Source organism: Demequina sp. (assembly GCF_016278765.1).
Lineage (GTDB): Bacteria > Actinomycetota > Actinomycetes > Actinomycetales > Demequinaceae > Demequina.
The window spans coordinates 1-54,881 of sequence record NZ_JADQBE010000019.1; the positions used below are offsets into that span (position 1 = coordinate 1).

The 54,881-nt window shown below is 67.2% G+C and carries 57 protein-coding genes, 1 tRNA gene and 2 pseudogenes (1 of these 60 running past the window's edge); 34 read left to right on the forward strand and 26 right to left on the reverse strand.

Annotation, left to right across the window (positions count from 1 at the left end; translation table 11 throughout):
* Nucleotides 1-93 precede the first annotated feature (93 nt).
* Both QZZ29_RS03565 and QZZ29_RS03570 read left to right on the forward strand, forming a co-directional pair.
* A complete protein-coding gene (locus QZZ29_RS03565) occupies nt 94-447 on the forward strand; it encodes a metallopeptidase family protein (protein WP_291381422.1) in 354 nt (117 codons plus the stop codon).
* 222 nt (nt 448-669) lie between these two features.
* Complete coding sequence (locus tag QZZ29_RS03570; protein WP_291381423.1) at nt 670-1,512, forward strand: type IV toxin-antitoxin system AbiEi family antitoxin domain-containing protein; 843 nt, start codon at nt 670-672, stop codon at nt 1,510-1,512.
* 336 nt (nt 1,513-1,848) lie between these two features.
* Here QZZ29_RS03570 and QZZ29_RS03575 read toward each other — a convergent pair whose 3' ends face one another.
* Nucleotides 1,849-3,231: a solute carrier family 23 protein gene (locus QZZ29_RS03575; protein ID WP_291381585.1), complete on the reverse strand. Its 1,383-nt coding sequence runs from the start codon at nt 3,229-3,231 to the stop codon at nt 1,849-1,851.
* A gap of 295 nt (nt 3,232-3,526) precedes the next feature.
* Here QZZ29_RS03575 and QZZ29_RS03580 point away from each other — a divergent pair, with 295 nt between their 5' ends.
* On the forward strand, nt 3,527-4,528 hold the full coding sequence (locus tag QZZ29_RS03580; protein ID WP_291381424.1) for a LacI family DNA-binding transcriptional regulator: 1,002 nt from the start codon (nt 3,527-3,529) through the stop codon (nt 4,526-4,528).
* An 80-nt stretch (nt 4,529-4,608) separates the two neighbouring features.
* On the forward strand, nt 4,609-5,676 hold the full coding sequence (gene mmsB / locus QZZ29_RS03585; RefSeq protein ID WP_291381425.1) for a multiple monosaccharide ABC transporter permease: 1,068 nt from the start codon (nt 4,609-4,611) through the stop codon (nt 5,674-5,676).
* Here mmsB and QZZ29_RS03590 read toward each other — a convergent pair.
* Nucleotides 5,669-6,031 (reverse strand): SDR family NAD(P)-dependent oxidoreductase, encoded by a 363-nt coding sequence (locus QZZ29_RS03590; RefSeq protein ID WP_291381426.1) that lies wholly within the window; start codon nt 6,029-6,031, stop codon nt 5,669-5,671. The genes mmsB and QZZ29_RS03590 overlap by 8 nt on opposite strands.
* A 72-nt stretch (nt 6,032-6,103) precedes the next feature.
* Here QZZ29_RS03590 and QZZ29_RS03595 point away from each other — a divergent pair, with 72 nt between their 5' ends.
* The 5 genes from QZZ29_RS03595 (at nt 6,104) to QZZ29_RS03615 (ending at nt 11,149) form a co-directional block, all read left to right on the forward strand.
* Nucleotides 6,104-6,592 carry a carbonic anhydrase gene (locus QZZ29_RS03595; protein ID WP_291381427.1) on the forward strand — a complete coding sequence of 163 codons (489 nt, stop codon included), beginning with the start codon at nt 6,104-6,106 and terminating at the stop codon, nt 6,590-6,592.
* A 39-nt stretch (nt 6,593-6,631) separates the two neighbouring features.
* Nucleotides 6,632-6,883, forward strand: a complete 252-nt coding sequence (locus QZZ29_RS03600) for a YkvA family protein (protein WP_291381587.1) — start codon at nt 6,632-6,634, stop codon at nt 6,881-6,883.
* A 110-nt stretch (nt 6,884-6,993) separates the two neighbouring features.
* Nucleotides 6,994-7,590 (forward strand): PadR family transcriptional regulator, encoded by a 597-nt coding sequence (locus QZZ29_RS03605; protein ID WP_291381428.1) that lies wholly within the window; start codon nt 6,994-6,996, stop codon nt 7,588-7,590.
* A complete protein-coding gene (locus QZZ29_RS03610; RefSeq protein WP_291381430.1) occupies nt 7,587-8,330 on the forward strand; it encodes an ABC transporter ATP-binding protein in 744 nt (247 codons plus the stop codon). Before QZZ29_RS03605 ends, QZZ29_RS03610 begins: the two co-directional genes overlap by 4 nt.
* Nucleotides 8,327-11,149 carry an FtsX-like permease family protein gene (locus tag QZZ29_RS03615; RefSeq protein ID WP_291381432.1) on the forward strand — a complete coding sequence of 941 codons (2,823 nt, stop codon included), beginning with the start codon at nt 8,327-8,329 and terminating at the stop codon, nt 11,147-11,149. Before QZZ29_RS03610 ends, QZZ29_RS03615 begins: the two co-directional genes overlap by 4 nt.
* Nucleotides 11,150-11,204: 55 nt before the next feature.
* On the opposite strand, the gene QZZ29_RS03620 is transcribed toward QZZ29_RS03615, so the two are convergent.
* The 3 genes from QZZ29_RS03620 to QZZ29_RS03630 are packed head-to-tail and all read right to left on the reverse strand — an operon-like array spanning nt 11,205 to nt 14,095.
* A complete protein-coding gene (locus QZZ29_RS03620) occupies nt 11,205-11,852 on the reverse strand; it encodes a hypothetical protein (RefSeq protein WP_291381433.1) in 648 nt (215 codons plus the stop codon).
* Between the two features lie 59 nt (nt 11,853-11,911).
* A complete protein-coding gene (locus QZZ29_RS03625; protein ID WP_291381435.1) occupies nt 11,912-13,210 on the reverse strand; it encodes an MFS transporter in 1,299 nt (432 codons plus the stop codon).
* Nucleotides 13,211-13,246: 36 nt separating this feature from the next.
* A complete protein-coding gene (locus QZZ29_RS03630; protein WP_291381437.1) occupies nt 13,247-14,095 on the reverse strand; it encodes an aldo/keto reductase in 849 nt (282 codons plus the stop codon).
* A 231-nt stretch (nt 14,096-14,326) separates the two neighbouring features.
* Between QZZ29_RS03630 and QZZ29_RS03635 the strand changes: the two genes are divergently transcribed.
* Nucleotides 14,327-14,968 (forward strand): NAD(P)H-binding protein, encoded by a 642-nt coding sequence (locus tag QZZ29_RS03635; RefSeq protein ID WP_291381438.1) that lies wholly within the window; start codon nt 14,327-14,329, stop codon nt 14,966-14,968.
* 120 nt (nt 14,969-15,088) lie between these two features.
* Here the strand turns inward: QZZ29_RS03635 and QZZ29_RS03640 are convergent, their stop codons facing one another.
* From QZZ29_RS03640 to QZZ29_RS03650, 3 genes are all read right to left on the reverse strand, one after another.
* A complete protein-coding gene (locus tag QZZ29_RS03640) occupies nt 15,089-16,405 on the reverse strand; it encodes an MFS transporter (protein ID WP_291381440.1) in 1,317 nt (438 codons plus the stop codon).
* Nucleotides 16,406-16,436: 31 nt separating this feature from the next.
* On the reverse strand, nt 16,437-17,351 hold the full coding sequence (locus QZZ29_RS03645; RefSeq protein ID WP_291381442.1) for a phosphotransferase: 915 nt from the start codon (nt 17,349-17,351) through the stop codon (nt 16,437-16,439).
* An 85-nt stretch (nt 17,352-17,436) separates the two neighbouring features.
* The gene (locus QZZ29_RS03650) at nt 17,437-17,706 is read right to left on the reverse strand and encodes a hypothetical protein (RefSeq protein WP_291381444.1); all 270 of its coding nucleotides are present in this window, start codon (nt 17,704-17,706) and stop codon (nt 17,437-17,439) included.
* A 169-nt stretch (nt 17,707-17,875) separates the two neighbouring features.
* On the opposite strand from QZZ29_RS03650, the gene QZZ29_RS03655 reads away from it, so the two are divergent.
* The 4 genes and pseudogenes from QZZ29_RS03655 (at nt 17,876) to QZZ29_RS03670 (ending at nt 20,346) form a co-directional block, all read left to right on the forward strand.
* Nucleotides 17,876-18,604 (forward strand): siderophore-interacting protein, encoded by a 729-nt coding sequence (locus QZZ29_RS03655; RefSeq protein ID WP_366478979.1) that lies wholly within the window; start codon nt 17,876-17,878, stop codon nt 18,602-18,604.
* 133 nt (nt 18,605-18,737) lie between these two features.
* A complete protein-coding gene (locus QZZ29_RS03660; protein ID WP_291381447.1) occupies nt 18,738-18,962 on the forward strand; it encodes a helix-turn-helix domain-containing protein in 225 nt (74 codons plus the stop codon).
* Nucleotides 18,959-19,261: pseudogene (locus tag QZZ29_RS03665) on the forward strand (HipA N-terminal domain-containing protein); the annotation flags it as partial. The gene QZZ29_RS03660 and the pseudogene QZZ29_RS03665, both read left to right, overlap by 4 nt.
* A 284-nt stretch (nt 19,262-19,545) precedes the next feature.
* Nucleotides 19,546-20,346 carry a HipA domain-containing protein gene (locus tag QZZ29_RS03670; protein ID WP_291381589.1) on the forward strand — a complete coding sequence of 267 codons (801 nt, stop codon included), beginning with the start codon at nt 19,546-19,548 and terminating at the stop codon, nt 20,344-20,346.
* 105 nt (nt 20,347-20,451) lie between these two features.
* Here QZZ29_RS03670 and QZZ29_RS03675 read toward each other — a convergent pair whose 3' ends face one another.
* Nucleotides 20,452-21,729 (reverse strand): HipA domain-containing protein, encoded by a 1,278-nt coding sequence (locus QZZ29_RS03675; protein WP_291381449.1) that lies wholly within the window; start codon nt 21,727-21,729, stop codon nt 20,452-20,454.
* Nucleotides 21,722-21,943, reverse strand: coding sequence for a helix-turn-helix transcriptional regulator (locus QZZ29_RS03680; protein WP_291381450.1), 222 nt, complete (start codon nt 21,941-21,943; stop codon nt 21,722-21,724). The genes QZZ29_RS03675 and QZZ29_RS03680 overlap by 8 nt, the downstream gene beginning before the upstream one ends.
* A gap of 522 nt (nt 21,944-22,465) precedes the next feature.
* Between QZZ29_RS03680 and QZZ29_RS03685 the strand changes: the two genes are divergently transcribed.
* The 5 genes from QZZ29_RS03685 to QZZ29_RS03705 all read left to right on the forward strand — a co-directional run bounded on the left by QZZ29_RS03685 (nt 22,466) and on the right by QZZ29_RS03705 (nt 27,594).
* Nucleotides 22,466-23,449 carry a S41 family peptidase gene (locus QZZ29_RS03685; RefSeq protein ID WP_291381451.1) on the forward strand — a complete coding sequence of 328 codons (984 nt, stop codon included), beginning with the start codon at nt 22,466-22,468 and terminating at the stop codon, nt 23,447-23,449.
* Between the two features lie 302 nt (nt 23,450-23,751).
* Nucleotides 23,752-24,981 (forward strand): tryptophan synthase subunit beta, encoded by a 1,230-nt coding sequence (trpB, locus tag QZZ29_RS03690; protein ID WP_291381452.1) that lies wholly within the window; start codon nt 23,752-23,754, stop codon nt 24,979-24,981.
* A gap of 92 nt (nt 24,982-25,073) precedes the next feature.
* Entirely contained in the window at nt 25,074-25,415 is a 342-nt protein-coding gene (locus tag QZZ29_RS03695; RefSeq protein WP_291381454.1) for a helix-turn-helix transcriptional regulator, read from the forward strand.
* Entirely contained in the window at nt 25,402-26,628 is a 1,227-nt protein-coding gene (locus QZZ29_RS03700) for a type II toxin-antitoxin system HipA family toxin (RefSeq protein ID WP_291381455.1), read from the forward strand. Before QZZ29_RS03695 ends, QZZ29_RS03700 begins: the two co-directional genes overlap by 14 nt.
* A gap of 57 nt (nt 26,629-26,685) precedes the next feature.
* The gene (locus QZZ29_RS03705; protein WP_366478983.1) at nt 26,686-27,594 is read left to right on the forward strand and encodes an EamA family transporter; all 909 of its coding nucleotides are present in this window, start codon (nt 26,686-26,688) and stop codon (nt 27,592-27,594) included.
* Between the two features lie 25 nt (nt 27,595-27,619).
* On the opposite strand, the gene QZZ29_RS03710 is transcribed toward QZZ29_RS03705, so the two are convergent.
* From QZZ29_RS03710 to QZZ29_RS03720, 3 genes are all read right to left on the reverse strand, one after another.
* Nucleotides 27,620-28,012, reverse strand: a complete 393-nt coding sequence (locus QZZ29_RS03710) for a hypothetical protein (RefSeq protein ID WP_291381457.1) — start codon at nt 28,010-28,012, stop codon at nt 27,620-27,622.
* The gene (locus QZZ29_RS03715) at nt 28,009-28,632 is read right to left on the reverse strand and encodes a nucleotidyltransferase domain-containing protein (RefSeq protein WP_291381459.1); all 624 of its coding nucleotides are present in this window, start codon (nt 28,630-28,632) and stop codon (nt 28,009-28,011) included. Before QZZ29_RS03715 ends, QZZ29_RS03710 begins: the two co-directional genes overlap by 4 nt.
* A 225-nt stretch (nt 28,633-28,857) precedes the next feature.
* Nucleotides 28,858-28,930: transfer RNA gene (locus QZZ29_RS03720), tRNA-Lys, on the reverse strand.
* A 79-nt stretch (nt 28,931-29,009) separates the two neighbouring features.
* Here QZZ29_RS03720 and QZZ29_RS03725 point away from each other — a divergent pair.
* Nucleotides 29,010-29,762 (forward strand): Sir2 family NAD-dependent protein deacetylase, encoded by a 753-nt coding sequence (locus QZZ29_RS03725; RefSeq protein ID WP_291381461.1) that lies wholly within the window; start codon nt 29,010-29,012, stop codon nt 29,760-29,762.
* 32 nt (nt 29,763-29,794) lie between these two features.
* Nucleotides 29,795-30,586, forward strand: a complete 792-nt coding sequence (locus QZZ29_RS03730) for a sulfite exporter TauE/SafE family protein (RefSeq protein ID WP_291381462.1) — start codon at nt 29,795-29,797, stop codon at nt 30,584-30,586.
* 32 nt (nt 30,587-30,618) lie between these two features.
* Here the strand turns inward: QZZ29_RS03730 and QZZ29_RS03735 are convergent, their stop codons facing one another.
* Entirely contained in the window at nt 30,619-31,209 is a 591-nt protein-coding gene (locus QZZ29_RS03735) for a VanZ family protein (RefSeq protein WP_291381593.1), read from the reverse strand.
* 138 nt (nt 31,210-31,347) lie between these two features.
* On the opposite strand from QZZ29_RS03735, the gene QZZ29_RS03740 reads away from it, so the two are divergent.
* Nucleotides 31,348-31,572 carry a hypothetical protein gene (locus tag QZZ29_RS03740; RefSeq protein ID WP_291381464.1) on the forward strand — a complete coding sequence of 75 codons (225 nt, stop codon included), beginning with the start codon at nt 31,348-31,350 and terminating at the stop codon, nt 31,570-31,572.
* Between the two features lie 30 nt (nt 31,573-31,602).
* Here the strand turns inward: QZZ29_RS03740 and QZZ29_RS03745 are convergent, their stop codons facing one another.
* The 5 genes from QZZ29_RS03745 to QZZ29_RS03765 all read right to left on the reverse strand — a co-directional run bounded on the left by QZZ29_RS03745 (nt 31,603) and on the right by QZZ29_RS03765 (nt 34,678).
* The gene (locus QZZ29_RS03745; protein ID WP_291381466.1) at nt 31,603-31,917 is read right to left on the reverse strand and encodes an AzlD domain-containing protein; all 315 of its coding nucleotides are present in this window, start codon (nt 31,915-31,917) and stop codon (nt 31,603-31,605) included.
* Entirely contained in the window at nt 31,914-32,684 is a 771-nt protein-coding gene (locus QZZ29_RS03750) for an AzlC family ABC transporter permease (RefSeq protein WP_291381468.1), read from the reverse strand. Before QZZ29_RS03750 ends, QZZ29_RS03745 begins: the two co-directional genes overlap by 4 nt.
* A gap of 52 nt (nt 32,685-32,736) precedes the next feature.
* Nucleotides 32,737-33,432, reverse strand: a complete 696-nt coding sequence (locus tag QZZ29_RS03755) for a hypothetical protein (RefSeq protein WP_291381469.1) — start codon at nt 33,430-33,432, stop codon at nt 32,737-32,739.
* A 95-nt stretch (nt 33,433-33,527) separates the two neighbouring features.
* Nucleotides 33,528-33,842, reverse strand: a complete 315-nt coding sequence (locus QZZ29_RS03760; protein ID WP_291381470.1) for an AzlD domain-containing protein — start codon at nt 33,840-33,842, stop codon at nt 33,528-33,530.
* Nucleotides 33,839-34,678, reverse strand: coding sequence for an AzlC family ABC transporter permease (locus tag QZZ29_RS03765; protein WP_291381472.1), 840 nt, complete (start codon nt 34,676-34,678; stop codon nt 33,839-33,841). Before QZZ29_RS03765 ends, QZZ29_RS03760 begins: the two co-directional genes overlap by 4 nt.
* 376 nt (nt 34,679-35,054) lie before the next feature.
* Here QZZ29_RS03765 and msrB point away from each other — a divergent pair, with 376 nt between their 5' ends.
* Nucleotides 35,055-35,507 carry a peptide-methionine (R)-S-oxide reductase MsrB gene (gene msrB / locus QZZ29_RS03770; protein ID WP_291381474.1) on the forward strand — a complete coding sequence of 151 codons (453 nt, stop codon included), beginning with the start codon at nt 35,055-35,057 and terminating at the stop codon, nt 35,505-35,507.
* Nucleotides 35,508-36,140 carry a hypothetical protein gene (locus tag QZZ29_RS03775; protein WP_366478988.1) on the forward strand — a complete coding sequence of 211 codons (633 nt, stop codon included), beginning with the start codon at nt 35,508-35,510 and terminating at the stop codon, nt 36,138-36,140.
* Nucleotides 36,141-36,329: 189 nt separating this feature from the next.
* Here QZZ29_RS03775 and QZZ29_RS03780 read toward each other — a convergent pair whose 3' ends face one another.
* Together QZZ29_RS03780 and QZZ29_RS03785 are read right to left on the reverse strand one after the other, a co-directional pair.
* Nucleotides 36,330-37,304 carry an NUDIX hydrolase gene (locus QZZ29_RS03780; RefSeq protein WP_291381476.1) on the reverse strand — a complete coding sequence of 325 codons (975 nt, stop codon included), beginning with the start codon at nt 37,302-37,304 and terminating at the stop codon, nt 36,330-36,332.
* Nucleotides 37,301-39,469, reverse strand: a complete 2,169-nt coding sequence (locus QZZ29_RS03785) for an RNA degradosome polyphosphate kinase (RefSeq protein WP_291381598.1) — start codon at nt 39,467-39,469, stop codon at nt 37,301-37,303. The genes QZZ29_RS03780 and QZZ29_RS03785 overlap by 4 nt, the downstream gene beginning before the upstream one ends.
* 297 nt (nt 39,470-39,766) lie before the next feature.
* Between QZZ29_RS03785 and QZZ29_RS03790 the strand changes: the two genes are divergently transcribed.
* Nucleotides 39,767-40,477, forward strand: coding sequence for a phosphatase PAP2 family protein (locus QZZ29_RS03790; RefSeq protein WP_291381477.1), 711 nt, complete (start codon nt 39,767-39,769; stop codon nt 40,475-40,477).
* Nucleotides 40,478-40,549: 72 nt separating this feature from the next.
* On the opposite strand, the gene QZZ29_RS03795 is transcribed toward QZZ29_RS03790, so the two are convergent.
* Nucleotides 40,550-41,932 (reverse strand): mercuric reductase, encoded by a 1,383-nt coding sequence (locus tag QZZ29_RS03795; protein WP_291381478.1) that lies wholly within the window; start codon nt 41,930-41,932, stop codon nt 40,550-40,552.
* A 290-nt stretch (nt 41,933-42,222) separates the two neighbouring features.
* Between QZZ29_RS03795 and QZZ29_RS03800 the strand changes: the two genes are divergently transcribed.
* The 4 genes from QZZ29_RS03800 (at nt 42,223) to QZZ29_RS03815 (ending at nt 47,767) form a co-directional block, all read left to right on the forward strand.
* Nucleotides 42,223-43,812, forward strand: coding sequence for an ABC transporter substrate-binding protein (locus tag QZZ29_RS03800; protein WP_291381600.1), 1,590 nt, complete (start codon nt 42,223-42,225; stop codon nt 43,810-43,812).
* Nucleotides 43,813-43,906: 94 nt separating this feature from the next.
* Nucleotides 43,907-44,980, forward strand: coding sequence for an ABC transporter permease (locus QZZ29_RS03805; RefSeq protein ID WP_291381479.1), 1,074 nt, complete (start codon nt 43,907-43,909; stop codon nt 44,978-44,980).
* Between the two features lies 1 nt (nt 44,981).
* Complete coding sequence (locus QZZ29_RS03810; RefSeq protein WP_291381481.1) at nt 44,982-46,073, forward strand: ABC transporter permease; 1,092 nt, start codon at nt 44,982-44,984, stop codon at nt 46,071-46,073.
* Nucleotides 46,070-47,767 carry an ABC transporter ATP-binding protein gene (locus tag QZZ29_RS03815; RefSeq protein WP_291381482.1) on the forward strand — a complete coding sequence of 566 codons (1,698 nt, stop codon included), beginning with the start codon at nt 46,070-46,072 and terminating at the stop codon, nt 47,765-47,767. Before QZZ29_RS03810 ends, QZZ29_RS03815 begins: the two co-directional genes overlap by 4 nt.
* 13 nt (nt 47,768-47,780) lie before the next feature.
* On the opposite strand, the gene QZZ29_RS03820 is transcribed toward QZZ29_RS03815, so the two are convergent.
* Nucleotides 47,781-48,254, reverse strand: coding sequence for a GNAT family N-acetyltransferase (locus tag QZZ29_RS03820; RefSeq protein WP_291381484.1), 474 nt, complete (start codon nt 48,252-48,254; stop codon nt 47,781-47,783).
* A gap of 193 nt (nt 48,255-48,447) precedes the next feature.
* Between QZZ29_RS03820 and QZZ29_RS03825 the strand changes: the two genes are divergently transcribed.
* Nucleotides 48,448-48,678, forward strand: a complete 231-nt coding sequence (locus QZZ29_RS03825) for a hypothetical protein (RefSeq protein ID WP_291381486.1) — start codon at nt 48,448-48,450, stop codon at nt 48,676-48,678.
* 12 nt (nt 48,679-48,690) lie between these two features.
* Here the strand turns inward: QZZ29_RS03825 and acs are convergent, their stop codons facing one another.
* On the reverse strand, nt 48,691-50,712 hold the full coding sequence (gene acs, locus QZZ29_RS03830; protein ID WP_291381488.1) for an acetate--CoA ligase: 2,022 nt from the start codon (nt 50,710-50,712) through the stop codon (nt 48,691-48,693).
* Nucleotides 50,713-50,831: 119 nt separating this feature from the next.
* Between acs and QZZ29_RS03835 the strand changes: the two genes are divergently transcribed.
* The 4 genes from QZZ29_RS03835 to QZZ29_RS03850 all read left to right on the forward strand — a co-directional run bounded on the left by QZZ29_RS03835 (nt 50,832) and on the right by QZZ29_RS03850 (nt 53,208).
* On the forward strand, nt 50,832-51,083 hold the full coding sequence (locus QZZ29_RS03835) for a helix-turn-helix transcriptional regulator (RefSeq protein WP_291381489.1): 252 nt from the start codon (nt 50,832-50,834) through the stop codon (nt 51,081-51,083).
* Complete coding sequence (locus QZZ29_RS03840) at nt 51,080-52,339, forward strand: type II toxin-antitoxin system HipA family toxin (RefSeq protein WP_291381491.1); 1,260 nt, start codon at nt 51,080-51,082, stop codon at nt 52,337-52,339. Before QZZ29_RS03835 ends, QZZ29_RS03840 begins: the two co-directional genes overlap by 4 nt.
* Before the next feature lie 74 nt (nt 52,340-52,413).
* Nucleotides 52,414-52,620, forward strand: a complete 207-nt coding sequence (locus tag QZZ29_RS03845; protein WP_291381493.1) for a hypothetical protein — start codon at nt 52,414-52,416, stop codon at nt 52,618-52,620.
* A gap of 3 nt (nt 52,621-52,623) precedes the next feature.
* Nucleotides 52,624-53,208, forward strand: a complete 585-nt coding sequence (locus QZZ29_RS03850; RefSeq protein WP_291381495.1) for a type II toxin-antitoxin system VapC family toxin — start codon at nt 52,624-52,626, stop codon at nt 53,206-53,208.
* Nucleotides 53,209-53,779: 571 nt separating this feature from the next.
* Here QZZ29_RS03850 and QZZ29_RS03855 read toward each other — a convergent pair.
* Both QZZ29_RS03855 and QZZ29_RS03860 read right to left on the reverse strand, forming a co-directional pair.
* Entirely contained in the window at nt 53,780-54,796 is a 1,017-nt protein-coding gene (locus tag QZZ29_RS03855; protein WP_366479011.1) for a type IIL restriction-modification enzyme MmeI, read from the reverse strand.
* Nucleotides 54,779-54,881: pseudogene (locus QZZ29_RS03860) on the reverse strand (DNA methyltransferase); its annotated part runs 1,556 nt beyond the window's last position; the annotation flags it as partial. The gene QZZ29_RS03855 and the pseudogene QZZ29_RS03860, both read right to left, overlap by 18 nt.

Genomic DNA, 54,881 nt, shown 5'->3' on the forward strand with positions numbered 1-54,881 from the left:
TCCTAGGCCACTAGACGATAGGGGCTGAGCCAAGTGTCAATGATAGGGGTAGTCGAAGGGTGGGTCCACCCACGCGTGGGCGACAATGGGCTCATGGTCGCCATGTCCCCGGAGGAGTTCGAGCACGCGGTCGATGACGCACTTGAGTTGGTGCCGGACGAACTCCTGGACCTGATGGACAACGTCGTGATTCTGATCGAGGACGATTCGCCCGAGGGTGAGCCCGAACTGCTGGGCTTGTACGATGGCGTCTCCCTTACAGACAGGGGAGCGGACTGGGGTTTCGGCGAACTCCCTGACCGCATCTTCATCTATCGCAACCCGACGCTGAGCATGTGCGAGGACGCCGACGAGGTGCGCGACGAGGTTGCCGTGACCGTGGTTCACGAGATCGCCCACCACTTTGGGATCGACGACGACCGCCTGCACGCGCTGGGCTGGGGCTAGCGGCCCCACCCACGGCCACCCGTCCCCGCGCGAACTCACTACTGAGCTGACATGTGTGCCTGCGGTGCTGCACGCCGCCACACTCCGGATTCCGTCTGGTAGTGAGTTCGCGCCGGTTCCAAGTGACGGGACCATTTCGAGACCCATCCACAAGGCGCAGTTATCCCCAGATGCCAGGTATGTTGCGCGCGGAATGTGCAAGTCGGGGCCAGGATTCGGCGCATGAGCCCGGAGCGAGTCCTCGCGTTGGTCGGCGGCGCGGCAACGAGAAAGCAGTTGCGAGAGCACGGGCTGAGTGACGGCCGGATCGCGGGCTCAACGGCGGCGGGCACCGTCGTGCGTGTCAGGCGTGGGATTTACGCGCTCCCGGGCGCCGATCCCGTGGAAGTGGCTCGCGTCGCGTGGCGCTGCGAACCGACGTGCGTCACCGCAGCGAGACGTCTCGGCTTGCCAACCTCGTCCCGGGACGACCGACTTCATGTGGCAGTGGCCAGCGATCGCAGTTCGGCTCGCCCCAACGCGTGGCCCCCGCGGTCGATCGTGGTCCACATGTCTGGCGCGATCCCGCTGAGAGTGGTCGGCGCTGCGGATGTCATCGACTCCACGGCGCGCTGCGTCTCGCGCATGGAGCAACTCGAGATGGTGGACGCGGCCCTGAACATGGGCCTCATGCTTGAGGGCGACATCGGCGGGATGCGCCTGACGTCAGCCCGCACGCGACGATGGCTCGCACGTCACTGTGATGGACGGAGTCAGTCCTTGCTCGAGACTCGCACGAGGTTCGCACTGCGTGCGGCGGGCCTGCGGGCACAACCACAGGTGCCAATCCCCGGCGTCGGCCGCGTTGATTTCCTGATAGACGGCAAGGTCGTCGTGGAGACCGACGGGCGCGCCACCCACGCACTCTCAGCAGCCTTCGATACCGACCGAAGGCGCGACCGAGCCGCGCTGATCGCGGGCTACCCGGTGATGCGATTCGGCTACGCCGACGTGATGGGCGACATTGACGGCGTGGTGGAGCAGGTGGTCGCTGTGGTCCGCGCCGCGCGGGCGGCGAGTCGGTAGGTTCCCGAGGGTGGGTGCGCGGTGGGTGCCTCCGGGGCCCTGACCTATCTTCGGTGAGCGGGGAGGCCCGCAACGAACCGCCACTCCGTGAAGAACTCACTACCCGTCGGACCGAGGCGCGCCAGTCGGTGCGGAGGGACCGCAACAGTCGTCGAGTTCGTAGTGAGTTCTTGACGGCGGGTGTGGCCAGCGAGGCTGGCGGGTGTGGCCAGCGAGGCTGGCGGGTGTGGCCAGTGGGAGTGCGGGGGCGCTGGGTCGGTCTTGAGCGGCCAGGGGGCCAGAGGCGGCGCACGAACGCCGCGCCCGCTGAGGCAGGTGCGGCGTTCGGCTCGGGTACTACCTCTTCTTCTTGACCGGGGGCCTGACCGTGGTCTTTCCGGCGGCGGCCCGGACCGCCACCACGTCCGCCTCGACGAGGGCGGGGGCCGTGGGAGGCGTCTCTTGCGTGCCCCGCTTCTGGGCTAGCCAGGACAGCCCGTGGTAGATCACCAGGGCCGCGATGGTGCCCAGCGCGATGCCGTTGAACGTCATCTTGCCCCACACCGCCACGTAGTCGGCGGTGCCGATGATGAGCGCGACGGCGGCGGTCACCAGGTTCACCGGGTGGGAGAAGTTGACTCCGTTCTGCACCCAGATGCGCGCGCCCAGCACCGCGATCAGGCCGAACAGGAGGGTCGCGAGACCGCCCAGGACCCCGACCGGAATGACGGCCACGAGCGCGCCGAACTTGGGCACGAGGCTCAGGAGGAGGGCCACCCCAGCGGCAACCCAGTAGGCGAGCGTCGAGTACACCCGGGTAGCCGCCATGACGCCGATATTTTCTGCGTACGTGGTGGTACCGGAGCCGCCGCCGAGGCCGGCAAGGGTGGTGGCCACGCCGTCCGCGAAGAGCGCACGACCGGTCATGGGATCCAGGTCCCTGTTGGTCATCGCGGCGACCGACTTCACGTGTCCGATGTTCTCGGCAATCAGCACGAGCACGACGGGCACGAACGCGATCAGCACCGATCCTTCGAAAGTGGGCGCGTGGTACTCGGGGAACCCAAACCACGACGCGCCACCGATGACGGTCCCGGCCCCGTCCCACTCGCCGCGGAAGGCGGCGAACACGCCGCCGAGGACGGCGCCCGCAAGGATCGCGATGCGCCCCAGGAAGCCCTTGGAGAGCACCATGAGCAGCAGCACGGCAGCCAGGGTCACGAGCGCGGTCCAGGGGCTGCCGTTCCACATGCCCTTGGCGGCGCCAGCGAGGTTGAGTCCGATGAGAGCCACGATGGTTCCGGTGACGGCGGGAGGCATGAGCCTCTGGATCCAGCCTGCGCCGAGCAGGTGCACCAAGGCGCCCACCGTGGCGAGCAACACACCGGCGAGCAGGATGCCGCCGAGGCCCTTGGCGATGGTCGCGCCGTCGAGTGGGCCGTTGCCCGCGTTGACGCCTGCCGCCGCGAGGGGGGCGATGAACGCGAAACTAGAACCCAGGTAGGACGGCACCTTGTTGCCGGTGATCGTCAGGAACAGCGCCGTACCGATCGCGCTGAAGAACAGGGTGGTCGAGGCCGGCATGCCGGTGATCGCTGGCACCAACAGGGTCGAACCCATCATTGCCAGAACGTGTTGGGCGCCGATGCCGATGGTGCGGGGGTACGTGAGGCGCTCGTCGGGCGCCACGGCCTGGTTGGTCGAGATGTGCTTGCCGTCGCCGTGGACGGTCCAGCTCATGAAGCTATTGAGTCTTGACAGGACGGTAGACATGGGGCTCCTTTGCCGTGTTTTCTCCATCGCCGGGCCTGCCTTTGCTCCCGACCTGGTCGAACTCTAGGGGCAGGAGGCCCGGAGCCGCTGAGCACCAGGTCCCGCGCGTCGCGGCGGGCGGGTGTGAGGGGTCGCGGGGCCGCCCGGTGTGTGTGATGATGTTAACGCCAACATCAGGCGCCATCGAGGGCGCGCCCCGTCGTCTGCAAGGCGGCATGGCGGCTAGTCTCTCGATGTCGGTACTCAAGACAGCGAGGTTTCAATGGCGAACGTGGTGCGCGGTCCGAGCATGCACGACGTCGCCGCGCGCGCGGGGGTCTCGCACCAGACCGTGTCGCGAGTTCTCAACGGTTTCGAGGGCATTCGTCCCGGCACCAGGGAACGAGTGCTCGCCGCGATCGCGGATTTGGGCTATCGCCGCAACGTCGCCGCGCGTTCGCTTGCGACAGGGCGATCGCAGGCCGTCGGAGTGCTGATCCCCAATACGCCCGACTTCGGCCCGACCTCCAGTTTCTTTGCGGTCGAACGCGCCCTCAGAGACGCGGGCTTTCAGGCGCTGAGCACCGCGACCGCCAATGACGCCGAGTCAGTCGATGAGGCGCTCGACTTCCTCTTTGGGCGCTCGATCGAGGCGCTGGTGTTGATGGCGCCCACCCGGGCAGTGCTCCACCAGGCGGATGCGCACGCGAGCGCCGTCCCTGTCGCGTATCTGCTGACCGGCGATGAGCGCAAGCCGTGGTCCATCTCCGTCGACCAGGGCCAGGGAGTGCGGCTTGCGATTGAACACCTCGTTGCGATGGGGCACACGCGCATCCAGCACATCGCCGGGCCGGCCGACGCGACTGAGGCTCAACTGCGCCAGAACGCGTTTGTGGCGGAGATCATGCGCCTGAGGCTGCCGCGCCTGCCCATGATCGAGGGAGATTGGTCGGCGCAGTCCGGTTTCGATGCCGGCTCCCAGCTGGATCCCTCCGCGACGGCGGTCTTCTGCGGAAACGACCAGATGGCGCTCGGCCTGATCCATGCGCTCGGCCTGAGGGGCATCGACGTGCCGCGGGACATCTCCCTGATCGGTTTTGACGACATTCCGGAGGCGGCGCACACGTTGCCGCCGCTCACGACCATCCGGCAGGACTTCGCTCGGGTGGGCGCGCTCGCGGTGAGCGTTCTGGTCGCGGCACTGGCGGGCGAGGAGCTTCCGGACACCACACCCTTGCCCGCCGAGCTCATTGTGCGTGAGTCGGTAGCGGCGCCAAGCGCGTAGTCCGCGCCGGCGCGTCACGGCGCCTCGACCAGCATGCGGAACCCAAATGAGGCACGCACCCCATTTCGCGAGCACATTACGTGAGTCTCGTCGCCGGCAACCTCACCAACATCGTCTTGCAGTACTCGTACATCCTGGTGCTCGCCATCGGCATGGTGATCGTCATTATCGGCGGTCACATCGACTTGTCGGTGGGATCGGTGGCGGCTCTGTCGAGCGCCGTGTCCGGAATCTTGGTCATCAAGGAAGGGATGCCGTGGGGCGTCGGCGTGGTCGTCGGCATCGTGATTGGGCTGCTGGTGGGTGCCTGGCAGGGCTTCTGGGTGGCCTTCGTGGGTATCCCGGCGTTCATCACCACGCTGGCCGGCATGCTGCTGTTCCGCGGTGCAACGTGGTTTGTCCTCGGCTCGATTTCCCTGTCGCCGTTCCCCAAGGCGTATCAAGACATCGGAAATGGATTCGCCAACGGATGGTTGGGTGGCAACGGGTACGACCTGTTCACCATCCTGATCTTTGCGTTCGCTGTGGTGGGCTACGCCTTCAATTCGTTCCGCAGCCGTCGGGCGCGCGTCGCATACAACCAGTCCGTCGAGTCGATCACGCTGTTCGTTCTCAAGATCATCGTGGTCGCCGCCGTGGTGATGGCCTTCGCCTGGCAGCTTGCGAACGAGCGCGGGCTTCCCTACGTGCTCATCATTCTCGGAGTGCTGATCATGATCTACACCGTCGTGACGACGCGCACGGTGTTCGGTCGCCACGTGTACGCGATCGGCGGCAACCTGACCGCGGCGACGCTGTCCGGCGTCAAGGTCAAGTGGGTCAACTTCGGCATCATGCTCAACATGGGCTTCTTGGCGGGTGTGGCCGGAATCCTGTACTCGGCACGCACCAACTCTGCTCAGCCGGCCGCAGGTAACCTTTTCGAGCTCGACGCGATTGCCGCGTCGTTCATTGGCGGTGCCGCCGTGACAGGTGGTGTGGGCCGGGTGACTGGCGCCATGATCGGTGGTTTGATCATGGCCGTGCTGTCCAACGGCATGTCGCTCATGAGCTTGGGCCTTCCCGAACAGCAGATGGTCAAGGGCCTCGTGTTGCTGCTCGCGGTGGCGTTCGACGTCTACAACAAGCGACGGGCCGGCACTAAGTAGCAAGACGTCTCCGATCGGGCATACTCCCCGCGGTGTGCCCGACGGCGATGCCTCGTCGAACCGCGCGTGCGGAGGCGGTTCGGCGGGGCATCGTGGTCTCGTCGTCGTCTGAGGTCGCGAGCCACGCCTGGGTCTCGGCGCCCAGCTCGACGGGGTCCGGCGCGGTTGGCCCGCCCATGTCGGTCCTGATGCATCCGGGATCCACGCCGCGCGCGTCGGGAAAGCTGGCGCGGGCCTCCTGCTCCCGGCCGGAGTTCCGTGCGTGAACCACCACCTCGTGTCCGAGTTCGATCAGCTGCCGAGCCGTCTCCGCGCCGATGCCGCGGGTGGATCCCGTCACGAAGATGCGTGCCATGAGGCCTTCTTGTGTGTCACAACGTGTGCGTTGGGCTGCGCTATTGCGGTGGCACGGGTTAGCGTATGGCCCATGGGAATCACCGACGAGCTCCTCGAGTACAACGCGGCCTACGCAGCCGAGTACATCCCCGACCGTCCCCTTGCTCCGAAGCGCCACCTCGCGGTGGTGGCCTGTATGGACTCGCGGCTCGACACGTTCGCGATGCTTGGCCTCAACATTGGTGACGCGCACGTCATCAGGAACGCGGGCGGCGTGGTCACGGACGACGTGATCCGATCGCTGACCATCTCTCAGCGCAAGTTGGGCACGCGCGAGATCATCCTCATCCATCACACCGACTGCGGCGCCCTGACGTTCACCGACGACGAGCTACGCAACGAACTCCTGGACGAGACCGGCCTCAAGCCCACCTGGAGCCCCGAGTCGTTCAAGGACCTGGATGCGGACCTGCGCCAGTCGATGGCGCGTCTGCAACGCTGCCCGTTCCTGGTGGACGCAACTCAAGTGCGCGGCTTCGTGTTCGACGTGCACTCCGGGAAGCTGCGCGAGGTCGTGTAGGGCTGCCCCTCTCCTGAGACCAAAACGAAGGGCGTGACCATGCGCATGTGGGGCAAGTTCCTCAAGGCGGTGCTGAGGGGCGACTGGACGCTGTCGCCGATGTCGTGGGTTGCCGCGATCGGCGCCCTCGTCTACGTGGTGTCGCCCATCGACGTGATCCCGGAACTGTTTCTGCCGTTCATCGGCTACATCGACGACCTGGGACTGTGGGGCGTCATGTCGATCCTCGCTGCGCGCGAGAAGGGTCAGTGGGAAGAGTCGTTACGGGACGGCTCGATCGAGGTCCGCTGACGCCGAACGCCACGGGCTGACCTGACCCATCGCGGATGGTTCTTGACACGGCCACGCGCCCGCACCATACTCAGTATGCAGAGACTGAGTACCTAGTTGGGGGCGGGGCCATGTCGGTCAAGAATGCGTTGCTCGCGCTGCTCGTCGAGGGGGAGCAGTATGGCTACGAATTGCGCGCCGGTTTTGAAGAGCGCACCGGCGGGGCATGGCCCCTCAACATCGGCCAGGTGTACACCACCCTGGATCGGCTTGAGCGCGACGGGATGGTGGAGCGCCACGAGGCCGACGCCGACCGCCAGGTGTTCTACTCGCTCACCGACGCGGGCCGCGCAGAGGCCGAGGACTGGTGGGTCACGCCCACTGGGGCGACAGTCCCCAGCAGGGACGATGTTGCGCTCAAGGTCGCGCTTGCGGCCACCAGCCCCGGCGTGGACGTTCGCGCCGTCATCCAGACTCAACGCAAGGCGACGATGTCCATGCTTCAGGATCTCACCCGCACCAAGCGCGCCTCCGCAGACAGGGACGATGCGTGGGAGCTGGTGGCCGACGCCATGATCTTCCGCGCCGAGGCAGAGGTGCGCTGGCTTGACCACACCGAGTCGCGGCTCTCCCGGCGAGCCGATCGCGATCGCAAGGCGGGCGCGACTCAGGCCGCAGCCCCCGCCGTTTCCACTTCTGAAACCAGCCTGGACGAGGTGCGCTCATGACCGTGCAAATGACCGACCCGAACGTACCCGTGCTCTCGCTGCGAGACGTGGTCAAGACCTACGGCGAAGGTGACTCCGCAGTGCACGCGCTCGCTGGTGTCTCTCTCGACGTGAACGCTGGCGAGATGGTGGCCGTGATGGGCACGTCCGGGTCGGGCAAGTCGACCCTGCTCACCATCGCTGGCGGGTTGCTCGCGGCCACTTCGGGCACGGTAAGCGTCGGAGGAGTCGAGCTGGGACGCCTGCGCGTCAAGGGTCTCGCTCGCATCCGCCGCGAACGCATCGGCTTCGTGTTCCAGGACTTCAACCTGCTGCCGTCTCTTACCGTGCTCGAGAACGTGGCGCTGCCTCTCGACCTCGCGGGCCAGTCGGCGGCGGGGAGCAGGTCCGACGCCCGACGCGCCCTCGCCGTGGTGGGGCTACGCGGGCGAGGCGCGTCCTACCCGGACGACCTCTCGGGCGGCCAGCGCCAACGCGTCGCCATTGCCCGGGCCATCGTGGGCCGACGGCGCCTCGTGCTCGCCGACGAGCCCACGGGCGCGCTCGACTCGGTCACGGGCGACACCGTCCTGCAGGTGTTGCGCGAGCGCGCCGACGAGGGTGCCGCGGTCGTCCTCGTCACCCACGACGCGCGTCACGCCGCGTGGGCCGATCGCATCGTGTACATCGCTGACGGGCGCATCATCGACGAGGCGTCGTCGGCACGGCCCGAACAGCTACTGTCCGGTGGCGCGCGGTGAGCCGCGCGCTCTTTCCGCTGCGCCGAGCCGCCTCGACCCTGCGGATCGCGGGCAAGCAGCTCCGCAGGGATCGGCGCAAGGTGCGCCTGATTGTGGCGCTCGTGGCGTTGCCGTCCACGGTGCTCATGACGGTCGGCACGGTGTACGCAAGCCAGAACCCCACTAGGGCGGAGCTCGTTGCAAACGAGGTCGGGCAAAGCCAGGCGTGGATCAAGGTCTCGGAGCCCGATGGCACCGCCGTGAATCAGGATCCGTACACGGCGCAGTGGCAGGGCACCTTGGAGCCCGTCCCCGACGACTCTTCCTACGACGACAACCCTTCCTATGCCGATGTGCCTTCCCTCCTTCCCGTGGGCACCCTCACCCTTGCGCTCGACGAGTCGACCGCGATCGTCGGCGCGGGGGACTTGGTGGCGCGCCTCGGCTCCATCGTGGGCGAGGCCTGGGATCCCGCGCTCGCCGGTCGGTTCCACGTGGAGTCTGGCATCGTCCCCACGGGGCCCGGCCAGGTGATGCTCTCCCCTGATGCCGCTAACCGGCTCAACGCGCACGTGGGCGACACCCTGTCGGTCGGTCGGCCCGCGCATGACGTGAAGCTCGTGGGCGTGCTTGGCGGCGGCAACGCGTATTGGTCGGGCACCGTCTACGGGTTTGCCGACGATCTGGGCCCTGTTGATGATCTAGGTGCTGTTGACGACACCGGTGCCGTCGGCGAGCCCTTCTCTCGTACGTGGTACCTGCCGAACACCCCCGTTACTCGGGCGCAACAGGACGATCTCAATGCTCACGGACTGCTCGTGTTCTCGCGCGAGGTGACTGAGGAGGGGCGTCCCAGCGGGCCCGTCGGCTCGGGTATGTCCGTCATTACCAACGCGTTCGGCAACTCGGGCATCACAGGAACGGTGGGTATAGGCGCCTTCGAGATGCTGCTCCTCGCGGGGGCCGGATTCATGGTGACGATGCGGAGTAATCAGCGCAACCTTGCCCTCCTGGGCGCCACCGGTGCGCCCCGCGGGACCCTGGTGAGCGTCGGCGTCGCGACTGGTGCGTGGCTTGGTCTGTTGGGGGGAGTCGTGGGCGTCCCCCTCGGGCTCGCCGCCGCGTGGGGGTGGATCTGGCTGCAGACGCGTTCAGGCGGCTCTGGGGGAGATGGCGGCATCTGGGGCTACCACGTCGTCCCCGAGTACATCGTCGGCACCGTGGTCTTTGCCGTCGTGGTCGGGGCCTTGGCCTCGCTCATTCCGGCCCTGGTGGCGGCGCGCGTCGACATCGTGGCCTCGTTGCGTGGAAGTCAGCGGCCCGCTCGACCCCGCGCGTGGCCCACGATCGTGGGTGCCGCGCTCGCGGCCGCGTCCGCAGCCCTCTTCGTCTGGGCGGCGCGGATGTACGAGCACTCATGGGAGATCTCGCGCGAGAACTCGTATGACGAGGGGCAAAGGGCCACCCTCATTGCGGTCATCGCGCTGATCGTCGGGCTCGTGGGCGCGTCGTTCGCCGCCCCGCTCGCGCTGCGTGCGCTTGCCCGGGCCCTCTCGCCCCTTGGCGTAGCTGCACGGATCGCCGCGCGCGATGCGTCCAGGCATGCGTTCCGCACCGTTCCCGTCGTGGCGGCGATTGCCATCACCGTGGCACTCGCGACGCTCGGTGCCGTCAGCGCGGACCACGAGTCCCGCCTCAATACTGAAGAGTTGAGCGCACCGTACGGCGACGGCCAGGTTCGCCTCGACTCATCGGACGGCGAGAAGACCGTGTACATCGACGCCGCTCAGGTGCAGGATGCGATCACGTCGGCGGTCCCCGACGCTCAGGCGGTCGCCGTGAGCACCTTGCAGGGCGAGAACGGCGTCTCCCCTGACGGCGACGGCGCGGCCGGCGCCGCGATGGTGGCCACGCTCGACATGCCCAAGGCAAACATTTGCCCCGAGTGGCTCTCGAACCGCTCCGTCATGACCGAGAAGGAGTACGCGGCCGATGACCGCTGCGGCCGGTCGGATACCGTCGGGGTCTACGCCTCGGGCATCGCGGTGGGCGGCGTCGAGCAACTGGCAGCGATCGTCGGCCGCGAGCCGACCGCCGCCGAAGCGACCGCGCTCAGCGACGGAGGTGCCGTCGTCTTCGGCGATCTCTACGTCGAGGACGGCACGGCGACCTTCGACGTCTGGGACTACGGGAAGGGAAACTTCCCCGACGCCGCGAATGCGCCCGACAAGACGTTCACGCTCGACGCCGTCGTGTCCGACTCGACCGCGCTGAGTGGCAGGGGCTTCAGTGCCATCGTCTCGCCGGAGGTCGCCGCACAGATGGGGGCAACGGTGGAACCGAGCCAAGTGCTGGTGCACGTGGACGGGGGCCTGAGCCAAGAGCAACAGGACGCGATTCAGGGCTCGTTGTTCAGGGTGGCGGATCTGTGGATCTCGGTCTCGCGCGCGCCGGATAACTACGCGCTCTACATTGCGCTCCTGTCGCTCGGGGCGGTGCTGATCATCGGCGGCGCGTGCACGGCGATAGCGGTGGGACTGGCGCGTCAAGAGGCCGCGCGCGACGACGCGACCCTAGCGTCGCTGGGCGCGTCTCCCGCGCTCGCCAAGAGCGTGGCGGCATGGCAGGCGGGCATCGTCGTCGGACTGGCAGGGGTGATCGGTGTGGCGCTTGGTTCGGCGGTCGCATCGGTGACGATGCGCGATGTCGCCACCGGCAGGCTCGAGGCTCCGTGGCTACTCATGGCCCTCGCGCTGGTCGCGGTCCCCACTCTGGTTGCGGGGGTCTCATGGCTCTTCACCCGCGCGCCCAAGGTGATCCACTACCGCCTGGCGGCGTAGAAACCCCCGCTACGCGACGGCGCGATCGAGGTCTAACGGCGCCGAACCCTCGGGGTCAGCCTCGGCCAGCTGGAAGTGGGGCACGCTCCGCCGCGCTCGGATCCGGAGCGCAGCGACGGCCAATGCCGCGAGCCGGAAGCCTTGCAGCGACACGGTGCCGACGATTGCCCGCAGCCCGCGCGCCGGGTCCAAGTAGTTGTACGGCACCCAGCCGCCCGCGTAGATGCGCGCCATGGCCACGGCTAACCCACACGGTGGGGACCGCGAAGAACCCCCGCCAGCCGCGCATCGGCAGGGGTTCAGCGGGGCCGACCACCAGATAGTCGATTGTTGCGTAGACAGGCGTCACGATGTGCGAGATGACCATCACTGTCGCGAGTTGCGGGCCAGCCTCAAGGCCCAGCGGCGCGATCATCACCCAGTAGAGGATGGCGACAAGCACGAGGTTGGCGATGGCGAAGGCGCGTGCATACTCGAGTGCCCGCTGCACCTTCGCCGATGTGGGCCGCGCGGCAGCAAAGGTGAGGGCGACCCACACTGCCAGGGCGATGACGTTGGCCTGCAGCGTGTCGTAGCCCAGCAGGTCGATCACGCGTGCAGGGACCAGGCCCGACGTGTCCGTGAGGGTGAGGGCCAACGCGAAGAGCACGAGCGTCGAGGCGCCGAGGCGTGCCGTGGCAACCATGCGAAGTTGCTGCGACATGGGCAAGGTGTACAAAGAGGCCGTTGGGGCGGCGCGCCCGCGTCAGTTTCGCGGCGGCGCTACTCGCCCATGCGCCGCAAGCGCCGACGCTCGAGCGCCTCCCGTATGGGAGGCACCACCACACCATCGACGGCCCAATCCGCACGCGCCTTGGCGCGGTTGCGGAGGATTCCCGTCACGCCCAGGGCCCAAGGAATGGCGAGTGCCGCGAAGGCGAGGCGGTACGCATCGAGTCCGTAGTCGCCGTGCGGTGCCGTCACTTGGAGCACGGCGCCCACCAGACCGACCGCCACGATCGTCGACACGAATCCCCCCGTGTTGACCAGTCCGCTCGCGGCGCCCAGGTGCTCGCGGTCGGCGAAGGTACGGGCGTAGTCGAGGCCCACGAGCGAGACGGGCCCGCCCGCGCCGATCGCCATGACAAACAGCACGAGCTGCCACATGGGTCTGGGTGTGCTCGGGATGAGCAGCAGGGTCCATGCCACCGCCGTGACGCACGCGAACATCAGCACCATCCACGAGCGCCGCAATGGGTGGCGCGCGGTGGCCGTCCCGACAAACGGACTCACCACAAACTTGGACAGCGTCAGCACCGTGAGGAGCAGGCTCGCCTCCGCGACGGAACGGCCCTGAGCGGTGATGAAGAAGGGGACGCCCCACAGCAGGGCCACGGTGTTGGCGGAGAACAGCGAGGTGAAGTGCGTCCAGAATCCGAGCCGCACGCCGGCCCGGGAGATGGTGTGCCGGGACCCGCCCGTGGTCGGTGAGGAGACCGACTCGGCATCGGCCGCCCCGGGTAGGCGCACGCTGAACACAATGACCGCCGCGACCACGCCCATGCCGGCGATCAGTAGGAAGGTGGTGGACCATCCTTGGGAGTGCAGCAACCACGCCACAGGAATGGCGCTCGCGAGCTGGCCAGCCTGGCCGATCTGGGCGGTCAACTGCACCATCTGCGGGGCCCTGCGCGGTGGGAACCACTGCGTCACGAGCCGTGAGGCGGAAATGAAGATGGGTGCGTCTCCCGCGCCGATCAGCACCCGGGCCACGAGTGCCCACGTGTAGTTGTGGGTGGTGGCCATCAGCACTTGCCCCACCGCCATGAGGAGAGACCCGCCCACCATCGCGGTGCGGGGGCCGAACCGATCCAGCAGCCGTCCGGCGGGCATCTGCAGGGTCGCATACGCGGCGATCTGCGTGATCGACAGTGCGGCAAGGGCGGTTGCGCCGATGCCGAAGCGGTCGAGGGCCTCCACGCCCGCGACGCCCAAGGCGGTGCGGTGCATGATCGCCATGAAGTACGCTGCGCTGGCCGCCGCGAAGATCCACCAGGCGCGGCGGGAGGCACGTGAGGCCATGGCGGCTCCTAGGTCTTTGGCGTGTGGGTGGCGGTACTACATCTCTTCGTGCGTGGTCGGGTCGCCTCCGAACAGCCGACCATCGGTCCGGTTGAGCGCGCTGACGGCTGTCATCTCATCCTCGCTGAGGGAGAAGGTGAACACGTCCAGGTTGGCCGCCTGGCGCGCCGCGTTGGCGGACTTGGGAAGCGGCACGTTTCCCAGTTGCACCTGCCACCGCAGCACCACCTGCGCGGGGGTGACGCCATGAGCGTCGGCCGCCTTCGCGACGGCCCCCTCGGCGAACGGCGCGGAACTCTTCCCCAGCGGGCTCCAGGACTCCGTGACGATTCCCAGGCGATCGTGCACCGCGCGCATCGCCTCCTGGGTGAACAGGGGGTGGAGCTCGATCTGGTTGATCACCGGCGTCACGCCGGAGTCGGCGATGACGCTTTCCAGGTGACTCTCGGTGAAGTTGCTGACGCCGATGCTGCGCACGATGCCCCGCTCGCGCAGCCTCACCAGACCCCGCCAGGCGTCCACGAACGTGCCGGCAATCGGATTGGGCCAGTGGATCAGCAGCACGTCGATCTGGTCGAGCCCCAGGCGTTGCAGCGACTCGTAGCCGGACTTGATGGCGCGGTCGGTGTGGTGGTGGCGACCGGGAAGCTTGGTCTGCACGGTGATCTCGGATCGATCCACGCCGGATTCGCGCACAAAGTCGCGGATGGCGCGGCCCACCGTGCCCTCGTTCTCGTAGTTGACTGCGGTGTCGATGAGCCGGTAGCCGTTGTCGAGCGCGGACCTGACCGCATCGTAGCCCTCCTTGCCCACCAGCGGGTAGGTGCCAAAGCCGATCGCCGGAATGCGGTGGCCGTCGTTGAGGGTGTGCTGTGGGATGCTCATGCGCTCAGGCTACGACCAACCCGCCCCGAGAATCAGGCCAGCGTGCTCGCAAGTGTCCCCAGCGATGGTCGCGGTGGCGACACCTGAAGCATTGTGCAGACCCGACTGAGAGTTGGCTGGCGACGGCCGCGAGCCTTGTCACGGTGGCGTCTCGCCGGAATGGTCGGCGACCCGCAGGTGTTTCGCCCACATGGCGCCGCGAACGCGCGTCGCGGCCACAAGGAGGCACTCATGGCACACATCACCGTCATCGGCGGCACCGGATATGCGGGAGCCGCGATCGTCGCGGAGGCCGCCGCGCGTGGTCACCGCGTCACTGCCATGGCCCGCTCGGTGCCCATGGTGCCCATCGACGGCGTGGCCTACCTGCAGGGTTCGGCGTTGTCGGCGGATCTGCGGGCGCGCGCCATTGCGGGCGCCGAGGCCGTCATCACCGCCACCGCCCCGCGCGGCGACATGGTGGACAAGCAAGTCGAGTTGTCGCAACTGCTGATGGAGTCGGCCATCGAGTCGGGTGCCCGGTTGATTGTCGTGGGTGGGTATTCCTCGCTCCGTCCCGCACCAGGCCAGCCCCGCTTTGTCGAAGGCGAGGTCGCCGAGCAGTACCGGATTGAGGCTCAGGCCGGCCACGCCGTTCTCGAGTCGTTGCTGGCCGCGCCCGCGGAGCTGGACTGGACGTTTGTGAGCCCGGCGGCGAGCTTCGGTGCCTGGGTTCCGGGCGAAGCGACCGGCACGTACCGGGTGGGAGGCGACGTGGCGATGGTGGATGAGGATGGCAAGTCCTTCATTTCCGCGCCCGACTTCGCCATGGCGATCGTGGACCTCGTCGACGCCGGGGCGCATCACCGGGAGCACATCTCCGTGATCGGCTAGCGCGTCGAGGCGTCGCGTGCGCACCGCCAATCGACATTGTCCTGGCTCCGCCTGCAGGCAATGAAGGTGGATTGTGGATTCGCGGTGCTGGCGCGACGGTGTCCGCCCAGTTCGGCGGGCTCAGCGCGCCCGGTAGCGCCGCCACACCTCGCGCACGCTGGGGACCAAGACACCTTCGGCCGCCAGGACCGCCCTCGCGTCGCGTCGGCTGGTGAAGACCCCCACCACGCCGATGATCCACGGGACCGTCAACGCGGCGAACGCGACACGATACTCGCCGAGCGTGTATTCCGACGCGCCCGCGGGGGAGACCGCTTGCAGCACCACGCCCACCAGCAGCACGCTGATGATGGTCGAGATGAAGCCGCCCATGTTCACGAAGCCCGTGGCGCTACCGAGCCGCTCCCGCACCGCGTGGGTGCGCGCGAAGTCCATCCCGATGAGCGACATCGGGCCGCCCGCGCCCACCACGAGCGCGAAGGCGACGAGCTGCCACAGCGGCCTCGGCGTGGTGGGCAGCAGGATCACGACCCAGGTGAGCGCCACGACCACTGCCCCGCCCAGGACCAGCCAGCTGCGCCGCAGCGGGTGGCGTCCCGTGAGGGTGCCGATGACCGGGGCCACCGTGACGCTGGCAATGACCATCGAGGTCAGCAGCAGACTGGCCTCCGCGGAGGAGCGGCCCTGAGCGGTGGTGAAGTAGGGAAACCCCCACAGTAACGCGACCGTATTGGCCGAGAAGGGCCCCAGGAAGTGGCTCCAGAATCCCAGCCTCACCCCGGGCGTGCGCATGGACGTGGTCAGGGCCGCGCGCACCGACATGGAAGCGGAGCGTTCCGGCGAGAAGGACGGGTTCTTAGGGCGAACGAGCACCCACCACACCACCGATGCGACCACAGCCCCCACGACCGCGAGCGAGCCGAATGCGGGCTCCCAACCGGCCGTGTGGAGGACGAACGCCAAGGGGAGGGCGGTGGCGAGTTGGCCCGCCTGGCCGACCAGACCGGTGATCTGCACCATGACGGGCACCCGCCGCGGCGGGAAATGATGGGCCACGAGGCGCGTGGCGGCGATGAAGATCGGGGCGTCACCCGCGCCGATCAGCAGGCGCGCCGCGAGCGCCCATCCGTAGTCGGGGGCGAACGCCATCATGCCTTGACCCACGGCCATCACCAGCGATCCGGCCACCATCACGGCGGCGGGCCCAAAGCGATCCAGCAGGGTACCCGCGGGCACCTGCATCGCGGCGTACATGGTGATCTGGATGACCGCCAACAGCGACAGCGCGGTGGCCTCGATGCCAAACCTGTCGAGCGCCTCCACGCCAGCCACTCCCAGCGCGGTGCGGTGCAGCACGGCCGTGAAGTAGGCGGCCGCGGCGGTGGCGAACACCAGCCACGCCATGCGGCTGGCGATGGGGGCGCGAGTCTGACGCACGAGAGTCCTTCTGGTGTCGGAGAGACTTAGGTTACGCGGTGGAAGCCGCGCCCAGCGCCACGAGTCCGCGCCAGCCCATCGCCGTCGTGACGGGTCGAGGGGACATGGCGACGCCGACGCATTTGCTGAGCGCGATGCCGCGTGCGCGCGCCAGGAAGTCGTTGTCGACCCGCCCGGTGAGGCGGCCGTATTCGGCAACGGCGGCGTCAACGCCGGCCCGCGGCATGAGGGTGTGGACGAAGCCGAGGTCCACGGCCGGGTCGCACATGGCCATCGAGCCCCAGTCGACGATGCCGCCGAACGCGCCGTCGTGGCTGAGGACGTTCGCGCCGTGGAAGTCCGCATGTGACCAGACCCACTCGGTGTGCTCGCGTGCCGCGAGTGCGGCGTCCCAGATCGTGAGGGCCGCAGCCACGTTCATCGTCTCCCCAAGCGGCCCGGGCTCCTTGGCGAGTTCAGTCACGCGCTCGCGGACCTTCGGGTCGCGATCCGCCATGGGGATCGACTGCTCGGTGTTGAAAGGCGCGTCGTCCGGCGCGGGGGTGTGGACTTGGACGAGGGCCCTGCCCACCGCCGCCCCGGCGTCGGCGCGAAGGGGGACGGTATCGGCCGTCTCACCAGGAACCCAGGTGACGACCGCCCACGGCCACGGGTAGCCCTGGCTGGGCAGTCCGTGCGCGACAAAGCGGGGCGCCGGAAAGTCCCAGCCGCCCGAAAGTTGCGGCACCCAGTGCATCTCGGCCTGCAGGAATCGCACCGCGCCTTGGGTCCGGGGGAGGCGGACGGCGTACTGCTCGCCCAGGCGGAACATCGCACAGTCCCAGCCGTCAAAGCGCTCGCCGATTCCGAGGTGGACGAAGTCGGGGAGTTGCTCCGTGACAAGTCTCACCACAGTGTCGTGCGTGATCGAAGGGTGAGCTACTGGCGGCGTGATGTCGCTGCTCATGGGATGTCCGCGGGCCGGAAGACCAGGTTGGCTGTCACGCGAGCGACGCTAGCAGGCGGCGCGTGGTTGCGGTCAGGTTGAGCAGCTAGTCCGCCAGCGCGCCAAGCACCTTGCGCACCGTGGCGCGTGCGGCGGCGAGTTCCTGTGCCGTCACGTCGGTGCACGAGAGGCGTGCCCCGCGATCCTTGTCGGACGCTGCTACGAGTTGTGCGGGCACCTTCTGCCCCATGGGGCTTGTCGCCAGCAACGGGGCCGTCTTGTGGTCAGGTTCGGGCTTGGCGGCGACCAATCCGTCGGCGGCGAGGGCATCGGCAACGCGCTGGACGCTCTGCCGCGTCGGCGGAGGTGCTCTCACTGACAAGATGATCGGGAGGGGAAGCGTTCATCTTTGCCATCGTAGGTCGGGCATGACGGGCCCGCGCGGCGTGATCCCTGAGGAAGGTGGCTTGCGGGGCTTGGCGCTCGTACGCTAGTTCACGATGACTACCCCCAACCGCCCCCCGCGTCCCGTCCACACTGCGACGGTGTCTCGCACCGAGGTCACTGCGCCCGACATGGTGCGCGTGATCCTTGGTGGCGACGGTGTGCGCGCCCTCCCTGACCTCACGTTCACTGACCACTACGTCAAACTGAAGTTTGGCGAGGTGACGCGGACGTACACCATCCGGTGGCTCGACCGCGTCGCGAACGAGATGGCCATCGACTTTGTGATCCACGGCGACGAGGGCCTTGCGGGTCCGTGGGCGGCGTCCGCGCGGCCGGGAGATGAGATCTCGTTTACGGGGCCGGGTGGGGCGTGGGCTCCCGCCGACGACGCCGACGCTCACCTGCTGGTGGGCGACGAGGCGGCGATCCCCGCGATCGCGGCCGCACTCGAGGCCCTCCCGGCCGATGCTAGGGCGTCGGTTTTCCTGGAGGTGGCATCGGCCGATCATCATCAGCCGCTGCGGGTGCCGTCGCGCACCACGGTGACGTGGGTGCATCGGGACGAACACGGGCTGCCATACGGCGAGGCGCTGGTGCGGGCCGTGATGGCGGCGGGGGTGCCCGACGGTGTGGTGGAAGCGTTCGTGCACGGCAATGCGGACATGGTGAAGCCGCTGCGACGCTTCCTGTTCGGTGACGCGGGCCTTGATCGCGCGCGGGTGTCGATCTCCGGCTACTGGCGAACCGGCCTCAACGAGGACCGTTGGCAGTCGAGCAAGCGCGAGTTCAACGCGGCGATGGAGGCGGAGGACCCTGCCGGGGTGTGAGCCACGGGCGTCGCGGTCACACTCTGCGCGGCTAGTGGATGTGCAGGAACCTGCACCCGCTCTACACGTGCAGGTTCTTGCGCATGTAGCACATGTGAAGGTACAGTGACATTCCGACTGGCTGGAGGTCGCTATGGACAGGCCGCTTCGCACGCCCACGCTGCTGGGTATTGCCATTCGCACCCTGCGGCTCGAGCGCGGACTCACTCAGCAGGAGCTAGCCGAGCGATCCGGAACTTCCAGGCGGTGGATCATCGACCTCGAGGCCGGCAAGGGCGACAATGCGCGCCTGGGGATGGTGCTTGCCGTCTTCGACACGCTCGATACCACGCTGCGCGCGACGACGAGGTCGCAGTGAAGACAGGGGAGCGTCTCCTGGTATTCCTGTCCGGGGAGCATGTCGCGGACGTGTCGCGAGCGCGGACGGGAGCCGTGTCGCTCGAATACACCTCAACGGGCCGCGCTGCGGGCGCGACGCCCCTGTCCCTGGCCTTGCCGGTGTCACCCGCGCGCTACACCGACCGGCGCGTCACACACTTCCTGGACGGGTTACTTCCCGAGCACCCCGGCACGCGCGCAGCGATGGCCAGGCACTTCCAGATCGGCACCACCGATGCGTTCTCGCTGCTTCACGGCGCGGGGCTTGACTGCGCGGGGGCGGTGCAATTCTGCACCGAAGACGCCGCCGACGCGATCCGCCGAGGGGGCTCGCTCGAGCCGGAGTCCGACTCGGACATCGAGGTGCGGTTGGCCGAGATGGAGATGGACGACGCGGTGTCGTGGGTGAAGCGCCACGAGCACTGGTCGCTCGCAGGCATGCAGCCGAAGCTCGCGCTGCGCGAGGAGGACGGACGGTGGTTCACCGCGACGGGGTCTGAGGCGACACCCACATCCTCAAGCCCGGCGTCCGCGGCATCGCCGCGCAAGCCCTTGACGAGCACATCACGCTCGCCGCGGCCGCCCGGATCGGCCTCGACTGCGCCGAGTCACGGTGGCTTGAGTTCAAGTCCCAGAGCGCCGTCGTGTCAACCCGCTACGACCGCGCGCGCCACGACGGGACAGTGAGGCGCCTGCACCAGGAGGACCTCCACCAGGCCATCGGGATGGGTCGCAACAAGTACGACGTCGATGACTCCAGGGAAGGGGTGACGTCGACCGATGTGCTCGCTGTACTCCGCGGTTACTCGATCTCGCGCGACGACGAGGACGCCTCGGTCCGGGCCTTTGTCGACTCGCTGATCTTCTCGGCACTCACCGCGTCCACTGACGGGCACGCGAAGAACTACTCGCTCCTACTTGAGCGCGAACGGGTGAGACTCGCGCCACTGTACGACATGGCGTCCGACCTGCCGTACGACACGGGCCCAGGAAAGCTCGCGCTGGGCATCGGCGGAGAGCGGTCGCTGTCGAAGATTGGGTCGGACCACTGGGAGGCACTCGGCCGCGAAGCGGGCCTGAGCGGGGAGTATGTGGTCGACCGAGTGCATCAGATGGCGGATGCGCTGCCGCAGGCGTTCGCCGAGGCGTTCGCCGATGTGGGGCGCGAGGCCCAACAGCTCCGCGACCGCACGATGCCTCGCCTGGCGGAGCACCTCGACGCCGCCAAGCAACGCGCCACCCGCGCACGAGGTCTGCACACAGCGTCATCGATTGGCCAGGCGACGAGGCCCGACACGGTGTGGGTGTCGGAACACATGCGCAACGGGCGTGTGGTGGCGGCGCACCTGCGGCGTCGGCGATAGCGCGGTGCGGCGCGGGGGGATAGCAGCATGGGTCCAGCCGAATGACTACGTGAACGGCGTGATCCTGACTGGCGATGGAGGCGGAGGACGCCGGGTGACGGTGAACTACACCACGTGCAAGGGTGCGACCGTGGGGAACTCGCCCAAGCCGAGTCCTACGGGCTTGCCGGCAAGTAGTGCCGCACATGCCTGGGTGACGTAGCCAGGTAGGTGTGGCGCGATGTCTTCGGGCGCATCGGCGGCCCGCGCCGCGGCGAGCGTCTCCTCTGCGGTGTGCTCGATGACCGCACGCGCCGCGTGCTCGCGCAGGCCCCACGCGCTGGCCTCGGTCACCAGGGCGTCGGCGTCGATCTGGTTGAGCAGCCGATGCCCGGCCACCTCAAGCGCGATCACGGCGCCCTGTCCGTACAGCACGGTGGGCGTCGTGTCGTAGAGCGGCGCGAGCGTCACGCCGCCCCGGGCATCGTGCAGCAGGGCGTGGTTCTTGGCGTGACCGTCCGTGTCGCCTATGACCAGCCGGAACACGGTCTGCGCGAGCAGGCGCTCCTTGTCGCTTGGCCCGATGGAGCGCAGCGTGCGGTCGCGATCCAGGAGCGCCGCGATCGCCCGCAGTGACGCGCCGGAGCCGTGCCACTCGAACTTGGCGTCGCCGCCCCAGGCCAGGCCCAGAGCCTGCGCGGCGTCCTCTTGGTGAAGGCGCTCCAGGCCGCCGTCGGGGCGGGGCACACGGTCGAAGCGCTCGATGACCACGGCGGGCAGTTGGCCGAACCACTCAAGGTCCACGCGGTAGTCGGTAAGTCCCGCCGCGCGTGCCAGGTTCATGACCCAGACCTCGGCGTGGGCGTCGCGGAGCGCGTCCGGTGAGGAGGGCTTGACGATGTGGGATGACGGGTGCCCGTCGCGCGCGGCATGCCAGCCCGCGGCCGACTTCGCCAGCGCCACTTTGGGGCGCATGCCTGCGATGCCGGAGCCGCCGCCCGCGAGATACCGGCGCGGGTTCGCCACCTCGTGGGCGGCCTCGGCGTCGGTGAGGAGGGGACCAAGGGCGGTGATTGCGGGACCGGGGAGCACCAGCCCGCCGGCCACGTCTCGGCCCACCGCGGTCAGCAGGCCGACGAGGTTGTCGCGGCTGAGGCCCCTGATGTCGCTGAGCAGGGCTTCGAGGCGGGGGCCTTCGGGGAGTAGGCCGCCAAAGAACGCCTCGGTGGCAGCGATGGGCGCGGGGGTGTTCTCCAGTGGCAGGGCGAGCGACAGCACGGTGGAGCCGATGCCGTAGCGCTCCAATGCGGCAGGGTCGGCTATCCAGGTGGCGCCGCCGCGACGCTGTTCCAGGCGGCCCAAGGGTTGGCCGTGCAGGTGGACGCCGATGCCGGTGTCAGTCATCGAGGGTCCAGGTGAGGTTGAGGCCCAACTGTGCGACGACGTCGAAGAGGCGGGCGTCGAGGATCTTGGGTTTTCCGGTCTCGAGTTCCGAGAGCCACCGTGGGGTGACGTCGAGCCTGGCGGCGAGTTCTGCTTGCGACAGGCCGAGGTCCCTGCGGGCGTGACGCACGGCGCGGCCCAGGTCGGCAGGGGAGCGCAGCGTGCCGTGGGCCATGGTGACGTCCTTGCCGGGAGTGCGGTGTCGTTACGTGAACGTAATGAAGTGTATGCCATTACGTAGACGTAATGCGAGGTGTCCTCTTACGTGGGCGTATTGACGTGAGATCTGCGGGTCTCGCGCAGATTGACAGCGGGACGCCCCCGCGGGCGCGGTCCCCAACGGCAACCCACCTATCGCCAATCCATCCTGCGGGGCACTCACGCACCCGCAAAGTGCACGCTGGAACCGTACGGGGCACTCACGCACCCGCAAAGTGCACGCTGGAACCGTACGGGGCACTCACGCACCCTCGTGGCGGGGGACTCAGGCTGTCAACCCGGATTGTCGTCCGTCCGACCCGCTGGGATCGCGCCCGACGCCGGTTCCGTAGGTACTTCTACGGTGCCGAGCGATGCGTTCGCTTCCGAACTGTTGTGGGTAGCGTTGCGACTCAGGCCGACCGGATACCCTCGAATAGTGGTCGAGCGGCTCGTTATTGTCGGGTGGCTCACCTCAAGAACGACGAGGGGAGGAGCGGTGACGAACGGGGCTGGTTCCCGACGCGCAGTCGCGGTGGGGGTAACAGTGCTGTTGCTTGTCATCTCCGGTTGTTCGCGGTCAAGCGACCGGGGCGTTCGCGAGTACGTCGACGAGGCCATCTCAGGGCTCAGCGAGGGGTACTACGCTGATTCTGACGCATGGGACGAAGCCGTCGAGGAGGCACTTCCCGGTCTGTACGCCTCAGACTCCATCCCGGACACCTATGAGGCTCTGCGGCGGTTGACCAAGGTCGCCGGTGGTAAGCACAGCTTCTTTTCGACGCCAGCGGATGTCGCAGTGTGGGATCAGCCTTTTCCGCCAGGCGGTGTGCCAATGCCCACCGTGACGTACGACGGCATGGTCGCGACCGTCACGGTTCCAGGGTTCTCAAGTGATGACCAGAGTGAGATCGACCAATATCTTGGGGCCGCGGTTGCGGTCTTCGAGTCGGAACGTGCCCGCACGGCCTGCGGATGGGTCATCGACCTGAGTGCCAATGGTGGAGGCAACTTGTGGGAGATGCTCGTGGCGGTGAGTCCGTTGCTGGACGACGGCGTGGTCGAGGCCTTTCGCGATCGTGACGGCTCCACGAGCAACGTCGTCGTGAACGGGAACACGGTGACATGGGACGACCAAGAGTGGGGCAGCCTGCCAGGAGAGCCGACAAAGTTCGCTAGCAGGCCAATCGCGATCGTTCAGTCGGGTGTCACAGCGAGTGCCGCAGAGTCGGTGATCGTTGCGTTTGCTGGGCAGGAGGGAGTGGAGGCGTTTGGCTCCAAGACCGGCGGTTTTACGACCGTGAACAACGGTTTTGAGCTGCCCGACGGCGCCGTCGTGACGCTCTCCTTTGCGCTGATGGGGAACCGTGAAGGCAACTTCTACCAGAGCCCCATCGCACCCGACCACGACACGAAGGGTGCTGGCGTCGGGGCTTTGACGTCGGCCAAAGACTGGATGGCAGATCAATGCAGTGATCTTTGACCGCCGTCGCCGACCACCGGGTGGAGTCTCCGGCGGCTCCGCTCCGGTCTCATGCCGACTCACGGCGATCCGCGACCGGTCTCAAGGTCTACCCACGCCGCAAACCCAGTCCGACTAGGCGCGGCCGCATGTGCTCTCCAGTCCTTTGCCCCGTGCTCTCGCCTCGCCGTTCGCCGCCCTTGCTGACAGGGGAAGCACGCGAAGCTCGTTGGCTCACTCACCAGGGTTGTGGGTCCCATCCCGCTCGCGAGTCCCGGGTGTAGGCTCGCCGCGCGAGTTGACCGACCACGATGAGGTGTGTGATGAGCGAGCAGACCAGTACGCGCGAGAACTTCCGCCGCGCGACCGTCCCTGATGAGAGCGGCTTCTTTGGAGCCTTCGGCGGGCAGTTCCTTCCGCCGCAACTTGAAGGTCCCTTCGCGGAGATCACCAGGGCGTATCACGAGATCGAGAATGACGCGGCGTTCATCAACGAGCTGCGCTACATCCGCACGCACTTCCAGGGACGGCCGACGCCGGTGTACCACGCGCGCACGCTCTCCTTGGACAACGGCGGCGCGCAGATCTACCTCAAGCGCGAGGACCTGAACCACACCGGCGCGCACAAGCTCAACCACTGCATGGGTGAGGGTCTGCTGGCCAAGTACATGGGCAAGAAGAAGCTCATCGCGGAAACGGGCGCAGGGCAACACGGTGTGGCGCTCGCGACCGCCGCCGCGCACTTTGGCCTCGAGTGTGAGATCCACATGGGCCAGGTCGACATCGAGAAGCAGGCGCCGAACGTCAGCCGCATGCAGCTGCTCGGCGCGACCGTGGTTCCCGTGACAGACGGGCTGCGGACGCTCAAGGAGGCCGTGGATTCGGCGTTCGATGCGTACCTCGCCGACTACGAGAACTCGATCTACTGCATCGGCTCCGTGGTGGGCCCGCACCCGTTCCCGATGATGGTGCGCGACTTCCAGAAGGTAGTAGGCATCGAGGCCCGCGAGCAGTTCCACGAGATGACCGGCAACCTGCCAGACGTGGTCGAGGCCTGCGTCGGCGGCGGGTCCAACGCGATCGGCATCTTCTCGGCGTTCCTGGACGATCCTGTCGAGCTCATCGGCGTCGAGCCGCTCGGGCGCGGGACGGCCGTGGGCGACAACGCCGCGTCGATGACCTACGGCACGCCCGGCGTCATCCACGGCTTCAACTGCTACCTGCTTCAGGACTCCGACGGCAACCCGTCGCCCGTGTACTCGTGCGCGAGCGGGCTGGACTACCCGGGCGTCGGGCCGGAGCACAGCTACCTGAAGGACACAGGCCGGGTCCGCTACGTCACGGCGAGCGACGACGACTGCCGCGACGCCTTCTTCGCGTTGAGCCGCAAGGAGGGCATCATCCCCGCGCTCGAGAGTGCGCACGCCGTGGCACACGCGCTGGTCACCGCCCGCGAGATGGGCACGGGCACGGTGCTGGTGAACCTCAGCGGACGCGGCGACAAGGACATGGACTACGTCATCGAGAACTGGGGTAACGGGCAGGACAGCTGAGCGGTTGCGGTGATGACTAGCGGAGCGGTCTCATCGTGGTTATGATAAAACATGTCTAGATAATGTTGAGACCTGTTTTAAGGAGGCGAACGATGGCGAAGCGCACGGTCGCGCTACGGCCGCACATCCAGGACGCCCTCGACGTTTGGGGTCAACTCATCCGGCGCGGACGGCTCGAGCGGGGATGGACTGCCAAGGACCTCGCTGCGCGCGGAAACATCTCGGAGCAAACGGTGCTAGCCGCAGAGTCCGGCCATCGTGGCACGTCCGTGGGCACCATGATGGATCTTGCGGACCTCGTCGGTGTGCCCCTCTTCGGGATTGAAGATCGCGCCGAGATCGCGATTCGTCGTCAGCGCGGCGAGGAGATGCTGGCGCTGCTTCCAAGCAGTGTGCGGCGCCCAAGGAACGGACCCGTCGATGACGACTTCTGATGAGTTGTACGTCTGGACGTGGCTACCCGGCCAGACTGAGCCCGTCCTGGCAGGAAGGGTGGACCAGGCCGGACCGGTCCTCACCTTCATCTATGCGCTGAGGTATCGATCCAGGCCCGACGCGATCAGCCTGTTCGCGCCCGAACTTCCGCTGCGACCGCGTGTCCAGGAGCCTGGCGATGGGCTGACTATCGCTGGCGTGCTCAGGGATGGGAGCCCGGACAGGTGGGGTCGCGGCGTCATCGAACGCAGGCGAGGCGTAGCGCCAAACTCGCCCAGCGAAATCGACTACATGCTCAGCTCGGGATCGAATCGCTTTGGAGCGCTGGACTTTCAGGTTGGTCGTGAGAATTATGTCCCCAGGGGGGATTCCGCGACCCTCGATGAGCTACACCAGGCAGCCGCCATCGTCGATGAGGGACGTGAGCTTTCGGCGGGTCTCGACGCGGCACTCTTGCACGGCACGAGCCTCGGAGGTGCGCGGCCCAAGGCGACCCTTACCGACGCCGATGGAAGCGAGTGGCTCGCCAAGTTCTCCTCGTCGGACGATCGCGTCTTTTCGGTGGTGAATGCCGAAGGTGCGATGCTCGAACTTGCGCGTAGGGCAGGCATGAATGTGCCCGAGAGCAAGGTCGTGTCTTCCCTTGGCAAGGAAGTCCTTCTGGTCAAGCGATTTGACCGCGATGGCAAGGGCGGGAGGCGTCACGTGGTCTCTGGCTTGACGATGTCGCAGACGGACGAGCTGTATGCACGCTACGTGTCCTACCCGCAGATTCTCGATGTGCTCCGCATGTATGCGAAGGACGCCACTCAGCCGGGCCCGGAGCTGTTCCGGCGCATCGCCATGAATATCGCCATCAGCAACAATGACGACCACGCGCGGAACCATGCGGCCTTCTGGGACGGGACGCACCTGGAGCTGACGCCAGCTTACGACCTTGCGCCGGGGCACAGGTCAGGCGATACCTTCGAGCAGGCGATGGCTTTTGGGCGAGGTGACGGCGGTGCGAAGGTGTCCAACTTCGCGGCGCTCATCCGAGAGTCGGAGACCTACGGGTTGAGTGCGGCAAAGGGCCGCGATATCGTCGACCAAGTCGTGTCCAGCATTAGCGAGCACTGGGACGCTGCTGCCGAGATCGCGCGTTTGAGTGCAGCGGACAAGCGGCGGCTCCGCGAAAAGCAGGTGCTCCCCAGGGCCGCGTTCTTCGCCTAGTTAGCCTCAGTGCCTCAGCGGCGAGGCACCGAGAGTTGGCGGTGCTAGCGTGACGCCGTGACCCGCCGCTCGGCATTCGTGATGCTCGCGCCACTCGTGTTCGTCCTGTCTGGCACGTTCCAGTACGTGGGCGCGGGCGTGGCCGTGGGGTTGTTCGACCGCCTGTCCCCGGTCTCGGTTGCCTGGTCCAGGATCGTTATCGCGGCGGTCGTGCTGATCATTCTGCTGCGCCCGTGGCGACGCCAGTGGACCCGTCGCACCTGGTGGCGTGCTGTGGCCTTCGGCACGGTGCTCGCGGGCATGAACATCACTTTCTACCTGGCGCTCGAGCGTCTTCCGCTGGGCACCGCGGTCGCGGTGGAGTTCATCGGTCCGGTTGCCGTCGGCGCCCTCACGGGTCGCGGCTGGCGAGAGCGCGCGGCCATCGCGCTGGCCGCCATCGGGGTCGTGATGATCGTCGGGGTGACGCTCGACGTCGGCGGCGCCGACGCTGGCATCGGCTTGGTGTGGATTCTCCTCGCCGCCGCGGGGTGGGCGGGTTACATCATGCTGGGCCGCATGGTGGCGACTCCGGCGCCCGGAGAGCCCTCGGGCCTGGAATCACTGTCCGTGTCGATGGCGGCAGGAGCCGTCGTGTTCGCCCCCATCGGACTGCCCGGCATGGTGAGCGGCGACACGGCGCCTCTTGCCGATCCGCACCTGATGGCGCTGCTGCTCGTGGTGGCACTGTTCTCGTCGGTGCTGCCCTACGGCATTGATCAGATCGTGCTGCGCCATGCTCCGACGGCACGGTTCTCCGTGCTGTTGTCCGTGTTCCCCGCCACCGCCCTGCTGGTGGGCGCCGTGATGCTCGCGGAGGTTCCCACCCTCGTTGAGGTCATCGGGCTGGTCGCGGTCTCGGCCGCGATCGCGCTGACGTCGCAGCGAGAGCCCGTCACCGTCGAGGCCGTGGTTCCGCCCGAATAGGCGCACGTTGAGAACATGTGGCGTCTTAGGCTACGCGCGCTGACTCGACCAGTGCCTCCATCGCACGAGTCGCACGTCGGACGCGGTCGGCGCTGATCGTCGTGGTGCCGTACCCGGCCACGGTCTTGAGTTTCAGGAGCGCGTCCAGGTGCTTTGCAGCGGACCTATCGACCTTCGCCAGAAGTGCAACCGCCTCGACATGGTTCTCGCCGTGCGCGTACTCACCCAGCGCAGCTGCGCAACGAACATCAGCCGCGGCGATGCCTGCATGCACACACAATGTCACGTACGCATTCGTGACGTCGCCGCCATCATCTGCGAGCTCGCGTACGATCTCCGCGGCCTCGGAGAACTGCAAGGCGATCCTCATCCGACCAGACCTCGCAACGGCATCGGCGCGCACTGTTCTCGGGGTCATCGGCGGGCATTCCTTACCGCGCGGCGCAGCCAGTCCGCCGGTCCCGACACCGCAACCGCGTCCGCGAGTAATGACTCGATGATCGGGTCTCGTGTGGTAGCGCTGAGCCGAACCTCATGCTCGGTGAGACTGAGGATACGTGCGTCGTTGCCGGTCCAGGCAGACACGTCGGCCGCGAATGCGCGCGTCCACTCCTCCCACAGATCAGCATCGACCTCAGGTGCGACTAAGAAGATGTCGATGTCGGACTCTGCTTCCATCTCGCCGCGCGCGGTCGATCCGAACAGCGCCGCCCATCGCGGTCGCGTGGGCCACGCCTCGAGGCTGTCTCGCATGCGCTGGATAAGTGTCTCTCGAAGGTGCGCGATCGCAATGATCTGCGGTGCCGCGAGATGACTTCGGTTCAGTCGATGGCCGACGACATCTCCTACCGGCTGTGAGTCCACAGTGCCCTGCGCGGCGAGTCGACGTAGCGCCTTCCTAATCCCCTCGTCGGAGCGATGCGGCAGCAGCGACCGAATCTGGCCGACCGTGAGGCTTGCGTCGACGCGCGCGAGCACGGCAAGGATCTCTCCGTCCAGGGTGGGAGTCACCACAGCAAACGGACGTTGCACCTGCATTCCACACCTCCTGGATCCCACTATAGTACGCGGCCGCCAACTATAGTGGGGTCTTCCCGAGCCGCGATGCCATCATCCAAACATGGGCCGCGAGCGCGCCCGACAGGCGCACCGCGTCGGCCGCAGGTGAAAACCGAAGAGCCACACGCCCGATTCCTGTGCCGTGGAGCTGGCTCGCCAGCGGTCATGCCACAGAATCCGGCGAGTCACGTGCGTTTCCGTAGGTGGGCCCCGTGGGGCTCGAACCCACGACCCGCGGATTAAAAGTCCGCTGCTCTACCAACTGAGCTAGAGGCCCGCCCCGCAATCTTAAGGGGAGTCCGCGCGTGGTTCATCATCGACCACCGGCCCCCCTGGTCCCGGCGTACCCTCGCACCATGCCCGCTTCCCGGATCACCGTCCTCACGGGCGCCGGGATTTCCACCGGGTCCGGAATCCCGGACTTTCGCGGTCCCGTCGGCGTGTGGACCCTCCACCCCGAACGTATGCGCCTGCTTGACATCGACGCGTTCATGTCGGATCGAGAGGTGCGTGTCGCGGGTTGGCGTGAGTGGCGCGACCATCCGGCATGGACATCCGAGCCGAGCGTCGCCCACCGTGCACTCGCACGCCTCGCCGACGCCGGCGGACTGGGGGTGGTCCTCACGCAGAACTTCGACGGCCTTCACCAGACGGGCGGTCTCTCAGGCAGCCAGGTGGTCGAGATGCACGGCACGCTGCACACCACGTCCTGCACGAGGTGCGGCGAACACGTCGACACGGCCGCCGTGGTGGCAAGCTTGATCGCCAACCCCGACCCGGCGTGCGCCACGTGTGGCGGCATCCTCAAGCCGGACATCGTCTACTTTGGCGAGGCGCTACCCGCCGACGCGATCGACCGCGCAGTTGAAGGCGCAGAGAAGTGCGACGTGTTCATCGCGATCGGCACCACGCTCTCGGTCTATCCCGTTGCGTCGTTGGCGGGCCTGGCCGTGGATTCCGGAGCGGACCTGATCATCGTCAACGCGGAGCCGACCGAGTACGACCGCCTCGCGAGCGAGGTGATTCGCGAGCCCATCGACATTGCCGTGCCAGCCTTGGTGGACAGGTACCTGGGCGAGGGACGCTCGACGAGCCATTACGGTAACTAAGGGTCACTCCACCGTTCGAAACGAGATTCCGCATGCCCGTAGCGCCCGCACCCGCCCGACGCTGGGCGCTGCTCGTCATGGTTGGGCTGCTCGGTGGGCTGCTCTCTGGTCTGTTCGGAGTCGGCGGAGGCGCGGTGATGGTGCCGCTCTTGATCTGGTTGCTGGGCGTGGGCCAGCGGCGCGCTGCGGCGACGTCGCTCGTGGCTATCGTTCCGACCGCCATCGTCGGGGCACTTACCTACGGAATCGGCGGGCACGTCGCCATCGTCGCCGGTGCGGTCCTAGGGGTGGGGGCCATTGGCGGCTCGCTGCTCGGTTCGCGGCTGCTCCGCAGGCTGCCCATCGGGGTGCTGCGGTGGATGTTCATCGGACTGCTCGGGGTGGGTGCCGTTCAGACACTCATCGACATTCCCTCACGCGACTCGGACATCTCTCTCACCCCGGTGTCCGTCCTGATGCTCCTGCTTGTCGGCGTGCTGATGGGTGTCGCGTCCGGTCTTCTTGGCGTCGGGGGCGGCGTGATTGTCGTGCCAATCCTGATCGCGGGCTTCGGGGCATCGGACCTGCTCGCGAAGGGAACGTCGCTGGTCGCGATGATTCCGGCCGCGATGACGGGTTCGGGCGCGAACATGCACGGCCACCTTGTGAAGGTGGGGGATGGCCTGGTAGTGGGCGCGGCGGCGTCGGCCGCGTCGTGGTTAGGCGTCGCGTTTGCCTACCGCATCAGCCCGTTCATTTCGGGGCTGCTGTTCTTTGGCCTCATGATCGTGACGATGCTGCAACTCGCGTATCGAGCGGTGAAGCTTCGCGGCACTGAGGACTAGGTTCGTGGAGCGATCTCGGGGCTGGAGGGCTCTCAGCTCGCCGCCGCAGCGGGGTTCCCACGTCCGCGGACCAGTCGCACCAGCCACCGGCCCAGCCGCCACAGCAACACGGTGACCATCCCCACCAGCGCGCCCAGCAGGGCACCAGCGCCGTTGAGAATCACGTCGTCAATGTCGGCCACGCGGTGCAGGCTGAGCTGAGTCAGCTCGATGATGACCGACAGCCCCGCGCCCGCGATGGTCGCCATCAGCACGCGCGCGATGAGCGGCGACGTCCACAGCCACATGAGCAGCAGGCCCAGCGGCACGAACATGGTGATGTTGCCCCACACGTTCGCCGCGACGGCCTCGGACGCGCCGGCGCGCAGGCCGCGTCGGATCTCCGTCAGCGGGTGCAGATTGATTCCCGCCGAAGCATCGGGGTCGCCCACGCTGAAACCGAGCGTCGCCACCAGAATTGCTACCGTGGTCATGGCCAACAGCACCCACGGCGTGAATCGGAGGGCACGGCGCATCCCGCCAACGACGGCGACCACCACGACGGCCAGCGTGAGCGAGGCAACGACTCCGACGCCGACGAGCACCCCCGTCGTCACGCCGAACGACTCCCAGCCGCTCTGCATCACGTGCCTCCTTGTGCGCGGTCAACGACTGGCGCCAGCTGAAGGTGCCCTCGGGCCACACTCAAGGTGACCAGGAGGGATGAGGTGGTTCGGCGATATCGTTGTACGAGGGACGGGCCGTTTCCACGAAGGGAGTTCATGATGACCGATCACAAGCACCGTGACCAGGACAAGCCGGTCGACATCGAAAACGCCGCAGACCATCGGCCGGCCGACGCGGGAGCGCCCGCGTGGCAGAGCGAGTCACACGACCGCAAGGGCGCGGATCAGAACCCCGACTCCAAGCAGCCACCCGCCTCCCAGATCCAGAAGCAGCAGCGCAGCCAGGGTATGAACCACTCGGGCTGGGAGGGCAAGAACTAAGCCGGATGTGGGCTGGGGCCGTCGGCATCGTCACATTCCCAGCAGTCGAAACACGACAAAGCCCACGGCCCCGCCCAGCAGGATCCAGTTGGTGTCGCGCTTCCAGATCGCCACGGCGGCCGCGACAACGGCCATGAGGTGCCACGCGCCAAACACGCGGAAGTCGCCGTGGTCCAGCAGCAGCGTATTGGCCGCGATGGCGGCCATGGCTGCGGGCCCCGCAAGTTCGAGCGTGCGCGCCCAGCCCGGCGAGAGTTCGCGGTCGCCGGCGAACAGTGCGATGCCCGAGTAGCGGATCACAAACGTGAGCGCGGCCGCGAGGGCGAAGAGAATCAGGGTGCTCACGGTGCGCCCTCCCGGGGTTCGAGGTCCTCGCCCGTGGGCGCACCCCGATACCAGGACGCGGGCGCGACCAGGCGGGTCACCAGGATCCCGGCGAGCGTCGCGACGATGACGTTGGAGCCATACGGCATGGCGTGAGCCGTGACGGCGACCGCGGCGGCCACGACCGCGGCCATGACGCCCGGCCGGTCGCTCACGGTGCGCAGGATGATCGCCAGGAACATGAGCGGGACGATGAACCCGACCTGCCACGATCGCGGCAACACGGGTCCCAACAGGATGCCGACGAGCGTGCCCGCGATCGCCATCCCCGCGAACAAGGAAGCCCCGCCAAGGAAGAACCAGCGCCGGCGCACCGGGTCAGGGATGAGTGGGGTGAAGTGCTTCTCGAAGGCCGCCGCCTGATCGGTCAGCAGGAACGCGAGCGCGATCCGCCATCGGCGCGGAAACACCTGGTAGACCTTGGCGAGCGAGGCCGAGTACAGGGCGAATCGCGCCTGCACCACCGCAACGGTGGCGATGATGATGACCCACGGTGCACCCTTGTCCGCGAGGTCCATCAGCGCCAGTTGCGCCGCGCCAGCGTTGAGCATCACGGTGCCGACGGCACCCGCCCAGTTGGGCATGTTGTACGCCGCGATGAGCGCGCCCATGGCCAGCCCAAACACGGCACCGCCCACCGACAACGGCAGCATCTGCTTGGCGCCCTCGACGAACTGCCGCCGAAGGTGACGCGGGACGCGCAGCGAGAAGGCGTCGAGGTCGGTCACTGGCTCAGTGTTTCACGGCGAATACCCCCGCTACGCTGCGGGGTCCCGCCCGTCACACTCCCAAGGGGCACGCGCCAGCGAAGTCCTCGGTACCGTACACGGGCACGTTGGGGTCCTGGTCCGCCGCGTAGATGCGGATGTTGGCGACGGTCCAGGGCTCGCTGCCCCACCCATTTGCCAACTCGATGGTGATGAATCCCTCGGGGCCGGCGATCACCACGAGCCCGGTACCGGAGAAGGACGTCACCACCGGCGTCGACGGGTACGCGGACACCACCTCGTCCCGGGTGGAGCCCACGTGAATGCCCTCGGCAGTGGTCAGGGTGGGGTCGTACACGTCGATGCGGCCGATCTCGCCGCCGTCCGCGCCGCCCAGGCCCACGCGGTCGGGTGCTGCAGTGAACACGAAGCGCCCGTCGCCAGGGGAGCAGTGGTCGCCATCCCAGGTGACGGCGGCCTCGCCTGGATTGCCGGTGACGGGCAGGTTGGCGTCGAGGCAGCCGAGGCGCCCTGGCACGATTCCATCGTCCGAGCAGTCCCCCGCGGTGGCCGTGGCAGGGGGTGATGGCGTTGCCGACGCCGACGCTGGTGTCGCGCTCGCGACGGGAGTGGCCGACGCCGACGGGCTGGCAGACGAGCCGGTGACTCCCGGCGTGCACGCGGTGACGAAGACCAGCACCGCCGCCGCGATGGCAAGCAGGCCGGCGCGCGCCCAATGGTCCTTCACGAACAGCACGTGCTGCGGCATGAGGAGCTCCGTTTCCGGCAGGCACCGTGCCTGCCCTCACCGTCACACACCATCAGCATGCACGCAGGAGTGAGCCGAAGCAACGGTGAAGGGTCCTACAGGCCCGCGACAAGCAGCAGGGCAAACGACGCGGCGCCGAGCGACATCGCCCAGCCTGCCGACCTCTTCCACAGGGCGACGCCGATGGCCACCGCTGCGGCCAGGTGCCACGCCCCGAACGACCGCCATTGACCCTCGTCCAAGAACAGCGAGTTGACGAGGATGGCGCCCATTGCCGTGGGTGCGACCAGACCCAGGGCGCGGCGCAGTCGGGGAGGCAACTTCTCCGGATTGCTGAGCAGCACGATGCCGGAGATGCGAAGGAGGTAGGTCCCGACGGCCACGGCCGTGAAGATCAGCAAGACGCTCACAACCCGCCTCCGGCCTCGTGCTCGGCGGCCTCGGTCACGCTGTCAACGTGCTGCCCCCGGCGCCGCCGCCGCGCGTCGGCCCGCTCGGCCCACAGCGTCCCCACCGCGATTCCGCTCACGATCCCCACCAGCACGTTGAGCCCAAAGGGCAGCTCGCGGGACGCGAGCACCACAAGGCCGGTGACACCCACCGCGACCACGTCCTCGGACCGCCGCAGCGTCGGAACCATCACGGCGATGAACATGAGCGGCACGATGAAGCTGATCTGCCACGCATCGGGGAGGATCGGACCCGCCGCGACACCTGCCGCCGTGCCCGCGATCCACACCGCGACGAACGGCAGCGCGGCACCGAGGACAAACCAGCGCCTGCGCACCGGGTCCGGGTATTCATCGGCGCGTTGCAGGGCCACCACCGCGGCCTGGTCGGTCATGAGGTGGGCCAGGCCCAGCTTCCAGCGGCGGGGGAACGCGGCAAACACCGGTCCCAGCGCCGCCGAATACAGCGCAAACCGTGCGTTGATGATGAGTGCCGTCGCGATGGCGATCACGGCGGGAGCGCCCGCGCGCACCGACTCGATCGCCGAGATCTGGCTGGCGCCGCCCACGACGGTCGCCGACGCGTAGAGACCTGTCCACGGGCTGATCCCCGTCGCCGACACGAGCGCGCCAAAGGCAAGGCCGAACGCGACGGAACCCGGCATCAGCGGCGCGATCGCCTTGAGCCCCGACCACGCATCGGCCCATTGCAGGCGGCCGATGCCAAGAACCGGGCCCCTTGTGACCGCGCCGCCGGCGCGGCCTGACGAGCCGGACACGGGCTGGGGTGGCGTCACCGAGCCAGTGTGGCACGAGCGTCGGGGCCGTCCTGGTCAGTGGCGGTCCACGTGTGAAGATCCGACTCACGATCCGCGACAATGGTGGGAACAAGTCGCGCGTTCCCCGCGTTGGGAACGGTGTACCCGCCAAGGCGCGAGCCTCACGGGGAGATGAAGAAGTGCGGCGCCCGGCTCCAACCCCCCCTCGGAGTTGGGCGCCTGCCATCTGTCTCCCCGTGAGTCTCGCACTCTGCCGGGTGCGCGGCGGCCGACGCCGCGTCAGGCCCGGTTCGCATGGCGACTGGATCGTCGAGTTGCGCTGCACTGTCGAGAGACACTGCATTGTCGAGAGACCCTGCGCGGCCCGTTAGCGTGAGTCACGGAAGGAGTGGCAATGTCATCCAACAAGATCGTGAAGACGGACGCCGAGTGGCGCGCCCAGCTCGGGGACTTCGAGTACAAGGTGTTGCGGGAGGCCGCCACCGAACGCCCGTGGACCGGCGAACTGCTGGAAGAGAAGCGCGACGGCATCTATCGCTGCCGCGCGTGCAATGCGGAACTGTTCCGCTCGGACACCAAGTTTGATTCGCACTGCGGATGGCCGAGCTTCTTCGAGGCGGAGAACGATGCGGTCACGTTGCTCGAAGATCGCACCCTGGGCATGGTGCGGGTCGAGGCGCGTTGCGCCGCGTGCGACTCACACCTGGGTCACGTGTTCCCCGACGCCCCGCAGACGCCTACCGGCAACCGCTTCTGCATCAACTCGGTGTCGCTGACCTTTGACGACGCTGCACCCGTTGACGACGCTGCACCCGTTGACGATGCCAGGTCTGGCGGGGCCAACTAAGTGGTGGAGCAACGACGCTACCGGCGCCCCGCCATGCTCGACATGGAGGAAGCCGAGCAGATCGTGGGCGACATCGACCCCTTGGATCGCGCGCTCGTGGCCCACGAATCCGCGGCGGCGGTGGTTGCTCAGGCACGGGCGTTGCGTGATCCTGAGGTCACGGCTCGCCTGATTCGACTGGTCGACGAAGAGGGCATCGACACCGTGGCCATGATGTGGTCCAAGGCGGAACCGCACACCCTGCCCGGTGCCCTGTGGCGCATCTACATGCTGCGCGAATGGGTCAAGTTCTCGGCCGAGTCCGTGGCGCGGTCCTACCACCACGGGGTCCAGGCCGCGCAGGTGCGGCACGCGATCGCGGGAGTCGAGGACCCCCCGGGCCCGGACGAGGTGCGCACGCTCGCGGACCTGATCCTGTCGGGGGTGTTCACCGGCGACCTGGCCGTTGCACTCGAGCGCGCCGGGGCATTCTGCCGCGTGGTCGCCACGGGCGCGGCGTTCGAGGCACAGTCCGACGAGGGCCATGCCGATGCGCGCGCCCACGAGGCGACGTTGCGGGCCGCCCAACTGGTGCGTACGGGCGAGGAACTCGAGCGCTCGGCCATGCTGTGGCGGGAAGAGAAGCTCGACTAGCAAGGTCCCGCCACGCCACGCGTGTCGCCTTCCTCACGGATGTGAAGCCGGAATTCTCATGTCGGAGTATCCTGAAAGAGGCGTCGGATCGTGGCAGCCCCGGGCTCCAACACCAGCCGCCTTGAGCGGCCTTCGCGCCGTCTGGCGCTCCCGGTCCGGCGTCTCTTTCATGCCCGCGCCCGCCGCCTGTTACAGCCCGGGTCTGAGCAGATGGGTCTCTACCGCGATCACGCGCGGCTGGCCCTCGTGGTCGATCACGTGGGCGATCAACACTCCTCCCGCAGGCAGGTACGGCATCGTGCGCGGCAGTGCACCCCGCGTCTTTGATGACGTGTGTTCGCGCAGGACCTTGACGATGGTCGGCAGCGTGGGTCGGTGCACGCTCACTACTCGGTCGCGCTTCTTGCCCAGCAGCTCCCTGAAGGCCTTTGCGGTGCGTTCCGGCTGCTTCGCATGGGCCGGCTCGGTGAACGAAGCGATGGTGCGGATCGGCAGGCCGGCGGCCTCGGCGTAGGGCTCCAGTGTCTGGAGGCAACGCAGTGCGGGTGACGAGGTGACTTTGGACGCGCCGAACGCGGCAAACAGGCCCACCAGTTCGCGCGCCCGCACCTTGCCGCCCTTGGTGATGGGGCGCTCAAGGTCGTTGTCCCTCCAGGCCTTGCGTCGCTTGGCGCGGGCGTGGCGGGTGAGAATCAGCACGCGACTGCGCAGCCTGCCGGCCTCGTACTCGTCGATCAGTCGTTCGAGTGGGCGAAGGTCGTCGTGGAACGTGATGAGGTGCCGCGCCTCATCAACCGTCAGCCACTTCACGCTGTCGATCTCATTCTTGGAGGCGTCCTTGACCGCCTCCCGCGCGAGGGCCGCGGGCGACTCGGGCGAGATGACGTGCGCCGCCCAGTACCGCACAATTTTCACCTTGCCGCCGGCGATGGGATAGCGCAGCGTGGGCAGCGGCTGGCCGAGCTCGATCACCTGCCCGGTCTCTTCTGCGACTTCGCGAACCGCACACGCCGGCAGGGTCTCCCCGATGTCGAGTTTGCCTTTGGGCCACGACCAGTCGTCGTAGCGAGGACGGTGCACGGCGAGAATCTGTAACTCGCCCTTGCGCACGCGCCACACCAAGGCGCCCGCGGCAAGAACGGCCTCGGCGGGTTCTACTTTCACTTGCGCTGGGTCCTGCGTTGGGTCCTGCGCTCGGGCTGGCGCTCAATGAACATGGTCTGCAGGTCGCGGAGCGGGGCTTCCACGGTGCCCTTCGCACGCTCCCAGGACCCGTCAGCGCCGAGCTCCCAAGCCGACACATCGGCCGCCATGGCCACGTCGATATTCTCGATCAGCGATTCCCGTTGGGTGGGGTCTGAGATCGAGATGAGCGCCTCGATGCGGCGGTCCAGGTTGCGGTGCATCAGGTCTGCCGAGCCGATGTACACCACCGGCTCGTCTTCGCCGTGGAAGGCGTACAGGCGAGAGTGCTCCAGGAACCGACCCAGCACCGATCGGATGCGGATGTTCTCGCTGAGCCCGGGCACTCCGGCGCGCATGGCGCAGATGCCGCGGACCACGAGGTCCACCTTCACGCCCGCCTGTGACGCGCGGTACAGAGCGTCGATGATCCGTTCATCCACCACCGAGTTGAGCTTGAATTTGACCCAGGCCTCCTTGCCGTCGCGGGCACGGTCGGCCTCGGCGTCGATCAGGTCGAGGAGCCCCGCGCGCACCGACGTGGGCGCGACCATGAGGCGGCGGAACTTGGCCTTGGGGGCGTAGCCCGACAGCTGGTTGAAGAGCTTGGTGAGGTCCGAGCCGACGTCGGGGTCCTTGGTCAGGAGGCCGTAATCCTCATACAGCCGCGCGGTGCGAGGGTGGTAGTTGCCGGTGCCGATGTGGCAGTAGCGGTGCAGGCCGTCGTCCTCCTGGCGTACCACCAGCAGGAGCTTGCAGTGCGTCTTCAGTCCCACAAGCCCGTACACGACGTGCACGCCGGCCTGCTCGAGTTTGCGCGCCCACGAGATGTTGCGCTGTTCGTCGAACCTTGCCTTGATTTCCACGAGCGCGAGCACCTGCTTGCCGTTGCGCGCGGCCTCGATCAGGGCGTCGACGATGGGCGAGTCGCCCGACGTGCGGTACAGGGTCTGCTTGATGGCGAGCACCTTGGGGTCGGTTGCCGCCTGGGCCACAAACGCCTGCACCGAGGTGGAGAAGGAATCATAGGGGTGGTGAAGCAGCACGTCGGAGCGGCTGATCGCCTCGAAGACGTTCTGCTCGTCGGCCGTCTCCACGGGCGCCAGCTTGTGGTGCGTGGTGGGCCTAAACGCGGGGAACTGCAACTGCGGCCGGTCGAGGTCGGCGATGACGTCGAGCCCGCGCAGATCCAGGGGGGCGGGCAGGTGATAGACGTCTGAATCGGAGATGCCGAGCTCGCGCACCAGCAGCTCCCTCACCTTGGGGGAGAGGTCCTCGGCCACCTCGAGCCGGACCGCGGGGCCAAAGCGGCGCCGCAACAGCTCTCGCTCCATCGCCTTGAGGAGGTTTTCGGCGTCGTCTTCCTCGACCTCGACGTCCTCGTTGCGCGTGACCCGGAAGGTGTAGTGGTCGACCACGTCCATGCCGGGGAACAGGTAGTCCAGGTGGGCGCCGATGACCTCCTCGAGCGGCACAAAGCTGCGCGGTTCATCGGACAGGACCGACGCGTCGGTCACCTGAGAGGCTTTGCCCTTGGCGTCGACGCTGAGGAATCGGGGCAGCGTCTCCGGCACCTTGACGCGGGCGAAGTACTCCTTGCCGGTGTCCGGGTCCCTGATCTCCACCGCAAGGTTGAGCGACAGCCCCGAGATGTAGGGGAAGGGGTGTGCGGGGTCGACGGCGAGCGGCGTGAGCACCGGGAAGATGTCGGACCGGAACAGCTTGCGCAGGCGCCCGCGCTCAGGTTCCTCAAGGTCGTCGTGCCTGACCAGCGTGATGCCCTCGGCGGCAAGCGCCGGCCGTAGGCGATCGTGAAACTCGTCGGCGTGACGGTCCATGAGTTCATGGGCGTTCTCGGTGAGCAGCTCGACCAGGCGCGTGGGGCTGAGCCCCGTGGCGCTCGGCACCGCGAATCCGGCCGCGATGCGGCGCTTGAGGCCCGCCACGCGCACCATGAAGAACTCGTCCAGGTTGGACGCGAAGATCGCGAGGAATCGCGCGCGCTCCAACAGCGGCGTCGACTCGTCTTCCGCGAGCTCCAGCACCCTTTCGTTGAATGCCAGCCAGCTGAGTTCGCGGTCAAGGAACCGGTCCGCGGGCAGGCCGGTGGGCGCCTCGTGACTGGGCTTCAGCGGATTCGGCAGCATGGGCACGGGGAACGTTTCTTCCGACGCCACGACGGTGAGGGATTCCATGTGCGGGTCCGCCGGCGGCGGGTATCCGGAGGCGAGGAACGACCCGTCGGGCGACATGGCGACCCCGTCCGTCAGCTCATAGTCCGCGTCGTTGACTTCGGGCACGGCGATGTCGTCCTGCTGAGGGTCACCTGGCATGACCCCATCGTGGCATGTTCGCGCGGCCCGTGGCGAGAGGCTTCTTGGCGGACGGCCTGGCATGACGGGCGACGCGCGTGGCCGCGGGGATGGCGCGCCTACGCTGGGACGATGATTCGGGACATCTTCTATCGCATCCCGTCGCCCACGATCCGGGCGTTGTTGCCTGGGCTGCTGCTCACGGCAGCGGGCGCGTTCGCCTTTTGGCGTGTGCTCGATCATTTCCTCGACCGCGACGACATCTACCTGCTCGACCAACCCGCCTTGAACTGGCTTGCCAGCATCCGCGAGGACTGGCTCACCGCGGTGCTCACGTGGATCACCAACGCCTTCGGGCCGGGGATTCTGCCCATTCTGGTGGGGGTCGCCTGTGCCGTGTGGGGCAAGGTCTCGGGCGGGTGGCGAGACCCGCTGTTGCTGGTGTCGGCGATGGCGATGTCGACCGTGATTGCCGTGGTGGTCAAGATGATCGTCGCCCGGCCGCGCCCTGCAGGCAGCCTGCAGGTGATCCCGAGACTCGAGGCGTCCTACTCGTTCCCCTCGGGCCATACCGCGGGTGCAGCCACGCTGGTGCTGGTCGCCGCGTACCTGCTGTGGCGGCATCGCCGCAACGGCCGCTCGCTCGCGTGGTGGCTGGTGGCGTCGACGGGGATCATCGCGCTCGTGGGAGGTAGCCGCCTGTACCTGGGCTACCACTTTGTGACCGACGTGCTCGCGGGCGTCTGCCTTGGAGTCGTGACCCTCGGTGTGGTGGTGGCCGCCTCGCGCCGGCTTGACCTCAGACAACGGCGCGCGGCCGCCGCGCCGCCTCCTCCTGCCTAGCCGGGCAGGCGGAGCGGATCGCCGCAATCGACCCCGGGTCCATCGGAGTGGGTTCTCGCCGGGCCGCGGAAGTTATGCGGGCTCGAGGCCCCCGTAGATGGTCGGCAGGAACTCCGCCACGGTGGGGTGGATCGGGAGCCAGGTGGCGAGGGCGGATGCTGGAGCGTCGACGTGCATCAGCAAAGACACGGCCTGAATGACCTCGTCGCCGTGAAGGCCAAAAAACGCCGCTCCCACGACGCGATCCGCATCGGCGTCCACCACGAGCCGCATCTTTCCGGGGCTGATGCCATCGAGCACGGCTCGGGTCAACGACGCCATTTCGTAGTTGCCGACCGTGATGTTCAGTCCGGCCTCGCGGGCCTGGGTCTCGGTCATGCCCACCCGTCCAAGTGGAGGGTCGGTGAACAGCGCATAAGTAGGTATGCGTCCCGCTACTGATTGGTCACCTCCCGCCAGATGGTCCGCGAGAATCTCGTGGTCCCGGTAGCTGGTGTGAGTGAAGGCGCCCCGGCCGTTCACGTCGCCCACCGCGTAGATGCCCGGTGCTGACGTGAGGAAGTGCTCGTCCGTGGCGATGTAGCCGCGCTTGTCGGTCTTCACGCCCACCGTGTCCAGGCCGAGGTCGTCGCTATTGGGGACCCGTCCCGCCGCAACCAGCAGGCGATCGCCAGCAAGGCGTTCACCGCTCGCCAACGCCACCACCACGCCGTCGCCGTCGGCCTCGACGCTGTCGATCTGAACGCCGGTGCGCACGTCCAGGCCCTCGTCGCGCAGCATCTGGGCGATGGCATCGGACATGTCGGGATCTTCGCGGGCGATCACGTGATCTCCGTGCTCCAGGATCGTCACCCTGGAGCCAAAGCGCGCCCACACCTGGCCCAGTTCCAGGCCGATGTACGAGCCGCCGATGACGATGAGGTGCCCGGGGGCCTCCTTGAGGTCGAGCAGGGTGTGGTGGTCCAGGTAGTCGACCGCGTCCAGACCCTTGATCGGCGGGGGCACGGAGCGTGCTCCCGGGTTGAGAATGACGCGCGCAGCGGTGACGGTGGTGTCGTCGAATGTCACGAGGAAGTGATCGCCGTCCTTGCCGGTCAGGCGGGCACGCGCGGTGACGTAGCTGATGGTCTCGTGGTTCTCGTAGTAGTCGGTCGCGCCGTCGCGCCAGGCGTCGATGATGGCGTCCTTGCGGTCGATCGCCTCGGCCATGTTCACGGAGACGCCCTCGACATGGACGCCGTAGGGAGCGGCGGTGCGGGCGGCGTGGGCGGCGTGGGCCGATGCCCGCAGAGCCTTGGTGGGCCGGCAGCCGTCGTTCAGGCACGTCCCGCCAAAGGGGCCCTCCTGAAAGATGGCGACCTTCTCGCCACGGGCGTCGAGCTTGGACGCCAGGAACGGGCCTGCTTGGCCACCGCCGATGACGATGGTGTCGAACTCTGTGTGATGGAGGGCCATGTGTAGGGAAGCGTGCCGGGGGCCGGGAAATTCCCCTCGACGACAGCATTTCCGCTTATACCAGCAAAGATCACGATTTGGACACGGCAAGCGGCACGCGACAGACAGATTGTTGCGGGAATGTAAAAAAAATCTCGTCGACCGGTGTGGTGTGGAGCAATTGTGCTACCAAGGAAGTTCGCACCACTGTCGTTCGCTCGCGCGACGACCATCCTTGAGAGAAGGTACGTATTTTGCTTTCGCGAAACCACCGCCGCGCAGCGCTCGTGTCCAGCATCGCCATCGCGACGCTGACCCTTGCCGCTTGCTCGAGCAACAATTCAGACTCCGGCTCCAGTGGCGACTCCAGTGGGTCCATCGTCATCGGCACCACCGACAAGATCACGACGATCGACCCGGCTGGCTCGTACGACAACGGCTCGTTCGCAGTGATGAACCAGGTGTTCCCGTTCCTGATGAACTCTCCGTACGGCACCTCCGACGTGGAGCCCGACATCGCCGTGTCCGCCGAGTTCACCGAGCCGACCGCATACACGGTCACGCTGAAGCCCGACCTCACGTTTGCCAACGGCAACCCCCTCACGTCCTCCGACGTGAAGTTCACGTTTGACCGCCAAATGGCGATCTTCGAGTCCGGCGCCGACGACGGCAATGGTCCCGGCTCGCTGCTCTACAACCTGGAAAGCGTCGACGCTCCCGACGACACCACGGTGGTCTTCAACCTGAAGTCGCCCAACGACCAGATCTTCCCCCAGATCCTGTCCAGCCCCGCAGGCCCGATCGTCGATGAAGATGTCTTCGCGGCCGACGCACTGACGCCGGACGCCGACATCGTCGCCGCCAACGCCTTCGCCGGCCCGTATGTCATCACGAGCTACGACTTGAACAACCTGGTGAGCTACGCCGCAAACCCGGGCTACGAGGGCGTACTCGGCGCCCCCAAGACCTCGGTCATTGACGTCAAGTACTACGCCGAAGAGTCGAACCTCAAGCTCGACGTTCAGCAGGGCAACATTGATGTGGCACACCGCTCGCTGTCGGCCACCGACATCGAGGACCTGCGCGGCGACGAGAACGTCAAGGTTGTCGACGGTCCTGGCGGCGAGATCCGCTACATCGTGTTCAACTTCGACACGATGCCCTATGGTGCGACGACTGCCGACGCCGACTCGGCCAAGGCCCTCGCCGTGCGCCAGGCGGTCGCCGATCTCATCAACCGCGAGGAGATCTCGACTCAGGTTTACCGCGGCACCTTCACGCCGTTGTACTCCTACGTTCCCGCCGGACTGACCGGCGCGACCGAGTCCCTCAAGGGGATGTACGGCGATGGGTCTGGCGGACCGGATGCCGACAAGGCCGCTGCAAGGTTGGCAGACGCGGGCGTGACCACGCCCGTCGAGCTGAACCTGCAGTACAACCCTGACCACTACGGTGGCGGCTCGGCCGACGAGTACGCGTTGGTCAAGGACCAGCTCGAGTCGAGCGGCCTGTTCACGGTCAACCTGCAGTCCACCGAGTGGGTGCAGTACGCCAAGGACCGCACCGCGGACGTCTACCCCGCCTACCAGCTGGGTTGGTTCCCGGACTACTCCGACGCCGACAACTACCTGGCGCCGTTCTTCCAGATCGACAACTTCCTGGGAAACCACTACGTGAACCAGGACGTCACCGACATGATCCAGGAGCAGGCGGTCACCGTTGACCCCGCCGCCCGCACCGCTCTCATTGAGCAGATCCAGGATGCCGTCGCCGCCGACCTGTCCACCGTGCCGCTGTTGCAGGGCGCTCAGGTGGCGATCACTGGTGCCGACATCTCGGGCGCAGAGGACACCTTGGACGCCTCATTCAAGTTCCGCTACGGCGCCCTGTCCAAGGGCTAGTCGCGATGCGTGGGGGGACCGGGCAACCGGTCCCCCCACGCTTTCGCGTTTGCGCTCCCTGTAGAGTCCCCACGTGGACATTGAGGATCACGGTATGACCACGCCCGTCGTCGCGGACGCACCGGAAGCGAGCTCCAAGAAGTCCGGGGGCTCGCTTGTGCGCTATCTCGTGGTGCGGGCGCTCCTGATCATCCCCACCGTGTTCATCCTTGTCACGACCGTGTTCGTGCTGATGCGCGCCACGGGCGACCCGATCACGGCTTCGCAGGGCGGAAGGTTGCCCGCCGACCAGCTCGCCGAACGCATCCATCAAGCGGGCTACGACCGTCCGATCCTCGTCCAATATGTCGACTACCTCGGCGGCCTGCTGACCGGAGACTTCGGCACGACGCTGTCCGACCGCCGCCCCGTCACCGAGGTGCTCACCCACTTCGGTGGTGCGACGCTTGAGTTGGCGGCGTATGCCCTCATCGTCGCCTTCCTGATCGGGATCCCGCTGGGACGAATCGCCGCCTACCGCCGGGACAAGGCCCCCGACGCCGTGCTTCGCATCGGCGCAATTCTGGCCTACGCGACGCCGGTGTTCTTCGCCGGACTGCTCCTGAAGCTCATCTTTGCGGTGTGGCTCAACGTGCTTCCCGTGGCGGGCAGAGCGTCCACGCGCACCGAACTCGACTTGCACAAGCTCGACAATCCGACGGGCATCTACATCATCGATGCGGTCCGCACCGGCGACCCCGACATCGTGTGGGACGTCCTCCAGCACGCCGTGCTTCCGGCGGCCGCGCTCGGTCTCCTCACAGCAGGTGTGTTCCTGCGGTTGGTGCGGACCAACGTCATCTCAACATTCGGCGCGGGGTTCGTTGAGGCCGCGCGCTCTCGCGGCGTGTCCGAACGGCGCCTGCTGCGCAAGCACGCCTACAAGCCCGCGCTGATTCCCATCATCACCGTCATCGGCCTCCAGATCGCACTCCTGCTCAGCGGCGCGGTACTGACCGAGACCACGTTTGAATGGAAGGGCCTCGGCTTCCAACTGGCCCAATACCTGCAGGCGCGGGACTTCGTGGCCGTCCAGGGCATCGTCGTACTGCTCGCGGTCATCGTCGCGGTGACCAACTTCATCGTCGACGTCATCGCCGCGCTCATCGACCCCCGGGTGAGGTACTGACATGGCACGGGCTTCCCACCCCGCCACCGAGACCGAGGTCCACCACCGGTCCCGGTGGTCGCGCGTGCCGATCGTGTCCCACCTGCGTGTAAGCGTCGGCCTGCAGCGCGGCATGCTCATCGGCGGGCTGGTGCTGACAGCGATCTTCCTGCTCACCGCTCTCTTCGCGCCGCTGCTCTCCCCGCACGGCTTCAGCCAGTTGCGGGACGAGAGCGGAGCATTCGGCGCCCAGCAGCCGCCCTCGAGCGAGCATTGGCTCGGCACGACCCAAGGCGGACTCGACGTGCTGTCGCGACTCATCTGGGGTTCGCGCACCGCGCTCTACGTCATCGTCGTCGCGGTCATCGCGTCCCTCTTCATCGGCGTCGCGCTTGGTTTGATCTCCGGCTATTTTGGCGGCTGGCTCGACCGGGTGATGATCGTGATTGCCGACGCCGTGTACTCCTTCCCTTCGCTGCTGCTCGCCATCGTGTTGGCCATCGTCATCAGCGGGGGACAGTCGAGCATGTGGGGAGGAATCTTCGCGGCCGCGTTATCGATCAGCGTGATCTTCATCCCACAGTATTTGCGGGTGACGCGCGCCGAGGTGGTGCGCATCAAGTCCGAAGCCTTCGTGGAGTCCGCTCGCGTGATGGGCGCGTCGAACTTCCGGATCATGACCAAGCACGTGCTGCGCAACTCCACTCGCACCCTGCCGCTGATCCTCACCCTCAACGCTTCGGAGTCGATCCTCACGCTGGCAGGGCTCGGCTTCCTGGGCTTTGGCATCGAGCAGACTGAGGCCGCCGAATGGGGCTACGACCTCAACAAGGCGATCTCCGATGTCACGAGCGGCATCTGGTGGACCTCGGTGTTCCCCGGCGCGGCAATCGTGCTGGTGGTGCTCGGCCTCACACTGGTCGGGGAAAGCCTGAACGACCTGGCCGATCCGCGGCTGCGCAAGCGCGTCGCGGGGGCCGAGCCCGTCGAGGACCTGGGCGAGGACCTGGGCGTGGACGGCCAGCAGGAACCCACCACTGGGCAGGGGTCGACCCCCTCGCAGGAGTCGACTGACCCGCCGGACCCCCCCACCCCGCGAGAGGGGACGCCATGAGCGACGTCGTCGAAATCCGCGACCTCGCGGTGACGTTCCAGACCGACGCGGGACCGGTGCGCGCCGTGGACGGCGTGAGCCTCGCCGTGCACCCTGGCGAGGTGCTCGCGATCGTGGGCGAGTCCGGCAGCGGCAAGACCGTGACCGCGAAGACCATTCTTGGCCTCTTGCCCGAGACCGCGACCGTGCGCGGTGCAGTGCTGCTCACGCGCAGGGACGGCGCGAGCGACGGCGACATCGTCACGATGTCCGGTTCTCACTTGCGCGAGGTGCGCGGGCGCGACGCCGCGATGGTGTTCCAGGAGCCGTCGACCGCGCTCAACCCCGTGTTCACCGTCGGCTGGCAGATTGCCGAGGGCCTGCACGCGCACCAGAAGATCTCGAAGAAGGATGCGCGGATTGCCGCGATCGACGTGATGCGCCGCGTCGGGATTCCCGATCCCGAGGTGCGCGTCGACCACTACCCTCACCAGTTCTCAGGCGGCCAGAAGCAGCGCATCGTCATCGCGCAGGCGCTGGTGCTCAAGCCCGGCGTGATCGTCGCCGACGAGCCCACCACCGCTCTCGACGTGACGGTGCAGGCCGAGATCCTGGACTTGCTGCGCCGAGTCCGCGACGAGTTCGGCACGGCCATTGTCCTGATCACCCACAACATGGGAGTCGTAGCCGACCTCGCCGACCGGGTGGCAGTGATGTACCAGGGCAAGTTGGTGGAGCAGGCCGACGTCCGTACGCTCTTCAACTCGCCCAAGGACCCCTACACGAAGCAGCTTCTCGCCGCAGTCCCGCGCATCGGCGAGGGCCTCGCGCGGGCTCACGAGCGGGCCGCCGCTCGACCCGAGGGCTGGGACGATCACACGCCCGTGGTCCAGGCCAAGAGCCTCCGGATCACCTATCCCGGTCGCTTCCGGCAGCCCGACTTCGTGGCCGTGGACGGCGTCGACCTCCGCATCCGTCCCGGCGAGATGCTGGGACTTGTGGGCGAGTCCGGCTCTGGCAAGACCACCATCGGCCGGGCCATGGCGGGCCTCACCCGGGTCTCCGGCGGCTCGCTCACGGTGCTGGGTGCCGAGATGCACGGGATGCGCGAGCGGAATTTCCGCCCCTTGCGGCGCCGCATCGGCTTTGTGTTCCAGGATCCTGCGACGAGCTTCAACCCCCTGCTCACCATCGCCGAGTGCGTGGCCGAGCCGCTGGTGGTGCATGGCGAGGCCGAGAACGCGGCCGACGCCCGTGCGAGGGTCGACGAATTGCTTGAGGCCGTGCAGTTGCCCACCTACTTCCGCGAGCGCTACCCCCACGAACTGTCCGGCGGGCAGCGCCAGCGGGCGAGCCTCGCCCGGGCGATCGCACTCAACCCCGAACTGCTCATCGCCGACGAGCCGACTTCCGCGCTCGACGTATCCGTCCAGGCGCGCGTGCTCGACCTGTTCGATGAATTGCACCGCGAGCTGGGCTTTGCGGCCCTGTTCATCAGCCACGACCTTGCGGTGGTGGACATGCTCGCAGATCGCATCGCGGTGCTCCACCGCGGCAAGCTGGTCGAGGAGGGCACGGGCGACGAGGTACTCGGCTCGCCGCGCGAGCCGTACACCCAGCGGCTCCTGGCCTCGCTACCGGTGCCGGACCCCGATGCGCAGGCCGAGCGCCGCGCAGTGTGGGAAGGATTGAGGGCGGCCGACGAGGCTCTTTAGCGGGGGCGACTCTCTAGCCCGGTTCGCCGGAAAGGTTCAGCGTGTAGAAGCGCGAGTGAGGGTCCGCCACGTAGGTATCGAATGGCGCACACTCGGTGAAGCCTTGGCGCTCGTAGAGCCGGTGGGCGGGCGCGAAGAAGTCCTGCGTGCCCGTCTCGAGGCTCACGCGCGTGTAGCCCGCCTCCCGCGCGATCTCGACCAGGAGGGTCAGCACGGCGGCGGCAATCCCGCGCCCGCGAGCGGCCAAGGCGGTGTGCATCGACTTGATCTCGCCGTGGGCATTGCCCAGGTCCGCGAGCGCGCCTATGCCGAGCAGCGTCCCGTCGTCGTCCCGTGCCGCCAGGAAAGTGATGTGCGGCGCGCGTAATTCGCCCGCGTCAAGTGCGTGGCAGGACTCGGGAGGCGCCGTGTCCCTCGTGACCGCGAGGTGCTGTTCGAGCAGCGCGACGACGTCGGGCGTGACCGGATCCTCGCGCTCGATTCTCACAAGGGAAGTGTGGCATGAGGGCGACGGTGTTGGGCCTCAAACGTGTGAGAGGGACTCTGATGGCAGAGGGCGCGGCGCGTCGAAGGGGGTTAGCCCGGTATGAGCTGGCGACGCACGGTTACGATCAGGTAGCGATCACCCGCATTGGCGCGGGCAGGCGCTGCGACCACTGCGTAGATAGGGGAAGCCACTCATGACGACAGAGGCAACCACGAACGGCCGTGCACGATCCGCCGACGGTCGATTCGCAAGCAAGGCAACCGTCGCCGCGGCCGTTGCCACGACGGCGGACGCGATTCCCGCCAACCTGCCCGACCGGAAGAAGAAGGACGCCAAGAAGAAGGACGCCAAGAAGAAGGCCAAGTCAAAGCCGGGCGGCAAGAAGAAGGCCAAGTCAAAGCCGGGCGGCAAGAAGAAGAAGTAGACAGCGGCCGCGCTAGTCAGCCTTGCCCTCAGCCAAGCCTGTGCGGATCGCGTCCATGACCGAGGAGTCGGCGAGCGTCGTCACGTCGCCGACCGGCCGGTTCTCGGCCACGTCGCGCAGCAGCCGACGCATGATCTTGCCGGAGCGCGTCTTGGGCACCTCGGCGACCACCAGGATGTCGCGCGGCTTCGCGAGCGGGCCGATCTGCTTGCGCACGTGATTGCGTAGCGCCGTGGTGACGGCCTCGCCGTCTTCGGGCACGTCGGCGGCGTCGGAGCGAACGATCACGAACGCGACCACTGCCTGTCCGGTGATCTCGTCGTTGGCGCCCACCACGGCCGCCTCGGCGACCCACGGGTGCGACACGAGCGCGTGCTCGATCTCGGTGGTGGTGAGCCGATGGCCCGAGACGTTCATGACGTCGTCCACGCGGCCCAGCAGCCACAGGTCTCCGTCGACGTCCTTCTTGGCCCCGTCGCCGGCAAAGTACATGCCGTCAAAGTGGTTCCAGTAGGTGGACTGGTAGCGGTGGCGGTCGCCCCAGATGCCGCGCAGCATCGACGGCCACGGTTCGGTGATGACCAGGTAGCCGCCCTCGCCGTTGCGCACCGGTGCGCCGGTGTCGTCCACCACCTCGATCGCGATGCCCGGAATGGCCGTCATGGCGGAGCCGGGCTTGGTGCCCGTCACGCCCGGAAGAGGGGAGATCATGATCGAGCCGGTCTCGGTCTGCCACCACGTGTCGACGATGGGGCAACGGTCGTAGCCAATGACCCGGCGGTACCACATCCACGCCTCGGGGTTGATGGGTTCACCCACCGAGCCGAGCAGCCGCAGCGAGCTGAGGTCGTACTTGTCCGGGATCGCCTCGCCCCACTTCATGAACGTGCGGATCGCGGTGGGCGCGGTGTACAGGATGGTGACCTTGTACTCCTGGATGATCTCCCACCAACGGCCCTCGTGTGGGGTGTTCGGCGTGCCCTCGTACAGCACCTGGGTGGTGCCGTTGATCATGGGGCCGTAGACGATGTAGCTGTGCCCGGTGATCCAGCCGACGTCCGCGCTGCACCAATACACGTCCGTCTCCGGTTTGATGTCGAACACGATCCGATGCGTGTGGGCCACGCCCGTGAGGTAGCCGCCGGTGGTGTGATAGAGCCCCTTGGGCTTGCCGGTGGTGCCGGACGTGTACAGGATGAACAGCGGGTGCTCGGCCTCGACCCAGACGGGCTCGTGGTCGGCAGGCTGCGGGTCGACCACGTCGTGCCACCACAGGTCGCGACCGTCCTGCCAGGCGGTGTCCTGGCCCGTGCGCTTGACCGTGAGGATGTGCTCGACGGACTTGCACGCAGTGGGGTGCTCGGCCGTGGGCGCGAGCGCCTCGTCCACCAGGGGCTTGAGGGCGAGGTGGGAGCCCCGCCTGTTGCCGCCGTCGGCCGTGATGACCAGCTTGGCCTCGGCGTCGTCGATGCGTTGGCGCAGGCTTTCCGCGCTGAAGCCGCCAAAGATGACGGAATGGATGGCGCCGATGCGGGCGCACGCCAGCATTGCGACCACGGCTTCGGGGATTTGGGGCAGATAGATGGCCACGCGGTCGCCCTTGCCGATGCCGATCGACTCGAGGCCGCGGGCGGCCTTCTGGACGCGCTCCAGCATGTCGGCGTAGGTGAGGGTCTGGGTGTCTCCGGGCTCGCCCACAAAGTGGAAGGCGACGCGGTCGCCGCGGCCCTCGCGCACGTGCCGGTCCACCGCGTTGTCGCACGCGTTGAGGGTGCCGTCGTGGAACCAGCGCGCCACCGGGGCGTCGGACCAGTCGAGGATCTCGGTGAAGGGCTCGTGCCAAGCCAGGCGCAAGGCGGCCTCGCGCCAGTACTCGAGCGTGTCGACCTTGGCTTTCTTGTACTCGTAGCCGGTCGCGTTGGCGTGAGCGGCCATGCCCACGAGCGGCGGAAAGATCCGCTTCTCCGTGTGCAGGTTCTCGAGCGTGTGGCGGGACGGGGCGTAGCCGCCGGGGACGTGGGCGTCGTTGACCATGGGGCCAGCCTATGACGAAGGTCCTGGTGCTCGGCAACCGCCGCGACGATGGCGATCGCGACGACGATGAAATTGTCAACTCTGACCAACATTCCGGAATGTTGATCTAGACTGACATCATGCGCGGAATCACCTCACTCTCCTCTTTAGGATCGGCCATTCGGGGTGCGCGCTTGCGCGAGGGGCTCACGCAGGCGGCGCTCGCAGAGCGGGCGGGCGTGAACCGAGCGACGGTCATCGGCGTCGAGTCTGGATCGCGCTTTGAGATCGCGACCCTGCTTGCCCTGATGAAGGCGCTGCGGTTGGAGCTGTCGCTGACGGCGCGCGATGAGCCCGGCACGTCCATTCTCAATGAGACCGACGAGCTATGAACGGGGGCCAGACGCTAGAGGTCCGCCTCTATGGCGCTCGCATCGGCGCTATCACCCAGGACAAACGCGGGCGCGTTTCGTTCGCGTACGACGCGGCGGTCGCCGACGCTGGGCCCGCAGTGTCGCTGTCGCTGTCGATGCCGCTCGGCACGCCCTCGTATGCTCCATCGCGCATCGTGCCGTTCCTCGAGGGGCTCTTGCCTGACAGCGTCGAGGTGCGCGAGGCATGGGCGCGACGTTTTCGAGTGTCGCCGCGCAACGCGTTCGCGTTGCTCAGCCACATTGGTCGGGACTGCGCGGGCGCGGTGGAGTTTGTTGCCGACGATCGACTCGACTTGGGGCCCGACACCTCACCGCTCTCGGATGTGCAGATCGGCCAGCGCCTCCGCGATCTCGCTCGGGATCCGGCGGGTTGGCAGGTGGCCGGAGAACGGTGGTCTTTGGCCGGGGCGCAGAGCAAGTTCATCCTCGCGAGGTCGCCGTCGGGGGAGTGGTGTGAGACACGGGGCACCTCACCCTCGACGCACATCGTCAAGCCGGGCATTGGGGAGTATCGCGACCAGGCGCTGGTGGAGCACGTCTCAATGCAGGTAGCCCGAGCGGTGGGGCTGCGTGCCGCCAAGACCGAGTTCCGCGAGTTCGACGGCGAACCCGCGCTGGTCGTGACGCGGTTCGATCGACGGCGCGCGCGCGACGGCTCCGTGGTGCGCGTTCATCAGGAAGACATGTGCCAGGCCCTCGCGGTGTACCCGCGCGAGAAGTACGAGGCGAGCGGCGGCCCGTCGGCCGCCGACATCGCTCGCCTGCTGCGCGACAACAGCACCGATGGCGAGGCCGACGTGTGGGAGTTCGCGCAGGCGCTCGTGTTCAACTACCTCATCGGTGCGCCTGACGCTCACGCGAAGAACTACTCGGTCATGCACGCTCCGGGCCTGACGCGCATCACGCCGCTCTACGACGTGGCGTCCGCGCTGCCGTACGACGCCGTGGGTGGCTCCGAGATCAACCAAGCGGCGATGTCGATCGGCGGGCGACGAGTGTTTGGAACGGTGCACGGACGCCATTGGGATCGGCTTGCGTCCGGGCTCAAGGTCGATTCCGGCAGGCTGCGGGATGAGGTGCGTCGCCAGGCCGACGCTATCCCGACCGCGTTCTTCCACGAACTGGACCGGGCCGACGCAGCTCATCTCAGCCAGCGCATTATGCCCAGGCTCGAACAGTTGTGCGCGTCCACCGTGACGCAACTGCGCGACTGAGACGACCCCGAGCCGTGATCTTGCCCATCCACAGGACCATAGATCTGTGAGCTCCGACGAGATACAGTCTGTGTATGGACAAGTTGAGCGCGCAGGAAAAGGCCTCACGCACCAAGCAGGCGCAGGGGTCTGCGGGTTCGCGCGTAGCGAAGGTCAATGTGGCGTCCCAGCGCACTGTTGCCCGCAGCGCGGTCACGGGCCGATATGTCGCGCCAAGCGCATCGGCGCGTCACCCGAAGGCAGTCGTCGTCAAGTCTGGCAAGAAGCGCGGTCAGGGCTAGCGGTTGTCAGGGCGCCGACCACATGCGCGCGGCGTTTACAGCCTTCGGGACTCGGACCCGCCGCCCGAGATCACCCTCGACACCTCTTTCGTCGTGGCTTGCCTCAGCCAAGCCGAGCCCTGCCACATCGAGGCATTGGGCTTCCTCAACCGGATCGTGACTCGTCAGTCTCTCGTGGTGTACAACCGTCTGCTGGAGATTGAACTCGTCGAGGTGTCATTCAAGCTCGCCATTAAGGAACGCTTTGGCAAGTTCAATCCTGCCAAGCGGCGCGACGGCAGAGTTCGGAAGCGCGCTGCGCGGCTCTCTGAAGACCTCCTCGGATCTTGGCACGACGTTCTTGAGTCGATTCCGTCGCTACGTATTGAACTCCAGGAGGTCGCCGACGGTGTCCCAGCGGCGATGGGCAAGCGGGGGCTCGCTTCATATGACGCAGTGCATGCCCTCACCGCGATCTACTCAAGCGAGGGCTGCATCGCGACCACTGACTCAGGCTTCGGATCGGTCCCTGCCTCCGACCTGACGGTCTTCATCGATCAATCGCGACTCGGCGCATGTCGTCGCCATCGAGGGGGTCGCGGCACGTGACCCTCTCGCCCACCGTGCGTTGGCACGGCGTGGGCGCGGGTGGTTCCCACCGACACGCCACGCGCACTGTGAGCGAACAATAGTCCGGAGCATCGGCCAGTGGGAGCTTGTTCACAGGAACCCTCGACTTGTCCACAGTATGGCACTACATATTGTGGAGAAAACCATCGATTGTACTAGATGTTGTGGTTTTCTTTGTTGAGCGTCGCTCCCGCCATTTACAATTGCAAGTGTGCGGATGCCCCCGCACCGCGTCAGGTCAACGAATGACCAAGAAGAGGAAGGAGGAGGAATCATGACCAAGAAGACTGGACACGCACGAAGCGCAATCACCGGTCGGTACGTCAAGCCGTCCACGGCGGCACGTCATCCCAAGACGACCGTCGTCGAGTCCCGCAAGAAGTCCGGCAAGTAGCCGGAGCTTCACGTGGAGGCCCGCTTAGCGGACCCCCACGCGAGTCCACGATCTCCGCATCCAACGGTCGCAAACTGAAGGGATGCCGGAGTGACTCAAGGCTAGTACCAACAATGGGGTAGTGCAGTATCAATACAGCACTACCCCATTGTTGCGTCACTCGAACGGCGAGTAGGGGTGCTTGCCTTCGACGATGTCGCGGTTGAGCGCGCGCAGGCGGCGCACCAGTTCGGGGCCGTCCTGGGCGATCGACTTGGGCCAGCCGTATGCGTCCGCGACCGTCTCGTCCAGGTCTTTGTGGAGCTTCTTCAGGTCCTGGAAGCCGCCCTCGTCCATCAGGTTGTAGAGCTTGGTGAGGCCCACGTTGTGCTCGATGCAGAGTGCGGAGCGGCGCTCGTACAGCGCGGCCGACGCGGCGGCGATTTTGTCGCGTTGGGGGTCCGTGGGCTCGGGCCAGGGGAAGGTCGCGAATACAGTCGTGGGGGTGTAGCGGAGGTCGCCCTTCAGGGTTGAGGACTGTGCCCATGCCCAGGCATCGTGAGCCCGTGAGAGCAGGATGCCCATGGAGTAGTCGTCATCAAAGGCGAAGACATCGGTTGCGTTGCTAGCGAGAGTTCTCGCATCGATCCATGTGATCACCAGGCGCTTCGAGTGGCCAGCTGCTGCCGCGTACCGGGGAAGGCCCTTGAGAGCGGAGCGCATCCCCCGACGGGGCTCCGCGAAGATCCACCACAAGTCACGGTAGGTCTTCCGGTTGTTCTTCTCGCGTTCGGGCCTTACGTCGCGGCGCACAATGTCTAGCGCTGCCGGGTACTTCATCGCTGTCTCGAGCGGCATGAGTCCAAAGTCGATGGTCCATCGAGAGGCAGTTTGCGTCGGGCTGTCCGCAATATCGCGGGCAGTTAGGTAGGGCTTAACGACTCCGGAATAGTCGGCGTCGGCGCGGGACCTGAGACTGAGCGCTACTTCCGCTTTGATGATGAGACCGCTTGACTTGGGGCTCGGACCTTCGAAGCATCGTCCCTTGTTGGAGTCGAGCGCCAGTGCACTCCAGTCGTCCGTCCCTACCGGTCGTAAGCTTGATGTGATTCCGAGCACCGGTTCGCCGTCAAGTTCGAACCGCTCGGGGCGGTCGCTTGGTGACTTGACCCAGTTCACAATCGAGACGTGCACCTTCGCCTCGCCCGGCCACTTCTGACTGCACACGGCATCGGTGATGATTCCGCCGTTGGCGACCACATAGTCAAGCGAGGCTTCT

Excerpts from the sequence above, each read along its gene's own strand:
- QZZ29_RS03565 (WP_291381422.1), top strand. The coding sequence starts at position 94 with ATGGTCGCCATGTCCCCGGAGGAGTTCGAGCACGCGGTCGATGACGCA.
- QZZ29_RS03570 (WP_291381423.1), top strand. The coding sequence starts at position 670 with ATGAGCCCGGAGCGAGTCCTCGCGTTGGTCGGCGGCGCGGCAACGAGA.
- QZZ29_RS03575 (WP_291381585.1), bottom strand. The coding sequence starts at position 3,231 with ATGAGCTGGACCGTCCACGGCGACGGCAAGCACATCTCGACCAACCAG.
- QZZ29_RS03580 (WP_291381424.1), top strand. The coding sequence starts at position 3,527 with ATGGCGAACGTGGTGCGCGGTCCGAGCATGCACGACGTCGCCGCGCGC.
- QZZ29_RS03590 (WP_291381426.1), bottom strand. The coding sequence starts at position 6,031 with ATGGCACGCATCTTCGTGACGGGATCCACCCGCGGCATCGGCGCGGAG.
- QZZ29_RS03595 (WP_291381427.1), top strand. The coding sequence starts at position 6,104 with ATGGGAATCACCGACGAGCTCCTCGAGTACAACGCGGCCTACGCAGCC.
- QZZ29_RS03600 (WP_291381587.1), top strand. The coding sequence starts at position 6,632 with ATGCGCATGTGGGGCAAGTTCCTCAAGGCGGTGCTGAGGGGCGACTGG.
- QZZ29_RS03605 (WP_291381428.1), top strand. The coding sequence starts at position 6,994 with ATGTCGGTCAAGAATGCGTTGCTCGCGCTGCTCGTCGAGGGGGAGCAG.
- QZZ29_RS03610 (WP_291381430.1), top strand. The coding sequence starts at position 7,587 with ATGACCGTGCAAATGACCGACCCGAACGTACCCGTGCTCTCGCTGCGA.
- QZZ29_RS03620 (WP_291381433.1), bottom strand. The coding sequence starts at position 11,852 with ATGTCGCAGCAACTTCGCATGGTTGCCACGGCACGCCTCGGCGCCTCG.
- QZZ29_RS03625 (WP_291381435.1), bottom strand. The coding sequence starts at position 13,210 with ATGGCCTCACGTGCCTCCCGCCGCGCCTGGTGGATCTTCGCGGCGGCC.
- QZZ29_RS03630 (WP_291381437.1), bottom strand. The coding sequence starts at position 14,095 with ATGAGCATCCCACAGCACACCCTCAACGACGGCCACCGCATTCCGGCG.
- QZZ29_RS03635 (WP_291381438.1), top strand. The coding sequence starts at position 14,327 with ATGGCACACATCACCGTCATCGGCGGCACCGGATATGCGGGAGCCGCG.
- QZZ29_RS03645 (WP_291381442.1), bottom strand. The coding sequence starts at position 17,351 with ATGAGCAGCGACATCACGCCGCCAGTAGCTCACCCTTCGATCACGCAC.
- QZZ29_RS03660 (WP_291381447.1), top strand. The coding sequence starts at position 18,738 with ATGGACAGGCCGCTTCGCACGCCCACGCTGCTGGGTATTGCCATTCGC.
- QZZ29_RS03675 (WP_291381449.1), bottom strand. The coding sequence starts at position 21,729 with ATGACTGACACCGGCATCGGCGTCCACCTGCACGGCCAACCCTTGGGC.
- QZZ29_RS03680 (WP_291381450.1), bottom strand. The coding sequence starts at position 21,943 with ATGGCCCACGGCACGCTGCGCTCCCCTGCCGACCTGGGCCGCGCCGTG.
- trpB (WP_291381452.1), top strand. The coding sequence starts at position 23,752 with ATGAGCGAGCAGACCAGTACGCGCGAGAACTTCCGCCGCGCGACCGTC.
- QZZ29_RS03695 (WP_291381454.1), top strand. The coding sequence starts at position 25,074 with ATGGCGAAGCGCACGGTCGCGCTACGGCCGCACATCCAGGACGCCCTC.
- QZZ29_RS03700 (WP_291381455.1), top strand. The coding sequence starts at position 25,402 with ATGACGACTTCTGATGAGTTGTACGTCTGGACGTGGCTACCCGGCCAG.
- QZZ29_RS03710 (WP_291381457.1), bottom strand. The coding sequence starts at position 28,012 with ATGACCCCGAGAACAGTGCGCGCCGATGCCGTTGCGAGGTCTGGTCGG.
- QZZ29_RS03715 (WP_291381459.1), bottom strand. The coding sequence starts at position 28,632 with ATGCAGGTGCAACGTCCGTTTGCTGTGGTGACTCCCACCCTGGACGGA.
- QZZ29_RS03725 (WP_291381461.1), top strand. The coding sequence starts at position 29,010 with ATGCCCGCTTCCCGGATCACCGTCCTCACGGGCGCCGGGATTTCCACC.
- QZZ29_RS03730 (WP_291381462.1), top strand. The coding sequence starts at position 29,795 with ATGCCCGTAGCGCCCGCACCCGCCCGACGCTGGGCGCTGCTCGTCATG.
- QZZ29_RS03735 (WP_291381593.1), bottom strand. The coding sequence starts at position 31,209 with ATGCAGAGCGGCTGGGAGTCGTTCGGCGTGACGACGGGGGTGCTCGTC.
- QZZ29_RS03740 (WP_291381464.1), top strand. The coding sequence starts at position 31,348 with ATGATGACCGATCACAAGCACCGTGACCAGGACAAGCCGGTCGACATC.
- QZZ29_RS03755 (WP_291381469.1), bottom strand. The coding sequence starts at position 33,432 with ATGCCGCAGCACGTGCTGTTCGTGAAGGACCATTGGGCGCGCGCCGGC.
- msrB (WP_291381474.1), top strand. The coding sequence starts at position 35,055 with ATGTCATCCAACAAGATCGTGAAGACGGACGCCGAGTGGCGCGCCCAG.
- QZZ29_RS03785 (WP_291381598.1), bottom strand. The coding sequence starts at position 39,469 with ATGCTGCCGAATCCGCTGAAGCCCAGTCACGAGGCGCCCACCGGCCTG.
- QZZ29_RS03790 (WP_291381477.1), top strand. The coding sequence starts at position 39,767 with ATGATTCGGGACATCTTCTATCGCATCCCGTCGCCCACGATCCGGGCG.
- QZZ29_RS03795 (WP_291381478.1), bottom strand. The coding sequence starts at position 41,932 with ATGGCCCTCCATCACACAGAGTTCGACACCATCGTCATCGGCGGTGGC.
- QZZ29_RS03805 (WP_291381479.1), top strand. The coding sequence starts at position 43,907 with ATGACCACGCCCGTCGTCGCGGACGCACCGGAAGCGAGCTCCAAGAAG.
- QZZ29_RS03810 (WP_291381481.1), top strand. The coding sequence starts at position 44,982 with ATGGCACGGGCTTCCCACCCCGCCACCGAGACCGAGGTCCACCACCGG.
- QZZ29_RS03815 (WP_291381482.1), top strand. The coding sequence starts at position 46,070 with ATGAGCGACGTCGTCGAAATCCGCGACCTCGCGGTGACGTTCCAGACC.
- QZZ29_RS03825 (WP_291381486.1), top strand. The coding sequence starts at position 48,448 with ATGACGACAGAGGCAACCACGAACGGCCGTGCACGATCCGCCGACGGT.
- acs (WP_291381488.1), bottom strand. The coding sequence starts at position 50,712 with ATGGTCAACGACGCCCACGTCCCCGGCGGCTACGCCCCGTCCCGCCAC.
- QZZ29_RS03835 (WP_291381489.1), top strand. The coding sequence starts at position 50,832 with ATGCGCGGAATCACCTCACTCTCCTCTTTAGGATCGGCCATTCGGGGT.
- QZZ29_RS03840 (WP_291381491.1), top strand. The coding sequence starts at position 51,080 with ATGAACGGGGGCCAGACGCTAGAGGTCCGCCTCTATGGCGCTCGCATC.
- QZZ29_RS03845 (WP_291381493.1), top strand. The coding sequence starts at position 52,414 with ATGGACAAGTTGAGCGCGCAGGAAAAGGCCTCACGCACCAAGCAGGCG.